Source organism: Caballeronia sp. INML2 (genome assembly GCF_023631365.1).
Taxonomy (GTDB): Bacteria; Pseudomonadota; Gammaproteobacteria; order Burkholderiales; family Burkholderiaceae; genus Caballeronia; species Caballeronia turbans.
Map to the genome: position 1 here is coordinate 1 of NZ_JALQDH010000124.1, position 56,323 is coordinate 56,323.

The 56,323-nt window shown below is 61.9% G+C and carries 52 protein-coding genes, 11 pseudogenes and 1 other annotated feature; of the genes and pseudogenes, 34 read left to right on the forward strand and 29 right to left on the reverse strand.

What is annotated here, in order from left to right; genetic code table 11:
- Together NCT32_RS34745 and NCT32_RS34750 are read right to left on the reverse strand one after the other, a co-directional pair.
- Positions 1-200 (reverse strand): annotated as a pseudogene (locus tag NCT32_RS34745) (IS5/IS1182 family transposase); the annotation flags it as partial.
- 450 nt (positions 201-650) lie between these two features.
- Positions 651-1,343 (reverse strand): alpha/beta family hydrolase, encoded by a 693-nt coding sequence (locus NCT32_RS34750; RefSeq protein ID WP_061119038.1) that lies wholly within the window; start codon positions 1,341-1,343, stop codon positions 651-653.
- A 379-nt stretch (positions 1,344-1,722) separates the two neighbouring features.
- Between NCT32_RS34750 and NCT32_RS34755 the strand changes: the two are divergent.
- Positions 1,723-2,156: pseudogene (locus tag NCT32_RS34755) on the forward strand (IS3 family transposase); the annotation flags it as partial.
- Positions 1,827-1,944: a sequence feature (AL1L pseudoknot), on the forward strand. (Overlaps the previous pseudogene by 118 nt.)
- A 27-nt stretch (positions 2,157-2,183) precedes the next feature.
- On the opposite strand, the pseudogene NCT32_RS37395 reads toward NCT32_RS34755, so the two are convergent.
- The 7 genes and pseudogenes from NCT32_RS37395 to NCT32_RS34785 form a co-directional block, all read right to left on the reverse strand.
- A pseudogene (locus tag NCT32_RS37395) lies at positions 2,184-2,318 on the reverse strand (TMEM175 family protein); the annotation flags it as partial.
- 460 nt (positions 2,319-2,778) lie between these two features.
- On the reverse strand, positions 2,779-3,777 hold the full coding sequence (locus NCT32_RS34760; RefSeq protein ID WP_250477567.1) for an aldo/keto reductase: 999 nt from the start codon (positions 3,775-3,777) through the stop codon (positions 2,779-2,781).
- A 92-nt stretch (positions 3,778-3,869) separates the two neighbouring features.
- The gene (locus NCT32_RS34765; RefSeq protein WP_250491376.1) at positions 3,870-4,661 is read right to left on the reverse strand and encodes an IclR family transcriptional regulator; all 792 of its coding nucleotides are present in this window, start codon (positions 4,659-4,661) and stop codon (positions 3,870-3,872) included.
- A 36-nt stretch (positions 4,662-4,697) separates the two neighbouring features.
- Positions 4,698-5,507 (reverse strand): sugar phosphate isomerase/epimerase, encoded by an 810-nt coding sequence (locus NCT32_RS34770; protein ID WP_061119042.1) that lies wholly within the window; start codon positions 5,505-5,507, stop codon positions 4,698-4,700.
- A gap of 45 nt (positions 5,508-5,552) precedes the next feature.
- Complete coding sequence (locus tag NCT32_RS34775; RefSeq protein ID WP_061119043.1) at positions 5,553-6,419, reverse strand: intradiol ring-cleavage dioxygenase; 867 nt, start codon at positions 6,417-6,419, stop codon at positions 5,553-5,555.
- A gap of 10 nt (positions 6,420-6,429) precedes the next feature.
- Positions 6,430-7,515, reverse strand: coding sequence for a maleylacetate reductase (locus NCT32_RS34780; RefSeq protein ID WP_061119044.1), 1,086 nt, complete (start codon positions 7,513-7,515; stop codon positions 6,430-6,432).
- Positions 7,515-8,102 carry a nuclear transport factor 2 family protein gene (locus NCT32_RS34785; RefSeq protein WP_409219317.1) on the reverse strand — a complete coding sequence of 196 codons (588 nt, stop codon included), beginning with the start codon at positions 8,100-8,102 and terminating at the stop codon, positions 7,515-7,517. Before NCT32_RS34785 ends, NCT32_RS34780 begins: the two co-directional genes overlap by 1 nt.
- A 216-nt stretch (positions 8,103-8,318) precedes the next feature.
- On the opposite strand from NCT32_RS34785, the gene NCT32_RS34790 reads away from it, so the two are divergent.
- Both NCT32_RS34790 and NCT32_RS34795 read left to right on the forward strand, forming a co-directional pair.
- Positions 8,319-9,068, forward strand: a complete 750-nt coding sequence (locus NCT32_RS34790) for an SDR family NAD(P)-dependent oxidoreductase (RefSeq protein ID WP_061119095.1) — start codon at positions 8,319-8,321, stop codon at positions 9,066-9,068.
- A gap of 60 nt (positions 9,069-9,128) precedes the next feature.
- Positions 9,129-10,529 carry an MFS transporter gene (locus NCT32_RS34795; protein ID WP_061119046.1) on the forward strand — a complete coding sequence of 467 codons (1,401 nt, stop codon included), beginning with the start codon at positions 9,129-9,131 and terminating at the stop codon, positions 10,527-10,529.
- Positions 10,530-10,557: 28 nt separating this feature from the next.
- On the opposite strand, the gene NCT32_RS34800 is transcribed toward NCT32_RS34795, so the two are convergent.
- The gene (locus NCT32_RS34800) at positions 10,558-10,953 is read right to left on the reverse strand and encodes a MerR family transcriptional regulator (protein ID WP_061119047.1); all 396 of its coding nucleotides are present in this window, start codon (positions 10,951-10,953) and stop codon (positions 10,558-10,560) included.
- Positions 10,954-11,030: 77 nt separating this feature from the next.
- On the opposite strand from NCT32_RS34800, the gene NCT32_RS34805 reads away from it, so the two are divergent.
- The 4 genes and pseudogenes from NCT32_RS34805 to NCT32_RS34820 all read left to right on the forward strand — a co-directional run bounded on the left by NCT32_RS34805 (position 11,031) and on the right by NCT32_RS34820 (position 15,136).
- Positions 11,031-11,939 (forward strand): alpha/beta fold hydrolase, encoded by a 909-nt coding sequence (locus NCT32_RS34805; RefSeq protein ID WP_250491377.1) that lies wholly within the window; start codon positions 11,031-11,033, stop codon positions 11,937-11,939.
- A 19-nt stretch (positions 11,940-11,958) separates the two neighbouring features.
- Positions 11,959-12,864: an alpha/beta hydrolase gene (locus NCT32_RS34810; protein ID WP_061119049.1), complete on the forward strand. Its 906-nt coding sequence runs from the start codon at positions 11,959-11,961 to the stop codon at positions 12,862-12,864.
- A 267-nt stretch (positions 12,865-13,131) separates the two neighbouring features.
- A pseudogene (locus NCT32_RS34815) lies at positions 13,132-13,703 on the forward strand (tyrosine-type recombinase/integrase); the annotation flags it as partial.
- A 533-nt stretch (positions 13,704-14,236) separates the two neighbouring features.
- Positions 14,237-15,136, forward strand: coding sequence for a DMT family transporter (locus NCT32_RS34820; protein WP_061119050.1), 900 nt, complete (start codon positions 14,237-14,239; stop codon positions 15,134-15,136).
- A 75-nt stretch (positions 15,137-15,211) separates the two neighbouring features.
- Here the strand turns inward: NCT32_RS34820 and NCT32_RS34825 are convergent, their stop codons facing one another.
- Positions 15,212-15,568 carry a hypothetical protein gene (locus tag NCT32_RS34825; protein WP_143756356.1) on the reverse strand — a complete coding sequence of 119 codons (357 nt, stop codon included), beginning with the start codon at positions 15,566-15,568 and terminating at the stop codon, positions 15,212-15,214.
- A 529-nt stretch (positions 15,569-16,097) separates the two neighbouring features.
- Between NCT32_RS34825 and NCT32_RS34830 the strand changes: the two genes are divergently transcribed.
- From NCT32_RS34830 to NCT32_RS34880, 11 genes and pseudogenes are all read left to right on the forward strand, one after another.
- Positions 16,098-17,048 (forward strand): ketopantoate reductase family protein, encoded by a 951-nt coding sequence (locus NCT32_RS34830; protein ID WP_061119051.1) that lies wholly within the window; start codon positions 16,098-16,100, stop codon positions 17,046-17,048.
- On the forward strand, positions 17,045-17,437 hold the full coding sequence (locus tag NCT32_RS34835) for a VOC family protein (protein WP_061119052.1): 393 nt from the start codon (positions 17,045-17,047) through the stop codon (positions 17,435-17,437). The genes NCT32_RS34830 and NCT32_RS34835 overlap by 4 nt, the downstream gene beginning before the upstream one ends.
- A gap of 2 nt (positions 17,438-17,439) precedes the next feature.
- On the forward strand, positions 17,440-17,901 hold the full coding sequence (locus NCT32_RS34840; RefSeq protein ID WP_061119053.1) for a MaoC family dehydratase: 462 nt from the start codon (positions 17,440-17,442) through the stop codon (positions 17,899-17,901).
- Positions 17,901-19,121 (forward strand): CaiB/BaiF CoA-transferase family protein, encoded by a 1,221-nt coding sequence (locus tag NCT32_RS34845; protein WP_061119054.1) that lies wholly within the window; start codon positions 17,901-17,903, stop codon positions 19,119-19,121. The genes NCT32_RS34840 and NCT32_RS34845 overlap by 1 nt, the downstream gene beginning before the upstream one ends.
- Positions 19,121-19,966, forward strand: coding sequence for a shikimate dehydrogenase (aroE, locus tag NCT32_RS34850; RefSeq protein ID WP_061119055.1), 846 nt, complete (start codon positions 19,121-19,123; stop codon positions 19,964-19,966). The genes NCT32_RS34845 and aroE overlap by 1 nt, the downstream gene beginning before the upstream one ends.
- Positions 19,967-19,985: 19 nt before the next feature.
- Positions 19,986-20,774, forward strand: coding sequence for an enoyl-CoA hydratase-related protein (locus tag NCT32_RS34855; RefSeq protein WP_061119056.1), 789 nt, complete (start codon positions 19,986-19,988; stop codon positions 20,772-20,774).
- A 69-nt stretch (positions 20,775-20,843) separates the two neighbouring features.
- A complete protein-coding gene (locus tag NCT32_RS34860; protein WP_061119057.1) occupies positions 20,844-22,163 on the forward strand; it encodes an MFS transporter in 1,320 nt (439 codons plus the stop codon).
- 59 nt (positions 22,164-22,222) lie between these two features.
- Positions 22,223-22,651: pseudogene (locus NCT32_RS34865) on the forward strand (Gfo/Idh/MocA family oxidoreductase); the annotation flags it as partial.
- 35 nt (positions 22,652-22,686) lie between these two features.
- Entirely contained in the window at positions 22,687-23,124 is a 438-nt protein-coding gene (aroQ, locus tag NCT32_RS34870; RefSeq protein ID WP_061119058.1) for a type II 3-dehydroquinate dehydratase, read from the forward strand.
- Positions 23,125-23,324: 200 nt separating this feature from the next.
- Positions 23,325-23,528 carry a hypothetical protein gene (locus tag NCT32_RS34875; protein WP_061119059.1) on the forward strand — a complete coding sequence of 68 codons (204 nt, stop codon included), beginning with the start codon at positions 23,325-23,327 and terminating at the stop codon, positions 23,526-23,528.
- Positions 23,529-23,544: 16 nt separating this feature from the next.
- Positions 23,545-23,652, forward strand: coding sequence for a tautomerase family protein (locus tag NCT32_RS34880; protein ID WP_250477566.1), 108 nt, complete (start codon positions 23,545-23,547; stop codon positions 23,650-23,652).
- A 130-nt stretch (positions 23,653-23,782) separates the two neighbouring features.
- On the opposite strand, the gene NCT32_RS34885 is transcribed toward NCT32_RS34880, so the two are convergent.
- The 3 genes and pseudogenes from NCT32_RS34885 to NCT32_RS34895 form a co-directional block, all read right to left on the reverse strand.
- Positions 23,783-23,965, reverse strand: a complete 183-nt coding sequence (locus tag NCT32_RS34885) for a hypothetical protein (RefSeq protein ID WP_061119061.1) — start codon at positions 23,963-23,965, stop codon at positions 23,783-23,785.
- A 64-nt stretch (positions 23,966-24,029) separates the two neighbouring features.
- Positions 24,030-24,278: pseudogene (locus NCT32_RS34890) on the reverse strand (shikimate dehydrogenase); the annotation flags it as partial.
- Positions 24,279-24,327: 49 nt separating this feature from the next.
- Positions 24,328-25,728, reverse strand: a complete 1,401-nt coding sequence (locus NCT32_RS34895; protein WP_061119096.1) for an MFS transporter — start codon at positions 25,726-25,728, stop codon at positions 24,328-24,330.
- Between the two features lie 219 nt (positions 25,729-25,947).
- On the opposite strand from NCT32_RS34895, the gene NCT32_RS34900 reads away from it, so the two are divergent.
- From NCT32_RS34900 to NCT32_RS34910, 3 genes and pseudogenes are all read left to right on the forward strand, one after another.
- Positions 25,948-26,853 (forward strand): LysR family transcriptional regulator, encoded by a 906-nt coding sequence (locus tag NCT32_RS34900; RefSeq protein ID WP_061119097.1) that lies wholly within the window; start codon positions 25,948-25,950, stop codon positions 26,851-26,853.
- Positions 26,854-27,139: 286 nt separating this feature from the next.
- A pseudogene (locus tag NCT32_RS34905) lies at positions 27,140-27,789 on the forward strand (fumarylacetoacetate hydrolase family protein); the annotation flags it as partial.
- Positions 27,790-28,508: 719 nt separating this feature from the next.
- Positions 28,509-28,648, forward strand: a pseudogene (locus tag NCT32_RS34910) (diguanylate cyclase); the annotation flags it as partial.
- Between the two features lie 79 nt (positions 28,649-28,727).
- On the opposite strand, the gene NCT32_RS34915 reads toward NCT32_RS34910, so the two are convergent.
- Complete coding sequence (locus tag NCT32_RS34915; RefSeq protein WP_061119098.1) at positions 28,728-31,085, reverse strand: acetamidase/formamidase family protein; 2,358 nt, start codon at positions 31,083-31,085, stop codon at positions 28,728-28,730.
- A 290-nt stretch (positions 31,086-31,375) separates the two neighbouring features.
- Here NCT32_RS34915 and NCT32_RS34920 point away from each other — a divergent pair, with 290 nt between their 5' ends.
- The 12 genes from NCT32_RS34920 to NCT32_RS34975 all read left to right on the forward strand — a co-directional run bounded on the left by NCT32_RS34920 (position 31,376) and on the right by NCT32_RS34975 (position 44,379).
- On the forward strand, positions 31,376-32,257 hold the full coding sequence (locus NCT32_RS34920) for an ABC transporter substrate-binding protein (RefSeq protein WP_061119099.1): 882 nt from the start codon (positions 31,376-31,378) through the stop codon (positions 32,255-32,257).
- A 17-nt stretch (positions 32,258-32,274) separates the two neighbouring features.
- Positions 32,275-33,855 carry an amino acid ABC transporter permease/ATP-binding protein gene (locus NCT32_RS34925; RefSeq protein ID WP_061119063.1) on the forward strand — a complete coding sequence of 527 codons (1,581 nt, stop codon included), beginning with the start codon at positions 32,275-32,277 and terminating at the stop codon, positions 33,853-33,855.
- A 39-nt stretch (positions 33,856-33,894) separates the two neighbouring features.
- Positions 33,895-35,145: an acetamidase/formamidase family protein gene (locus tag NCT32_RS34930; protein WP_061119064.1), complete on the forward strand. Its 1,251-nt coding sequence runs from the start codon at positions 33,895-33,897 to the stop codon at positions 35,143-35,145.
- A 488-nt stretch (positions 35,146-35,633) separates the two neighbouring features.
- Positions 35,634-36,602: a GTP-binding protein gene (locus tag NCT32_RS34935; protein ID WP_061119065.1), complete on the forward strand. Its 969-nt coding sequence runs from the start codon at positions 35,634-35,636 to the stop codon at positions 36,600-36,602.
- Positions 36,603-36,636: 34 nt separating this feature from the next.
- Entirely contained in the window at positions 36,637-37,140 is a 504-nt protein-coding gene (locus tag NCT32_RS34940; RefSeq protein WP_061119066.1) for a DUF1097 domain-containing protein, read from the forward strand.
- A gap of 28 nt (positions 37,141-37,168) precedes the next feature.
- On the forward strand, positions 37,169-37,912 hold the full coding sequence (gene nthB / locus NCT32_RS34945; protein ID WP_061119067.1) for a nitrile hydratase subunit beta: 744 nt from the start codon (positions 37,169-37,171) through the stop codon (positions 37,910-37,912).
- Positions 37,913-37,943: 31 nt separating this feature from the next.
- Positions 37,944-38,567: a nitrile hydratase subunit alpha gene (gene nthA, locus NCT32_RS34950; protein WP_061119068.1), complete on the forward strand. Its 624-nt coding sequence runs from the start codon at positions 37,944-37,946 to the stop codon at positions 38,565-38,567.
- A gap of 10 nt (positions 38,568-38,577) precedes the next feature.
- Positions 38,578-38,913: a nitrile hydratase accessory protein gene (locus NCT32_RS34955; protein ID WP_061119069.1), complete on the forward strand. Its 336-nt coding sequence runs from the start codon at positions 38,578-38,580 to the stop codon at positions 38,911-38,913.
- A gap of 29 nt (positions 38,914-38,942) precedes the next feature.
- A complete protein-coding gene (locus tag NCT32_RS34960) occupies positions 38,943-39,152 on the forward strand; it encodes a CbtB domain-containing protein (protein WP_061119070.1) in 210 nt (69 codons plus the stop codon).
- A gap of 13 nt (positions 39,153-39,165) precedes the next feature.
- A complete protein-coding gene (locus NCT32_RS34965) occupies positions 39,166-39,951 on the forward strand; it encodes a CbtA family protein (RefSeq protein WP_061119071.1) in 786 nt (261 codons plus the stop codon).
- Positions 39,948-40,940 (forward strand): GlxA family transcriptional regulator, encoded by a 993-nt coding sequence (locus NCT32_RS34970; RefSeq protein ID WP_061119072.1) that lies wholly within the window; start codon positions 39,948-39,950, stop codon positions 40,938-40,940. The genes NCT32_RS34965 and NCT32_RS34970 overlap by 4 nt, the downstream gene beginning before the upstream one ends.
- A 238-nt stretch (positions 40,941-41,178) precedes the next feature.
- Positions 41,179-44,379: an EAL domain-containing protein gene (locus tag NCT32_RS34975; RefSeq protein WP_250477565.1), complete on the forward strand. Its 3,201-nt coding sequence runs from the start codon at positions 41,179-41,181 to the stop codon at positions 44,377-44,379.
- A 38-nt stretch (positions 44,380-44,417) separates the two neighbouring features.
- On the opposite strand, the pseudogene NCT32_RS34980 reads toward NCT32_RS34975, so the two are convergent.
- The 9 genes and pseudogenes from NCT32_RS34980 to NCT32_RS35020 all read right to left on the reverse strand — a co-directional run.
- Positions 44,418-44,669: pseudogene (locus NCT32_RS34980) on the reverse strand (MetQ/NlpA family ABC transporter substrate-binding protein); the annotation flags it as partial.
- Positions 44,670-44,731: 62 nt separating this feature from the next.
- A pseudogene (locus NCT32_RS34985) lies at positions 44,732-45,447 on the reverse strand (UDP-galactopyranose mutase).
- An 84-nt stretch (positions 45,448-45,531) separates the two neighbouring features.
- Positions 45,532-45,981 carry a YsnF/AvaK domain-containing protein gene (locus tag NCT32_RS34990; RefSeq protein WP_250491379.1) on the reverse strand — a complete coding sequence of 150 codons (450 nt, stop codon included), beginning with the start codon at positions 45,979-45,981 and terminating at the stop codon, positions 45,532-45,534.
- Positions 45,982-46,022: 41 nt separating this feature from the next.
- Positions 46,023-46,739 carry a hypothetical protein gene (locus NCT32_RS34995; RefSeq protein WP_250491400.1) on the reverse strand — a complete coding sequence of 239 codons (717 nt, stop codon included), beginning with the start codon at positions 46,737-46,739 and terminating at the stop codon, positions 46,023-46,025.
- Between the two features lie 488 nt (positions 46,740-47,227).
- On the reverse strand, positions 47,228-47,839 hold the full coding sequence (locus NCT32_RS35000) for an N-carbamoylsarcosine amidohydrolase (protein WP_250491380.1): 612 nt from the start codon (positions 47,837-47,839) through the stop codon (positions 47,228-47,230).
- Positions 47,836-48,876, reverse strand: a complete 1,041-nt coding sequence (locus NCT32_RS35005; RefSeq protein WP_250491381.1) for a 2,5-dihydroxypyridine 5,6-dioxygenase — start codon at positions 48,874-48,876, stop codon at positions 47,836-47,838. The genes NCT32_RS35000 and NCT32_RS35005 overlap by 4 nt, the downstream gene beginning before the upstream one ends.
- A 15-nt stretch (positions 48,877-48,891) precedes the next feature.
- Positions 48,892-49,722 (reverse strand): alpha/beta fold hydrolase, encoded by an 831-nt coding sequence (locus tag NCT32_RS35010; RefSeq protein ID WP_250491382.1) that lies wholly within the window; start codon positions 49,720-49,722, stop codon positions 48,892-48,894.
- 14 nt (positions 49,723-49,736) lie between these two features.
- Complete coding sequence (locus NCT32_RS35015) at positions 49,737-50,492, reverse strand: Asp/Glu racemase (protein WP_061121426.1); 756 nt, start codon at positions 50,490-50,492, stop codon at positions 49,737-49,739.
- 22 nt (positions 50,493-50,514) lie between these two features.
- The gene (locus NCT32_RS35020; RefSeq protein ID WP_250491383.1) at positions 50,515-51,726 is read right to left on the reverse strand and encodes an FAD-dependent monooxygenase; all 1,212 of its coding nucleotides are present in this window, start codon (positions 51,724-51,726) and stop codon (positions 50,515-50,517) included.
- Positions 51,727-51,927: 201 nt separating this feature from the next.
- On the opposite strand from NCT32_RS35020, the gene NCT32_RS35025 reads away from it, so the two are divergent.
- Positions 51,928-52,728: a TetR/AcrR family transcriptional regulator gene (locus NCT32_RS35025; protein ID WP_250491384.1), complete on the forward strand. Its 801-nt coding sequence runs from the start codon at positions 51,928-51,930 to the stop codon at positions 52,726-52,728.
- An 11-nt stretch (positions 52,729-52,739) separates the two neighbouring features.
- Here NCT32_RS35025 and NCT32_RS35030 read toward each other — a convergent pair whose 3' ends face one another.
- From NCT32_RS35030 to NCT32_RS35050, 5 genes and pseudogenes are all read right to left on the reverse strand, one after another.
- Positions 52,740-52,967 (reverse strand): hypothetical protein, encoded by a 228-nt coding sequence (locus tag NCT32_RS35030; protein ID WP_035969917.1) that lies wholly within the window; start codon positions 52,965-52,967, stop codon positions 52,740-52,742.
- 73 nt (positions 52,968-53,040) lie between these two features.
- A complete protein-coding gene (locus NCT32_RS35035; RefSeq protein WP_250491385.1) occupies positions 53,041-54,450 on the reverse strand; it encodes an MFS transporter in 1,410 nt (469 codons plus the stop codon).
- A gap of 24 nt (positions 54,451-54,474) precedes the next feature.
- A complete protein-coding gene (locus NCT32_RS37730; RefSeq protein WP_409241567.1) occupies positions 54,475-54,765 on the reverse strand; it encodes a transposase in 291 nt (96 codons plus the stop codon).
- Positions 54,766-54,843: 78 nt separating this feature from the next.
- Positions 54,844-55,057, reverse strand: a pseudogene (locus NCT32_RS35045) (integrase); the annotation flags it as partial.
- Positions 55,058-55,115: 58 nt separating this feature from the next.
- The gene (locus NCT32_RS35050) at positions 55,116-56,210 is read right to left on the reverse strand and encodes a LacI family DNA-binding transcriptional regulator (RefSeq protein WP_250491386.1); all 1,095 of its coding nucleotides are present in this window, start codon (positions 56,208-56,210) and stop codon (positions 55,116-55,118) included.
- Positions 56,211-56,323: the final 113 nt, after the last annotated feature.

Here is a 56,323-nt window from a genome sequence, read left to right on the forward strand (position 1 = left end):
TTGAGCAAGGTCGATGGGTGATATGCCGGCCTGCCCGCCAAGGAGGGCGTGGCCCGCTCGAAGCCAAGACCTACTAGATCAAGCTCGTCGACAAAGACGTCCACCACTCGTACGGTGTTATCAGCATCGACGTAGTCGTCGAGACACTCAGGTAGCAGTGCGACTTGATCTCGTGCCGCGCTTTCAATAAATCGCTTCATGGGCCAACATCGAAAGACGTGTTGACTAACTATAGGCAATCAACACGTTTTTACACAGCCTCGGTCGGAATCGGCCCCAGATGCTACTTCTGACATTGGAAGTAGCACCGAGACTCGCTGTTGGCAGAAGATCAGAGGACCAGCGCAGTCGTCAGCCTGGAAGCCAATGAAACGCCAATCCGATCGCGCCAAGGATTAGGGCCATACCAGCAGAGAACGCGACGATTAGATCGACATAGGTTCGCCAAGCGGGCCTATATAAGTTGACGAGGATTGATTGCCCTAGTTTTCACTCGCCACTGGGAAAACGTCGCCGACGCGACAGGCGTCGCTTATCGTGGCTATGCGACAGACCGTCTCCGGATAGCGAAGGGATTGAGCGGGCGAGTCCAGCACGGCGAGTTCGCCGGCTCGCCGTCCCGACTCTGCTACAAGCATTCCTGTGCTTGCTCAGGTAACGCGCACGAACTCTCCTTCGGCGAAGAACCACGCCGACATCGTCCGTGCCAGCTCGAGCACAACCTCCGCGTCGGTCCGGCCGGAGGACGCGCGCACGTGGAACGAATGATCTGCGTCGTCCACCACATGCAGCGTGGCGCGTGGCCCCAGCGTCTGAACGACCGACCTCAGCAGGTGAAGCTCGGCCAGCTTGTCGCGCGTGCCTTGCAGGAAGAGAATCGGTACCGTGACGTCCGCCAGGTGGTGTGCCCGCTCTACGCCGGGCGCGCCCGCCGGGTGCAGCGGGAACGCGACGAAAGCGAGGCCACGCACGCCCTCGAGCGGGGAGATGGCTTGGGCCTGGGACGTCATGCGGCCGCCGAACGACCTGCCGCCCGCGAAGAGCGGCAGGGCTGGCAGCCTCCGGCGCGCCTCTGCGACGGCTGCCTGCACGGCAGCATGTGCCACGGCCGGCGAGTCCACCCGCTTGGAGCCCCGCTCCATGTACGGAAACTGGTAGCGCAATGTGGCGACATTGGCGGCCGCAAGCGCGTCGGCCAATGACGACATGCCGGTGTGCTGCATGCCCGCCCCGGCGCCGTGCGCGAAGACATACAGGGCTCGCGCGTCCTCCGGCACTCGGAGGAGCGCGGAGACCTTAGTGCCGTCGGGCAGTGCCAGGGAAAGCGATTCTGGGTCGTCCATCGTATTCAGGTCGTGTCGTTGTGGCCTTTGCGCCGATTCTGCATCAATGAGGCATCGGGGATGGAGCGTGCGCCTATCGTGAACGGCGCCGCAGTCGCGATGTGTCGGTTGACGACCGCAAGCCCGACCTGTGGGCCGCAACGTCATCCGCGCTTTGAGACATCTGGGTATCAGCACGCCTGCATCATTGTCAGCAAGCTGTTGCGACACTGCAATCAGCGTTAAAGGAAGTTCACGGCACCCCGCCGAAAAAGATGCTCAGGTGCATCGAGGAGGCGCGTCTCACCGGGATGCTCCAATGAATTCGGCTGTGATCAAAAGCTCAATCCGGAGGCCACCGCATTGCCGCCATTGCGCGATTACGACCGGGTTTTCGGGCGGCGAGCGCGAGGGGGTGAGCACGTCGGAACGCGAACATCTTAAGGCGCTGGAGCGTGAAGTCAAGGAACTGCGCCGCCCCAACGAGATTCTGAAACTGGCGAGTGCGTTTTTCGCCCAGGCGGAGCTCGACCGCCGCCTGAAGTCCTGAAGGCCTTCATCGATCAGCATCGCGACACCTTCGGGGGTCGAGCCGATCTGCAAGGTCTTGCGGATTGCTCCGTCGGGCTACCGGCGCCATGCTGCGCAGCTTCGCGGGCGTCGCGCCGCTGCGCTCGTGCCATACGCGATGAACGCCTGCGGCCCGAGATCCAGCGTATCTGGCAAGCCAACATGCGTGTCTATGGAGCGGATAAAGTCTGGAAGCAGCTGAACCGAGAGCGTATCGCGGTGGCTCGCTGCACGGTCGAACGGCTCATGAAGCAGGTCGCTGTAGCCATGCATGCCCTCGGGAGATCCGGGGACCTTGATCTCGACGATCAGCAGGGTCAGCGCGATTGCGAAGACCGCGTCGCTGATTCCCTCGAAGCGGTCAAGTCCCCGCTCGGCACCGTGCGTTTCCGCGGCGGTAGATTGGTTAAGCCTACGTAGCGTCATGTAAGTCCTTTCGCACGCCGGAGCCGCTCCTCGCGGCACAGCACGCGTAATCTTTGTCGGACAGTCTGACTTACAGTATGACGCTTTTGGCCGAAGCCAATCGGAAGCCCTCTACGCGTGTGCGTCGGACATCTCGCCAGGATCAAGAGTTTGAAAGGCGAGTGGCGTGCGAGCCATCGAACGATGGCGTTCGCATTTCGGTCAATCGTCAAACGGAGGATGAGTAAAGATGCGCCAAGACGACCAACGTCCGTCATAGAACCGGGCCCGGTTACGCGTGCCAGCGTGGTGATTATTGGCCGCCACCGCAACTTACCCAGTGCTTGTCGAGTTGTCCCAGTCCCAACGGGACCATGAGAACAAGGAGGCCGTAAAGTCCTGGTCTCAAGTTAGCGAGCGCCACCGTCAATGGAGCTGCGGCAAATAGCGTCCCGACGGTGTCCTTCGCGAGTCAAAGTGCTTAAGGTCCCTGTCGACCCCCGCTTAACCGTCCTTCCCAGTCCTTCGTCTCGGTCAGGTATGCGTCCATCTCCTGCCAGAACTCATCGGAAGGGTTTTCAAAGAGGCGGGCGAAGGACTCGCTGAATTCATCAGCGGTCTTTGCGCCGAAAACGATCGTGCTTACCGCCGAATGCCGCAGCGGAAAGAGCAGGGCAGCGGTAGCCAGGCAGACGTGATGGCGCTGGCAAATACGTTCCAATTCTTCCGTTTGCAACAGGGCCGGTCGCGTCGCGGGGCGCATGTTGTAGAAGGCGTCGGGACGGGAACCGGTCGCGAGAATCCCCGAATTGAATGGCGACGCCGCGATCCAGGCGATGCCGTTCTCGGCGCAGTGCTGCAGCAATGCGGTGCTGCCGGTGCGAAGCAACGAGTACTCTCCCGCCGGCATGACGACATCGACGCCGGCCAGTTCGGCGAAGTCCAGACAGGCCTGCCAGTCCATGCTGGCGACACCTATCGCGCCAACCACTTTTTCATCCTTGAGTCGCTGTAAGGCGGGAAACGCACCTTCGACGGCCGTCATGAGTTCCTCGCGATACGCCGTTCGGGCAAAACCGGGATCGAGATCGTGAATAAAAACGGCATCGAGACGATCGACCTTCAGCCGCGACAGGCTGCGCTCGACCGATCGCAGCGTCGTATCGTACGTGTAGTCCAGGTAGAAGTCGCTACCACCTGGCAAGGAGCTTGCGCCAGGCTGGCTCAAGTACCTGCCGAGTTTGGTCGATACATACAGCTCGTCTCGCGGATACTCAGCCAGCGCCGCGCCGAGCCGCTGCTCGCTTTCACCGCCAAGATAAGCCGCTGAGGTATCGAAATATCGGACGCCGCTGGCCCACGCGGCATGAATCATGTCTGAGAACGCCTGCTCGCCCGCGGCGTTCGCGAGGCTGCCGGCTCCGACTCCCACCCGAGGAAACCGAACAGTTCCATTCGGCGTTGCAATTCTCGCGTTCATTAATTTCGGCATCCTTTATAAAGTATTCACAGAATGGCATCAATATGGTGGCTGCCGCAAAGACGCTGGCCGCCGAAAATGCGTCGGCGAGCTTACCTGGTATGTTCGTTTGCGGCGATGTAATCGCGGCGCACGCGTTCCGCGGAGGCCTTGAGAACGGCGACGGCCCGCGCGCCGACACGTTCCGAATAACGTACCGACGGAATCGCGACGTTCAGCGATCCAAGCGGAAAGCCCGACGATGACAACACCGGCACGCCCACGCCGACGATGCCCTGCGTGTATTCGTCGATCGAATAGGCGACCCCGGTCTGTCGGATGGTTTCGATCTGTGCGAGGAGCGCCTTCTTTGCTGTGATCGTCTTTGATGTGATGGCTTGCATCTTCACGGTCTTGATGTACTCGCTGCGCATCTGATCCGGAAGAAAGGCGAGAATCACCTTTCCGCCCGACACAGCATAAAGCGGCGCAAGATCGCCGAGTCGCAGATGCGACACCAGCCGTTGCGGGCTGGTCACCGTCGCGGCGACTTCCACCTGGTCGCCCTTGAGCTGATTGAGCGCGCAGGACTCCAGCGTCTGTTGTGTAATCTCTGCCAGCACCGGTCGCGCGCAGCTGACGAGCGAACGGCTATGGGTGGACTGCTGGGAAAGCCGGATCAGCGCTTCGCCAAGGCGATAACCCTTGGTGACAGGGACGAATTCGACAAAGCCACGAGCCGTAAGGTTCTTGAGCAGCTTGGTCAGCGAACTCTTCGGTATGTCCAGCGCTTCCGCGATTTCCGCATGGGACATCTCGCGTCCCCATCGCGCGAGCAACTCGATCACGTCGAGCACCCGATCCGCCGACTTCACCACTCCATTCGATTCGTCTTCCAACAGCATATCCAGCTCCTGTTTACCTATGGAAACACCTTGGCGTCATGATACTGGACCAGCGAGGAACGTCCGCATCCGCGCTTGGATGTGTCTCGCCTGTTCGTCGAACGGCAGGCCACGTAGCGCGAGCGTCGGCGCCTCGACAGCGAGCGGAAGATCAGACCGCAGTTTCCACAGCAGTTCGCGCAGCGGTAATTCACCATCTCCGGGTAGCAGCCGGGCCGTTCTCGCTTCTTTTCTCCGCGCTTCGAGAGACTGCGGTGCGGCGCTCGGTGCATCGCAAATCTGGATGTATTCGATCAGCGCCGGGTCGATCGCATCGATCTGCTCGCACGTTGCGCCCGAACGGAAGAATTGCAGTGCGTCAATCAGTATCCGCGCGTTCGGCTGTCCGCTGGATCGCACGAGCTCGAGCGCGTCGGCCGGCGTGCTGACCGCGCAGTACGTGATCGCTTCGAGTCCGACCGAAAGGCCGAAACCGTCCGCCGCCTCGCAGAGACGGCCGAAGTTGTCCCGCAGGCGATCGCGTTCGGTGTCGTTGCCGACGCAGAGCACGTGCCGCGCACCGAGCGTACGACCCGCTTCGAGTGCGGGCAGTAGTGACGCGACATCCGTCTGCGGGCTCAGCCAGATGGCTTCGATATCCAGTAGCCTGACGCCGGTTGCGTCGAGTCGCGCGTGTAGCTCGCGGATGAGTGCGGGATTGTTCGCGACGTCCACGATCGCATCCGTAGCGGTAGGGGCGATCAGCCGCAAGCCGCAATACTCGAATCCCGCAGCGGCTGCCGCATCGACGAGTTGCAGCGGATGCGCGTCGAGGATGGTCAGATGATGCAGCGATAGTTCATGCATGAGAACGCGTCCGTAACATTAAAAATGGCTCGAGGCGCACAGCGATCACTTCCGAGGCGGAAGCACGAAATCATAGGCAAGCAGGGCGGTCGGGACTTCGACGCGGTGACCGGCCGGACTCAGGCCCGGTGCGAGCGGCGCCAGCGGCTCGATCAGTGCGTCCTTCACGCCGAACACGACGTCGGAATCCAGGTAGACGTCGCCGCTCACGAACACATGCGTAACGAGCGTCTGGAAGCCGGGAGCACTGACGCGAAAGTGCACGTGAGCCGGGCGGTACGGATGCCGCCCCTGCGCATCGAGCATGCGGCCAACCGGGCCGTCGTTCGGAACCGGATAGGCCGCAGGCACGATCGACCGATACCAGAACGAGCCGTCCGGATCGGTCAGGAAGCGCGCGCGCATGTGTAGCTCCGCCTTGCCCGCCGTCTTCTGCACGTCATAGAAGCCATGGCTGTCCGCGTGCCACGTCTCTACCCGTGCGCCCGCGATCGGATCTCCGCGCAGATCGCGTACGGTGCCTTCTACCAGCAGAGGGTCTCCCGGCTCGCCATCCGCGATTGAAGCGCCCAGCGGCAGCGTAGCCGCTTCTTCGACATAGAACGGACCGAGCACCGTGGTTTGCGTCGCGTCGCCCGGATAGCGATGATTGATCGCGTCCACGAGCATCGATACACCGAGCGTGTCGGACAACAGAATGAACTCCTGCCGGGTGTCGGTGCACATCTGCCCAGTCTGCGTAAGAAAGCGAATCGCAGCGGCCCATTCGTTTTCGGTTGGCTCGATCTCCTTCACGAACGCATGCAGGTGACGAACCAGTGCGTCGCTGATTTTGTGCACGCGTTCGCTCTTGCTTCCCGCGAGACGCTCGATGACCGCTGCGGTGATGTTGTCTTCGTTGAAATTGCGCATCGCGTTTTCCTCACAGCGAATCGGGTTGTGGTGCTGCGCCGCGCCATGCCCGTTCCAGCATTGCCCTGATCGAGTCATGGTCCGGCGCGCGCGGATTCGCATAGGTTTCTCGCAGCACCAATTCGGCCGCACGCCCGATGCCTTCGTGCGGCATGCCGATCTCGGCAAGAGACTGGGGAACGCGCAGCCTGGTGCCGAGCGCGTGCAGTCCGGTCCATGCGTCATCGGTGTCGAGCGCGCATGCGATGCGGCGCATTGCATGCGGCGCCGCGCCAGCCTGGTAGGCGACGATGTGCGCAAGCATGATCGCATGCGTGTCGGCATGCGGCAGATCGAAAGTGCCGCCCAGTACGTGACACACCTTATGATGCAGCGCCATGCCGACGGAGCCGAGGCAGGTTCCGCACAACCACGCGCCGTACTGGGCGCGGCTGCGCGCGTCACGACTGGCGGGATTGGCGAGGATCTCGGGCAGCGCGGTGGCGAGGGCCGCGATACCTTGTTCAGCCATGATCGACGTGACCGGATTGGCGTCTACGGCATAGAGCGCTTCCACCGCGTGAGCCATCGCGTTCAGACCGCTCGACGCCGACAAGCGCACGGGCAGCGTCAGGGTGAGTTCGACATCGTAGATCACGGCTTCCGGCAACACGTCGAGCGTACGACGCGTACGTTTCTCGCCGTCCTGCGTTTCGCCGATGATCGGCGTGACTTCAGAGCCGGCGTACGTAGTGGGCAGCGCGATTTGCGGCAGGCCGGTGCGCAGCGCAAGCGCTTTCGCGAGGCCGATCGCCGAGCCGCCGCCAACAGCGATCAGGGAGTCGGCGCCAGTCCCTTGGGCGACGGCGAGCGCACGCGATGTCACGTTCCACGGCGTGTGCATCGCGGCCTCGGAGAAGACATGCACCTGTGCCTCGGAGAACAACGACGCGATGGCGTCAGCCAAGTCCTTCTGTTCCGGCGTGGAGATGATCAATGGACGCGTGCAGCCCAGTTGCCGGGCGACTTCAGGCGTTTCCCGACGCCTGCCCGCACCGAACAGTACGCGTGCCGGCAGCGCGTGGTAATCGAAGCGCATCGGCGAGACGTCCTCCATCACAGCGCTCCGTTCTGCAGATACTGGCGGCCGCGCGCATAGAGCGCTTCGACCTCCGGGCCGGTCAGCGTCGGCATGTCGCGTTTGACCTTGTAGCCGATGCGGGTCTGCATATACGCGAGATGCCGGTAGCCAGCGGGAAACTCGCGCAGCAGCGCCCCATCGAGAACGGGACGGGCGTCCGGCTCGACCGGATCAAGACGATCCTTTTCATAGATGGGCTGACGAAGCAACAGCAGCCATCGGTCTTCGACCTTCTCGAAGAAGTCATAGAAGCGGCCGGTGCACACGACGTCGCATAACGTGCCTTCGACTTCTCCACGCTGCGAAATGGTCATCTTGGTCTGAGCGATGGCACGCGAGCCGCTCACTTCGATCGACGTGCCGCCCAGAAAGTGCAGGATGCTCACGCCATTCGCCCAACCGGCCTTCGTCACTTCGATGAACTCGCGACCGCTTCCCTGAAACCACGTCGCCATCATACGGCCGTCCGGATGCCAGAGTGTCGCGAAACGCTCCCAGTCGCCCGCATCTCGCCACACCGCCCAGTTTTCGATCGTCTCACGGATCGTCAATCGATCAATCATCGCCTGCTCCATCTGTCGGTCCTCGATGTTCACACATAGGAATGAGTTTCCATGGTGGTGCTTAAGAGCACGCCAGGTCAAGCGGTTTTTGTCGCAAACCGGGACATTCCCTAGTTTGTTTCCCTATGTGAATGAATGTCGACATCACCGTTGACGGGCCGGATCCGTGTTTCTAGCATGGGAACCAGGTTATGGACAGGAACAAAGGAAATGGAAATGCAACCGGTAAAGCAACGAAGATTCGAAACACGCACGGCCATCGTGACGGGCGCCGCGCGTGGCATCGGGCGCGGCATCGCAGAGCGTCTTGCGGACGAAGGCTGCCGCGTCGCCTGTTGGGATATCGATTGTTCACCGCTCGTAGCAGGCGGTCACTCGCCCGCGGCACTCGTGCAGGCCGTCGATCTTGCCGACGCGCGTTCCGTCGACGCAGCGTTCGCCGCCACGCTCGCGTCGTTCGGTCATGTAGACATACTCGTGAACAACGCCGGCATCAATGGACCGGTCATGCCTATCGAGGACTACCCGCTCGACGCATGGAACCGCGTTCTCGCCGTCGATCTGAACAGCGTCTTCCACACCTGTCGCCTCGCCGTACCACACATGCGCGAACGCGGGGCGGGACGCATCGTCAACGTGGCGTCGATCGTCGGCAAGGAAGGACATCCGAACATTTGCGCCTATGCCGCGGCGAAGGCGGGTGTCATCGGTCTGACGAAATCGATCGCGCGCGAGCTGGCCGGCACGGGCATCACGGTCAACGGCATCGCGCCTGCGATCACCGAAACGGATCTTTTCCGGGAGATGACGGAGGAGCACATCGAGACCAGCAAGGCACGCATTCCGATGGGGCGGTTTTTGACCGTTCCGGAAATCGCCGCCATGGTGGCGTGGATCGCGAGCGACGAATGCAGCTTCACGACCGGTTTCACCTTCGACCTGTCAGGCGGCCGTGCGACGTATTGAGCCCGCAACCCAACGCGAGCTTTGTTCCCGATCACCGACAAGACACATGCAGGAGACGAAATGGCACTGACGCATCAGCAGAGCAGCAATCAGGCACGAACCGCCACCGCGAGCGCGTGGATCGGCTCGGCGCTGGAGTACTACGACTATTTCATTTACGCCCAAGCCGCCGCGCTGGTTTTTCCCCAACTCTTCTTTCCCTCCGGAGACAGCCGCGTTGCGATCGCCGCGTCGCTCGCGACTTATGGCGTCGGCTATCTTGCACGACCAGTCGGCGCATTCGTGCTCGGCCGTCGTGGCGATACACATGGACGCAAGAACCTGCTTCTCACGTGCATGTTCATGATGGGGTTGTCGACACTCGCTGTGGGTCTTCTGCCGACATTCGCGCAAGCGGGCTTCGTAGCGCCGATCCTGCTCGTGATCTTGCGGCTCATCCAGGGTTTCGCGGTCGCCGGGGAGATCTCCGGTTCCAGTTCCCTCGTGCTGGAGCATGCGCCGCTCGGCCGTCGCGGCTACTTCGCCAGTTACGCGATGCAGGGCGTGACCGCCGGACAGGTGTTCGCTGCGGCCATCTTCATGCCGCTCGCCTACTATCTGCCCGAGAAGGAATTCCTGACATGGGGTTGGCGCGTACCGTTCCTGCTGAGTGTGCTCGTGCTCGTAGCCGGTTATGTAATTCGGCGCAAAGTGTCGGAGACACCGGCTTTCGTCGATGAAGCGCAACATCGGCGGATTCCCGCGTCGCCCGTCAAGGAAGCGTTACGCGATGGCTGGCGAGATATCGTGCGCATCGCCGCAATCGCGTTGATTGCGATCATCCTCGCGGTGACTTCGATCTTCGGCGCGGCCTATGCGGTGCAGCCCGCTTACGGTATCGGTCTTTCGAAAGGCTTTTTTCTCTGGATTCCACTGCTCGCCAATCTGACCGCGATGTTCTTCATTCCCTTCGCAGGCAGTCTGTCCGATCGATGGGGACGCCGGCCGCTCATCATATTCGGCGCGCTTGCATCGGGCCTGCTGTCGTATGGGTATCTCTATGCGATCAGTCTGCACAACGCCATGCTGGCGATCGGCATCGCGATCGTAATGTGGGGCGTGGTGTATCAGTGCTTCAACGCGGTATATCCGAGCTTCATGCCTGAACTGTTCCCGACGCGTATCCGGGTTACCGCCATGGCGATCGGCCAGAACATCGGCACGGCCATCACCGCGATCTTGCCGGCGTTCATCGCAGCTGCCGTCCCGCCGGGCACGCAGCACATTCCGTTGATCGTCGGGACGATCACGCTGATCGTCTGCGGTGTCGGCGCACTGGGTGCATGGACGGCGCGCGAAACCTACCGGCTGCCCGTCAGCGCGCTCGGCCAGCGAGATGCATCGCCGATCAGTCAGGAGGAGTACGACAGCCTGCGTGCGGACATTCGCAGGAAGAAAACTGCGTCCAATGTTCCCGTATGAGGGCGATCTCTGTGTACCGCGGTCCGCGTCAGGTGACGGGCGGTACCGCACCTTCGAGCAAGGTCTTGACGAGCCGCGCGCGACGCTTTTCGAGGTCCGCGATCTGACGTTCGATAGCTTCGAGCCTTACCCGCTGGACCTCGGTGATCTGGTCGCATGAGCGGGCGCCTTCGCTCAGAAGCATGCAATCCGGAAAGCCGCGAATATCGTCGATGGTGAAACCGGTCGCGATCATGCGCTGAATCTGCTTGACCTGCGTTACTGCCTTCTCGGGGAACATGCGATAGCCATTGCTCGCGCGTACCGAGGCGAGCAGACCATGTTCGTCGTAATGCCGGAGCGATCGCACGCTCGCGCCGGTGAGTTGCGAGAGTTGTCCGATCGTCAGCAGTTCCTGAGAAGACGTGTTTTTCGTGAAAAGCAAGGTAGCACAATTCGCTTGACTCTCACATCGGTGTAAGGGTTGAGACTAGGCGCACTGACACGCTCTCAGGAAAGACAATGAGCTTACGAACGTTCCTCCACTTTTTGACTTCCGCGTTCTCTGCGGCGACGCTGTTCGCGTGCGCACCCGACACAAGCGCGCGGCCGGCAAGCTATACGGTTACATCGACGGATGGGGTGAAGCTGGCGGTTCAGGAAAGCGGCAATCCGAATGGCCCTCCCATCATTCTGGTGCACGGACTACTCGGCAGCCGCCTGAACTGGGACGCGCAGGTGCAGAGTCCCGAATTGCGCCAATACCGGATCATTACGTACGATCTGCGCGGTCATGGTCTGTCGGATAAGCCATCCGGCCCGGAGCCGTATCATGACGGAAACCGTTGGGGGGACGACCTCGCAGCCGTGATACAGGGCTCACACGCGCGCAAGCCCGTCGTGGTCGGCTGGTCGCTGGGCGGCGTGGTGATATCGAACTACCTCGCCAAGTATGGCGATCGCGCGATCGCGGGCGCCGTGTACGTCGACGGCGTGGTCGAACTCGCCCCGGGTCAGATCGTCGATTGCCCCGAGGTTTATCGAGACATGAATTCGCCCGATCTGAAGACGCATCTCGACGGTGAACGCACGTTCGTCGGCCTTTGTTTCAACCATCGGCCTGACGCCGATACATTCGACCGGCTGCTCGCGAACGCCGCGATGGCCTCGTGGGACATGCAAAAGGAAGTGCCGACGATGACGGTCTTCGCTGCGGAGGGGCTCGGCAAGGCGCGCGTATCGCTGCTCTTCATCTACGGCGGCCATGACGCGCTGGTCGACAGGCGTGCGACGCTGGCTCGCGCGGCCGTGCTGAATCCACGCATCGTCAGCAAGGAGTACGCGGACTCGGGTCACGCGCCGTTCATCGAGGAACCCGAGCGTTTCAATCGCGATCTGGCCGAGTTCGTCAGGTCGGTGTCGCAACAATGAAGTCGCGTCTTACGAGAAGGTGACCACGGTGCATGAACTTGCGCAAGACTTCTTTCCGGGCTTCGCGAAGCTCGACGTCGAAGCGGGCGATGTCTCGTTTCGCGGCAGGATTGGCGGAAGCGGATCGCCGGTTTTGCTGTTGCACGGCTACCCGCAGACTCACGTTGCGTGGCGATTGATTGCGCCGACGCTTGCGAGGTCGCACACCGTCATCGTGCCGGATCTGCCGGGGTACGGCGACAGCCGGACTTGCAACGATCAGCCGCGATGGACCAAACGTCGCGTAGCCAGCGCGCTCGTCGCGCTGATGGACCGACTCGGGCACGAGCGCTTCGCAGTGGTCGGGCATGATCGCGGCGCTCGGGCCGGATACCGGCTTGCGCTCGACCATCCTCGACGCGTTGCCGCGTATGCCTCGCTGACGGTGATACCGACGCTCGATGCATTCGCAGGTATCGACAAGACGTTCGCGTTGAACGCCTGGCACTGGTTCTTCATGGCGCAGCCGGGCGATCTGCCGGAGCGGATGCTTGCGGCTGATCCAGACGCTTATCTCGACGCCGCACTGGCGAAGATGGCGGGCGGTCTCGAGCGGATCGATCCTTTGGCACTCGCCGCCTATCGAAGCGCGTTCAGGAATCCGCACGTGCGCCACGCCATGTGCGAAGACTATCGCGCCGCTGCTTCCGAGGACCTGGAGCACGATGCAAGCGATTCAGCTGCGGGCCGAAGACTCGCCTGTCCGGTCCTGGTTCTGTGGAGCGAGAGCGAACAGAAGGGGAGAAGGATCCTGCCCCTTGACGTGTGGTCCCGATGGGCAACGAACGTGACGGGCAAGGGATTGCCCGGCGGCCATCTGTTGCCTGAGGATGCCCCGAATGAGGTCTTGATGTCCCTTGAGGATTTTTTGGTCGGACAGGTTTAGCGTTGGCTTTAGCTCCAACAGTGTAAATAAGGAGGCCGGTCAGAGAACGGCCGAGAAGGGTCGTGAGGGTGAGTTCACCGTGCAGGTTGCGGCCGTTCGACCCAGCGACGCCGCCGACGTCAGCAATTCGTCGGACTGCTGTCGTAGGAGTCGGCCAGTTCCAAGGCCCGCAAAGGCCGACTTGGGGCAAGGAGACCGCACGGACGGTCACGACGAAAAAGATAGAGGAAGACAATGTAACTCCCTTCAACTCAATGGGAGTCTGTCATGGGAGGCAATCTAAGCCGTGAGCCCTGGAACAAAGGCAAGTTGGTTGGTCAAAAGCCGCCGCTGAAGCCGAAAGACGTCTGGGCAATCCGGATTACCTTCATAACGCGCACGGGTTAATGATCTAGCGCTATTCAATCTTGCGATCGACAGCAAGCTGCGCGGGTGCGACTTGGTTCAACCTGCATGTTCGCGACGTGACGCATGACAATCAGATATTGCCCCGCGCGATGATAGTGCGGCGCAAGACTAAACGGCCCGTGCAGTTCGAGTTTACAGGGCCCGCTCGCCCTGCGGTCGCTGCATGGATTGAAAAAGCTAAGTTGAGGTCCGAGGAGTACCTTTTCCCAAGCCGCTTTTCTCGGTCGCCGCATATCTCAGCGCGACAGTACGCTCGGAAGGTCGCCCCTGATCCGACCGCTTACGGCGCACACTCGATCCGTCGGACGAAGGCGACTTTGATTTGCAAGCGGAAGAAGAACCTCAGAGCGGTTCAATTTCTGCTTGGACATAGCAAGCTCGAAAGCACCGTTCGATACCTCGGCATAGAGGTCGACGACGCGCTCGAGATTCCCCGAGCAAACATAAATCTAAAAAGTCGCGGCCGTTGGACCGGCTGTTTGTCGCTGCGGCCGCTTTCGCGTTTGGTGCACCGCTCCGTGCGGCCAATCTCCGACGTCCGGCGCCGTCGGTTCATATTCGAGTGACTGTTGATCTCCCTTCTTTGGCCGTTCCTTCAGGCTCGATAGCAATGGCGACATTCTGCTTACCACGTGGACTCATATCAGCTATCACATGGCGTTGTTGTGGCTTCCCATAGGTGCCGGCACGGTTAAAGCGGTCTATCGCTATAAGCGGCTGCACCCGGCAACAGATCATTAAAGGCCCTCGCCCTGCGAAACCCGCAGCGCTATCGGTCTACAAAATCGCAAACGTTCTGCCCTAAGTCGGACATGGTTGATCGCATGCTATTTGGCTGCGTTGCGTCGGTCCAGCCGACCGCGCGGGAGCCAGTCGGCCACAATCGGTGTCATTGGACAGTCACTGGCGAATCGCTGACAATTGAGCGACCCTGCAACGATGACCTACGGCTGCCGGAAGCGATATGCGCCCCAACTTTCTAGTCTCCGACCGCACCGCCCAGTATCGAACAATCGCGCTGATCCTGATATCAATGTTCTGTTTCGCTGTCGTCGATGCGCTAGGCAAGGCAGTGGCGCTTGGTTATCCAGCGAACGAAGTAACGTTTTTTCGCATGCTGTTTGGCATCGTGCCTGCGGTCGTTGTCGGCCTTAAAGGCGGAGGGTTATTCGCCCGCGTTAAGAAGGTTGACTTTCGCGGACAGACGACGCGTGCGGTCACGCTTCTCGGGGCTTCCGGCCTATTCTTCGCGGGCTTGCCGTACCTGCCATTAAGCGAGGCCGTGGCGATTGTCTACTCGGAGGCGATATTCGTCGTTGTCTTCGCCCCGTTGCTCCTCGGGGAGCGCTTGTTTGCGCGGAATGCGGTCGCCGCGTGCGTAGGCTTTGTCGGCGTGCTTCTAGTCGTCCGGCCTCAAGGTAGCTTGTCGAATCTCATTGGCCCATGTTTGCTCCTTACGAGTGCGTTGTGCGGTGCTCTTTCTATGATTCAAATTCGCAAGCTCAAGGTTGACGACGACTCAAGCATCACAGTGCTTTTCTTCACGGCTTTCGGCACCGTGGTTACGAGTGTTTCTCTGGTCTTTGCGTGGAGGACGCCGACACTGAAGGACCTGCTGATCATGGCGTTGTTGGCTCTATTCGCCACGACAGGCCAGCTACTTTTTACGGTCGCGGTACGGCGCGAAAGTGCTGCGAAGCTAGCCCCCTACACCTATACAAGCATCATTTGGGCAACGTTATTTGGATTTCTCGTGTGGGGCGAAACGTTAGGCTTCGTTTCAGTCCTGGGAATATTGACCATCGTCGGGAGCTCAATCGCTGTTGCGGTTCGGGAAGAGCCGCCGGAAGGCCCAGCGGTCTAGTGACGGACGGCCGAGTCCACGAGCAAAAGCGTTGGCCGGTCGATGATTTGGCTAACTGGGACAGCCGTTTTTCACTTACCTGGCACAGTTTTCACTTTCCGTGGCACGCGACATCTTTTGTCGGGTGACACCACCAGTGAGAAAGTGCATCGTTGAAGTTAAAGCGCTTTTCAGAAAGGGCGGCACCGAGCGGCCGGCAGGTGCCACGGAAAGTGCAAATTTCCCGCGCACTGCCGCAGTAAGTGAAAAATCCTCGGTGTTCCATCGACGCGCCCGGAGTAGACGGAGCATTTGCGTCACAAGTTGCCTGATAAATCCCGGTTGTAATCCGGCGAATGCCTTTGCGCGCGGGGAAACACTGCGAAACGTCAGCGTGCCGCTGGCCAGATCGCGTTCGAAGACAGCGATGTCACCCCGGAACTCGCTGAGCACGTATAGATGGCGCCCGGAAGGCAGGCGCAAAATGACGCGGACCGAAGCCGCGATCCAGGTCCACCATGTCGACTTCTTTTCGACGTTTGCGTGAGCTTGCCCGTGTGCCGGTCAATTGCAAATGTGAGCAGGGGAGCGCCGGGAGCCAACGCGTACCTGCGACGAAAGGCGACTGATCCGCAGAAAGCGCTAAAGGCATGACACGGTCCGCCGCAGGATAGCGATCTAGCGGTGTCAGGCTTCGGGTCCGGCCGTCGAGTCTGAATACGCCTATGTCTCCATCGTCGGCGTACGAAACGAAAGCGAAGTAGTTCATCTCGCTTTTGCGGAGTATCGGGTCCGACGTCTGATTACATGTTGAACCAAATAGTACGAAACAGCTCCTCACTGCATCAAGCTCCCTAGTATTTTCCCTTACCGCCAAGCCTGGTTTTCACGCAGATTGTCCTGCGCAATGTCAGTATTGCGTTCATTGCATTGCCAATATGTGCGCGGAATCGTATCGTCGTGTCCATTCAAGGAGACATTGATGAAGATCGCATTTCTGGGCGCAGGCGCGCTGGGCTGCGCCATCGGCGCTGCGCTGACCGAAGGGGGGCACGAGACGTGGCTCGTCGACAGGTTCGCCGCGCACGTCGAGGCCATGTCCCGCGACGGCCTGCAGGTCGACGACGAGCGCGGCACGCGCCGCGTCAAGGTGCGCGCGACGATGAATCCCGCCGCCGTCGGGCCGGTGGACCTCGTGATCGTCCTGGTCAAATCCTTCCACACCGATTCGGCGATGCGCGGCGCGCTCGACCTCGTCGGCCCCGAGACGCTTGTGCTCTCCCTTCAGAACGGCCTCGGTCACGAGGATCTGCTCAGCGAGATCGTCGGACGCGAGCGAGTGCTCGCGGGGAAGACCTATGTCGGTGGAGTGTTGCGCGCACCCGGCCACATCCAGTCCGGCGTTACCGGAAAGATCACAATCATCGGCGAGCTCGACGGCCGCGTGACCCCCCGCGCGCAAGCGGTGGCGGATGCGTTCAACAGTGCGGGTCTCTCGACCCTGGTCAGCGACAACATCCTCGGCACGATGTGGGACAAGCTGCTGATTAACGTCGCCACCGGTGCGATTACTGGCATCACCCGTCTGACATATGGGCAGCTTTACAGCGATCCCGTGCTGAAGGCGACGTCGCTCGCTGCCGTTGAAGAAGCGATGACGGCTGCAAAAGCGGCCGGCATTACGCTGTCCATTACGAATGCCGAAGACGCCTGGAACATGGCCGCCGAAGGACTGCCGGCCGGGTTCAAAACCTCGATGCTGCAAAGCCTGGAAAATTCCTCCGTCACCGAAATCGACTTCATCAACGGTGCGGTCGTGCGATGGGGCGAGCGGCTGGGCGTGCCGACGCCGGTGAACTCGACGCTCGTTGCGTGCATAAAAGGCATTGAGCGTGGCATGACTGAGCGCAAGAGAGAGGGGGCCGCGGCATGAGCGTACCTAAAGCTTATCTCGAACACGTGGCGATCTGGGTGAAGGACATCCACTGGCACATCCGCTTCTTCGAACAAGTGCTCGGCATGACCATGCGCGAAGTGGACGGCCCGCGCGAAGAGCCGCGTCAGTACTGGACACTCGGCGGGCTCCAATTCATCAGCGATCCTCTCCACGAGGGCCCTGAAGGCCGGCTCGCGCATCTCGGCGTGATGTGTGAGGACCTCGAAGGCGCGCTCGCCGCCGCGCAGCCCTTCGGCGTCACTGAAATGTCGCAGGGCCGCAACTGGCTGCGTCTGCCCGACGGACTCGCCGTCGAACTCATTCAGGCAAAACCCGCCGCATGCGTTGCGCAGGCGCTGTCGATCAATCCACGCGCGGAGGCGTGAGCATGAGCACCACCACCGAAAAATACTGGGACGATGCGCAGGAAGGCGACGAATGCGTCAGCCCGACCTACACGGTCACGAAGGAACGCATCCTCGCTTACGCCGATCTCACGGGCGACCACACGCCGGTGCATGTGGATGAAGAATACGCCAATGCGAGCCATTTCGGGTCGATCGTCGCGCATGGTCTATTCGGCCTGTCCATTGCCGATGGGCTCAAGACACAGAGCGACTATCGCTTCCTGCCGGGCATGTCGCTCGGCTGGACGTGGGACTTCGTGCTGCCCATCAAGGTCAACGACGTGCTGCATGTGAAGTTTCGCGTGACGTCGATGCGGGCGAGCAAGAGCCGCCCGGGCTGGGGCATCGTAGTGTTGCCATCCGAACTGATCAACCAGAGCGGCGAAGTCGTTCAACGCGGCGAGCATCGTCTGATGATCCCGCGCCGTCCGGGAGCCTACTGATGCAAGCCCGTCCTCTCGAAGGCATTCGCGTCGTCGACTATAGCCACTTCCTGGCCGGTCCCTATGTCGGACGCTGCCTCGCCGCGCTCGGCGCCGAAGTCATCAAGGTCGAGCGTCCCGGCAGCGGTGATGCAGGCCGCCAGCACGCGACGATTCTCGACGACCAGCAAAGCGCCTACTTCCTCCAGTTGAACATGGGCAAGCGCGGCGTGAGCGTCAATATGAAAGAGCCGCGAGGTAAGGCTTTCATGGAGCGCCTTTGCGATTCGGCGGATGTTTTCATTGAGAACTATCGCCCCGGAGCGCTGGACAAGCTCGGCCTCGGCTATGGGGCGTTGTCCGAACGCAATCCCGGTCTCGTCTATTGCTCCATCTCGGCCTATGGGCATACAGGTCCGGACGCGCATCGCGCAGGCTTTGGGCTGATCGCGGAAGCGAAGAGCGGCATCATGCAGATGATCGGCAACCCCGGCGAACCGCCACCGCTCATGCGCATTTCGCTCGGCGACATGTACACCGGCATCCACGCGGTCGCCGCGATCAACGCTGCGTTGCTGGGCCGCGTAAAGAGCGGACGCGGCCAGCATATCGACATGGCGCTGTACGACACGCTGTTCTCGATGCACGAATACGCCGTCCAGTGCTACACGATGCAGGGCGTGGTCCCCGAACAGACCGGCCATGACATGCCGACATCAACTTTATACGGCGTGTTCCGGGCAAGCGATGGGGATCTGGTCATCGCCGCGCAGGTCGATGATTCGTGGAAGCGGTTCGCGACGGCCGTCGAGCAAAACGGCGGCCCCGCGGGCTTCGCCACTGATGCGCGCTTGCATAGCCTAAACGGGCGCAATGCGAACCGCGAGGCCATTCTCTCGGTTGTGAAGCCATGGGTCGCTGCGCGTAACGTCGCCGATGTGCTCGCGCTGCTCGACAGCGTCGATGTGCCATGCGCCAAGGTACAACGCATCGACGAGGTCGTGGCCGATCCGCAGATCGTCGCGCGTGGCATGGTGATCGAACAGGAGCATCCGCGCCTGGGCACGCTGCGTCTGCCGAACCTGCCATTTCGCTTCTCGGACTGCGATACGTCGATTCGCGATGTTGGCCCGGATCTCGGGCAGCACAACGAGGAAGTCGCCCGATCGCTGGGCTTCAGCGCGGCCGAAATCGATTCGATGCAGACCGATGGCGTGCTGTTCTCGAAGCGGAGCGCGTGATGGGCGATCGTTATGCGGTCATCGGCAATCCGATCGGGCACACGAAGTCGCCCTTGATCCACGGCTTCTTCGCGCAAGAGACCGGTCAGGATATGAGCTATAAGGCCATCGAAGGGCCTGTGGAACCTGCCAGCGGCTTCTCTGACAGCGTCAGAAGTTTCATTGCTGCGGGCGGCCGCGGCATGAACGTGACCGCACCCTTCAAACTCGAAGCATTTGCAATGTCCGATGAGCGCAGCGAAAGAGCCGAGCTCTCAGGTGCGGTCAACGCGATGAAGTTCGAGAACGGCCGCATCATCGCGGAGAACTTCGATGGCGTCGGCCTCGTGCGCGACATCGAAGTCAATCTGCATCAGCCGATGGCCGGCAAGCGCGTGCTGATCCTCGGCGCGGGCGGCGCCGCGCGCGGCGCGCTGCTGCCGTTCGTCGCGGCACGGCCCGCCGAACTCGTCGTAACAAACCGGCACGTGGACAAGGCGCGGGCACTTGTGGAACAGGTCGCCAGACCGCTCACTGCTGCCGGATCGCTCATTGCATGCGGGTATGCGGATCTGGAGGCTATGGGGCGCTTCGACCTGGTTATCAACGCGACATCGGCGAGCCTGACAGGGCAACTGCCGCCGGTGCCACCTAGTGTCTTCAGCGCCAGCGGAAGCGCCTATGAACTCGCTTACGGGAAGGGACTCACGCCTTTCTTGCGGCTCGCGCGCAATGCAGGTGTGCAAGGTATCGCTGACGGCGTGGGCATGCTGGTCGAGCAGGCGGCGGAGGCGTTTGCATGGTGGCGGGGCATTCGTCCGGAAACGCGCACCCTTATCGACCGTCTGACTGTTCCGCTCGATTGACCCGAAGAGGACATCTTGCATGCAAGCCGAGCCATATCGTTTCTGCAGGTACGAAGTCGACGGGCCGCTTCTTACATTGACGATCGACCGGCCCGAGGTTCTGAACTCGCTTCACCCCGATGCGCACCGCGAACTTGCCGACGCCTTCGACCGGTATGCGGCAGATCCCGCGTTGCGCGTGGCCATCGTCACCGGTGCGGGCGAGCGCGCCTTCTGTGTCGGCACGGACTTGAAGGCACTCGATGCTACCGGCGACCACACCAAGCCATCGACAGGCTTTGCAGGCATCACGCATCGCTTCGACTTGTGGAAGCCGTTGATCGCCGCAGTCAACGGCCTGTGTCTCGGCGGCGGCATGGAAATTCTCGCCGCGTGCGATCTCGCCGTTGCCGCCGCTCATGCGCAGTTCGGCCTTCCCGAGCCACGTGTCGGTCTGGCAGCGCTTGGCGGCGGCCTCCTGCAGCGCCTGCCAAGACAGGTCGGCATGAAGGATGCCATGGCGCTGGTGCTCACCGCCAGACGCATTCCGGCGGAGGAGGCGCGTCGCATCGGCCTGATCAACGAGATTGTGCCGGCAGCCGAACTGATGAGCCGGGCACGTGCGCTCGCCGACGACATTCTGGCCTGTGCGCCGCTCGCTATTCAGGCATCGAAGCAGGTGATGCTGAGAAGCCTCGCACAGGCGGACCTCGCATCGACGATGCACGAGGATTATCCGCTCGCGCAGCGCATGCTCGCGAGCGACGACGCGCGCGAGGGTCCCAAGGCGTTCGCCGAAAAGCGTCCGCCGAAGTGGACCGGCCAATAGCCGGGCGAACGCATCCATCCCTCGATCGGACCGCTCGAAGAAGCGGCCTGACATCTACCGGAGACGCAATTGACGCCGCAAGAACACACACTGAACGGCGACGCCGCCGTTCGGGCCCAGGATACCGATGACAAGCAGATGGCGAACCGCGCAGCGCTGAGCAGCATCGCGGGTTCTGCGCTCGAATGGCTGGATTTCGCCGCTTACGGAGCCATTGCAGCAACGGTCCTGCCACAGCTCTTCTTTTCCGCAACCGACACGACCACGGCCACGCTCGCCGCCTTTGCGACTTTCTCGGTGGGATTTGTCGCTCGGCCGCTGGGCGGTCTGATCTGCGGCGCGCTGGGCGATCGCGTCGGCCGCCGCAACATGCTCGTGTTTACGTTCCTGCTGATGGGCGTTTGCTCGTTCCTGATCGGCGTGCTGCCCACTTATGCGTCGATTGGCGTGTACGCTCCTGTGGCGCTCGTCGTACTGCGCTTCATGCAGGGCTTTGCGCTCGGGGGCGAGGTCACAGGCAGCCAGTTGCTCACGATGGAGCACGCGCCGAAGAACCGCCGCGGCTTTTACAGTTCCTTCATCGCGATGGGCTCGCCGCTCGCCCAAGTATTGGCGAATGCGGTTCTTTTCGGCGTCGCCGCGATCGTCACGAACGAACAGTTCCTGAGATTTGGCTGGCGTATTCCGTTTCTCTTCAGCTTCCTGCTGGTAGCGATTGGCCTGTTCATCCGCATGCGGATCTCGGAGACACCCGCGTTCGAAGCGCAGATGAAGCAGAAGCGTTCTGGTCGCGTGCAGTCAACCGCCGGTTTCGGCAAGCATGGCGGCACGATACTGCGTCTTATGATGGTGTGGGCCGCCGTGTCTATCGCGTACTTCATCGCGACGGTATTTATCCTCTCCTATGTGACAGGGAAACTCGGTATATCGAAGCAGACTGCGTTTGCAATTCTGATCGTCGCGCATCTTTGCTCGATGGTCGCGATGGGCTTCGGCGGCGCGCTTTGCGACCGCATCGGACGGCGACGCGCCATGCTGCTCGGCTCACGATCGATGCTTGTCGCGTTCATCGTGTTCTTCCCGCTGATCCTCAGCGGGCATGTTCTGCTGATTGGCCTGGCCATCGTGTTTCTGCTGTGCGCAGCGCAATTTCACGCCGGTGTACAGCCCGCCTATTTCGCCGAAGCGTTTCCCACGGAGTTCCGTTATCGCGGTTCCGCCGTGGCGTATAACCTCGCGGTCGTGATCGGCAGCAGCGCGCCGTTCGCCGCGACTCTGATCCAGGCGCACACAGCAGGCGCCACCTGGCCGATCGTCGCGCTCGGCATTGTGTTCAATCTGATCTCGATGTGGGCGATCCATGCCGGCCCGGAAAGTCACGGAGAGTGACATGACAAAGACGCGCATTGCTGTCGCAGGCGCCGGTTATATCGGCCTCGAACATATTGGATACCGTCGCCATCAACCTTCGTTTCGCAAACGGCGCCCTCGGCACGTTTCTTCTCTCCGACACGGCCGCCAGCGCGCGCAGCTGGGAACAGACGTCGCAGGAAAACAAGGCCTATCCGTCATACGCCGATGAAGACTGCTATGCGATTGCCGGTACGTTCGGCTCGCTTTCAATTCCGACGATGCGCCTCAAGACATACGGACGGGCCGAGGACCGGTCCTGGTGGAAGCCCTTCGATGTCGGCGTGGCCGAACTGACCCGAGACGACCCGCTTGAACATCAGATGGAACACTTCGGCAGAGTCGTGCGCGGCGAAGCGAAACCTATCGTCACTGCACGCGATGGTCTTCAGAATCTGCGCATCACCGAAGCGATCGTCAAAGCCGCGAAAACAGGCGCAGTTGTCGAGGCGGCATCGTTGGATTGAACATTAATCGACTGCAATCCACATTGGATGGAAGAATGAAAACGTTTCTTATGCTGCACGGCGTCAACCACAACATGTTTGGCAAGCGAGATCCCGTTCAGTACGGCACGGCTACGCTCGCCGACATTGATGCAAAATTGCAGGCGCTCGGAACTGAACTTGGCGTAAAGGTCGAAAGCTATCAGACCAACAGCGAGGGCGACATGTGCGAACGCATCCATCAGGCGTTTACCGATAAAGTCGATGGCGTGCTCATCAATGCGGGTGCATGGACGCACTACAGTTACGGCATCCGCGACGCACTCGCCATTCTGACCGTGCCCGTCGTGGAGATTCATATGTCGAACATCCACGCACGTGAGGCTTTCCGTCATCATTCGGTGTTCGCGGAAATCGTCAAGGGGCAGATTTGCGGGTTCGGTATAGAAAGCTATTCCCTCGGTCTGCGGGCGGCGGTGGCGGCGGCGGCCTGACAGCGTAGGCCGTCGGGTGCGGGTCGAATACGGAGACGGCGCTGATCATCGGCAACGAACAGGACGTCACGCGCGCACTGCTCGACGATCTGGCGCATGCGCCCGACGCGCGCTTCCGGGAAATCATGTCGGTGGTGGTCCGTCATCTGCACGATCTGGCGCGGGGAAGTTCGGCTCACCGAAGCCGAGTTCCATCAGGCTTGCGCCGTCGTGGCGAACTCGGGCAACTCAGCAAGTTCGGCGTGACGCATGCGCTCGTCGGTCGCTACCTGCTGCACGAAACCGGCGCCGCGCCCGCGACGGATATCGACGGTCCGTGGCATTCACTCGATCATCACGTCGTGATCGAGCCCGGCGAAGCGCGTCTGCCGGCACCGCCGATTACCGGAAAGGCGGCCGGCTGACTAAAGGAGTTGGATCATGCCTATCGCATTGATCAAGATTTTCGAAGGACGTAGCATCGAGAAGAAACGCAAGCTGATCGAGAGCGTATCGCTTGCCATGTCAGAAAGTCTGGATATCCCATAGACGCCGTTCGCGTCGTCGCCGAAGAGGTCCCGCCGGAGCTTTGGGGCCGTGGCGGGCGGACTGTCGCCGATCAGATCGCCGCGGGATCGGCCGCGCCGCCGAAGTCCTGAGCCCTCTCGCGGGCGAAGCCTCATGCGGCAGCCCACGCGCGGCGCAGGAACGCCGTGCTTTCGCGCATTCCGATCACGGGATCGCCCTTGATAGCGCACTCGCTGCTGAGCAAACCGGTGTAGCCACCTGCCTTCGCCGCGTCGTCCTCAATGCGCAGCGGCACGAGTTGACCCTCGATATAGTCAAGCCCCGCCTGCTGCATGAGCGGCGCCTGGTGACGAGGCCCACACCAGCCGAAACGGGGTGTGATCATGGTCGAAGATGGGTCAGCTTAGCGTGGCGAGCGAGCGCAGGACGTCGGGCGTCGTCGTCGGGAAGCCGAAGAATTCGAGGTAGGCAGGGATCTGTTCGAACAACATGTCCGAGCCGACCTGAAAGCGGCAGCCACGCCCCTGTACGGCCTTAAGAAACGCGGTCATCTCCGTTTTCATCACCCCTCGCCGACGAAAGTCACGGGTCAAATGCGTTCGACGTCGACAGGAAAGCGGATCGCCTTCGCTCATACCCATGCATGTACAACAAAACCAGCGACGGGCACCGCGTTTGAGGTGCCCGCTCAACGCGTCAGCGGGTCTGCATCGCCGCCTTTGCGAGTCGCACCTCGTCTAGCGCCTCTTCGCGCAACTGGTCGTACTGCTCTTTTGGAATGGGCACCGCATCCTTCTTGCCAAGATCGCTGAGACGCACGCGATAGGTCTCCCGTGCGCTCCATGCGGCCAGCGCCGAGATGACCGTGACGCCGAGTGTGATGGAGCCGATCAGCATAGGAACGTTATGCGATCCAGGGGGAGCAACGGCCGCGAAAAGCGCGGGAAGCAGGGCCGTGATGGTGGTGCCGATGTTCTGCGCGATTGCCATAGCGGACACGCGAAAGCGTGTTGGGAACAGCTCCGGATAGTAACCCGGGAAGATCGCGTTATAGCCCTGGTAGACCACGCCCCACATCAGGATCGACATGACGAAGGCGACCGGAAGATTGTGGATGCTGATCGCGTAAAGATACGCGTAAGACAGCAAGCCAGATGCAAGGGCACCGAAAATGATCGGAACGCGGCGTCCAATGCGATCGGAGAGATTTCCGACGAATGGGATGACGAGTACCGCTACGATGTTCCCCACCACCGGGATCCACAGATACACACTTGCATGGAAGTTGATTCCGTAGGAAGGCTGCACGGCATATGCGGCACCGAAGATCGTCGTGACGACCGGGATCACGTTCATGAAAGCCATACACACGACACGAAGCATGTCGGGCCAGCTGTACTTGAATGCTTCGAGAACCGGCGCACGAGCAACTTGGCCGCTGGCATCTTCCTTCGTGAATGCAGCCGTCTCATCGACTTCACGACGAATAACGAAGCCGGCAATCAGAACGCCCGCACTCAGCAGAAATGGAATGCGCCAGCCCCACGCGACAAACGCGTCCTCAGGCATGTAGTAAGCGAGCGGCAGGAAAACGGCGGCCGCGAGAATCTGGCCGGCTTGCACACCCTGCAGCGTGAAGCTCGCAAAGTAGCCGCGCCGACCGAATGGTGCCTGCTCCATGATCATCGAACTGGCGCCGGAGATTTCACCTGCCACCGCGAAGCCTTGAACGAGCCGCAAAATCACCAGGAGCGCCGGCGCAAGGACGCCCACCGATTGATAGGTCGGCAACAGGCCGACGGCCATCGTGGAAACGCCCATGAGAAACATGCAGATCAGCAGCACAGTCTTGCGACCGTGCGTGTCGCCCCAGTGCCCCAGGACGAAAGCGCCGATGGGGCGTGCCACGTAGCCCACCCCGTACGTCGCGAGCGAGGCGACGATTGCAATCTTGGGATCACCTTTAGGGAAAAAGATCTGAGGAAAAATCAGTGCGGCAGCCTGCGCGTAAATGAAGAAATCGTAGTACTCCAAGGCGGACCCGATCCATCCGCTGGCTCTCGCCTTGCGTGCCTGCTTTCGGGCTCGCTCATCCATGAGCCCGTCGTTCACCCCGCCTTGACGTGGCAGTCCTTGTTCCATGAACGTCTCCTGATTCGACTTAACTGGAGCAGCATCGTCGGCTGCGTCTCTGGTGACATGGTCTGGCGGTTGCAACGCGTTCGACCACTCAAATCCAAAATCAAGATACGCAGTTGCTTTCGCCCTTGCAATGCAATGATTACAATAGGGACATTGCGTCGAACAATGACCACCGTGACTACCTCTGAGTTGCCTGATCTCAAGTTGCTTCAGCTTTTCGATTTGCTGTACGACGTTCGCAGCGTCACCCGCGCAGCCGAGCAGTTGGGACAGGCTCAGCCAACAGTCAGCATCTGGCTTGCGCGCCTGCGCGATCATCTACAGGATCCGCTGTTTGTCCGCACGCCAGGCGGCATGACGCCTACGCCGCAGGCGGACGCGCTGATCGGGCCATGTCGGGAAATCCTGGAGTCGTTGCGTCGGTTTTCCGCGTGGGATTTTTCGTTCGATCCGATGACAGCGAAGCGGCGGTTTCGCATTTGCATGACCGATGCGAGTCACATCACGCTGCTTCCGCGAATGCTTGCGCACGTACGTGCACAAGCGCCGGGCATCCGGCTGGAGGCCGCGCGAATTGACGGCAACACGGAACGCGCGCTCGAATCGGGCGAAGCCGATCTGGCAATCGGGTATGTCCCGTGGCTCGGAAGCGGTATGTTTCAACAACAGCTCTACATGCAGGACTGGGTCTGCCTGGTCAATCCGAGCCATCCACGTATACGTGCAAGATTGACTCTCAAACAGTATCGCAGCGAGGGGCACGTCATCATTGCCGCAGGAACGGGCACGCAACTGTTAGAGCAGGCCCTTCTGCGCGAGGACATTGAGCGTGATGTTGTGCTTGAGCTTCCTGGGATGCTCGGGCTTGGATCGATCGTCAAGTCCACCGACCTCATTGCCACCTTGCCGCGCAACATTGGTGAAACGCTGGCGAGGGTGAACGACTTAACCGCCCATACGTGTCCGTTTCCGGTTGATAAGTTCGCAGTGCGCCAGCATTGGCACGCGAAATACCATCACGAGGCGGGTAATCGCTGGCTGCGCTCGGTCGTGGCCGATCTATTTCTGAGCATGAATTAGGCTTTGAACGCAACGGTTCGGTCGAAGAGCAATTCGGTTTAGGAAAGAGGTTCGCTAGCGCGGTGCCGTCGTCGCGCCACGCAGCCGAAAGAGAACCACACTTTCAACCGCGCACCAATTTTTGCGAGCTCCTGTGGGCATCCCCGTAGGCTCGTGTGCGAAAGCATCGACATGGGGCGGTACTTCTTTCGGCCGGGGTTCGGCGGTCAGATCACCTCACACAAAGCGGCAGCCCGCAGCCTGGGGCTGTACCGGCAAAGGGGCGTGGGGCGTGCATTAGTCAACCCGCGTGTTCTGCGTAGGACGGAACTACGCGGAGCATGCTAGAGAAATGGGTGGCAACCCGGACAAAGAGCCGCCGTTCTTTTTTCAGAAACCTGCGGACGCCGGGATTGACGCTACAGGTGTTGTGCCGTACCCACCGCTCACGTCGGATTTTCAGTTCGATATCGAGATGGTGACTGCGATCGGAAAAGAGGGGTTCGAGATAAGGACAGAGCAGGCACTTACACATGTATGGGGCTATGCAGTCGGCGTCGATTTGACGCGCCGAGACCTTCAGGCGCAAGCCAAGGCACAACGCCGGCCGTGGGACTGGGCGAAAGGGTTTGATGCGTCCGCTCCGGTTACGCAGCTTCGCCCTGTGAGTCAAATCGGTCACCCAACGACCGGTCGGATCTGGCTCGCCGTCAATGGTGAGGTTAAGCAAGAGAGCGATCTAAGCGAAATGGTCTGGCCGGTCGCTGACATCGTGAGGTACGTTTCGCAGTCGGTAGCTTTGAAACCGGGCGACATCATATTCTCGGGCACTCCCGCTGGTGTCGGTCCGCTGCATCCCGGTGATGTTGTTCGGGCGGTGTTGAGGGGATAGCTGGGTTCGAGTTCCGCGTGGGGCCGAAGTCGGCGGGCGCAGCGGCGACGGGGGCCAGCAAATGATGAAAACTCTCCGCGTTTTTTCGCTGGCCGCCTGCACGAGCATGTCGATAGCGGCTCAAGCAGGCACCTTGCCAAGCCTTGCCGTTTGCAACTTGTGACGAAGAGGTCTGGAAACTCGCCTGCTTGTAAGGTCCCGCGTACTGGACTACTGCCGGCCTTCTCCGACTATCTCCCTTTGCCGCGTCGCCAGCCGCCGGGCCACAAGGCGCCGTGGAAATCGAATTGCAATCGACAAGTACATCAGAAGCCGCCGATCGGGCTGCGGCGGATGCTCCACATGAGGCGTCGCGCCGGGAAGGGGAGCGCCCGACTGTCGGCAGTCGGCTACCCGACGTTGGATCGGAGTATTAGGCTCACCGGGCAGCGCACGTGGTCGATCACGCATGCGAATGGGGCCAGCACGCGTATCGTTCGATACGTTTGCGCATCGGCATTTCGCCCGCTGGTGAGCTGGGATATCTGTGTCGAGCGACAAGGCCGTTGACAGCGTTCCGTTGTAGAACGACCCGTGAACGCCTTCCGAGGGCTTAATGACAGCCGTTGGCCATGTGGTAGCCGGCTCCCGGTCTGCCGCCGGCTGGTATCTGGCTGTAGTCGGCGGGCGGATTCAACCGGTCGATGCAACACCTAGAATCTGCGTGAGCAGCGGAGGTGTTGCATATCAAGCAGCGACCGAGAATTTATTACTCCGAGATCCAGAAAGCGCTGATGTGGGACCGAAGGCGATTCCTTTCACGGTGAGCATCGGCGTGGCGACACGCGAGGCCGGTGAGCGCGACGTGAATGCGCTCATGCGGCGCGCGGACCGGCGTTGTATCACGCGAAGGCGGCGGGGCGTAATCGTGTCGAGGTTAGATGAACGCGGTGACGTAGTCTCATGCTGGAAACCGTGGCTGTGTCGGGTAGAAGCCGGGCCTGCAAGAAGCGCGAGTCCGCGCTTAATCCGTGAACAACGCCTTGCGGATGATCGCGTGCACGCCCCAGTTGCCATCGACGACTTGCGTGACGCCGAAGTCCACCGCCACCGACATCAGCGAGATGGCTTCGTCTTCGGTGAGTCCCTTGGTGGACATCAGAAACCGCCGCGTCTTGATGAAGGCATCGCGCATGGCCTGATCCAGCGTGGACTTCTGATAGACCTCGCTTTGCGCGCTGGTGCCGAATTCGGCCAGATAGTCGGGATGGCTGAAGCCGTGCAGCACCCATTCATCGGCGGTTTCGACAAGCGGATAGGTGAGGTCCGCGAACGACTGCGAGGCAAGCGTGGACTTCTTGTGCAGGATCAGTTCGAAGTCGCCGGTGAGCGAGCATTCGATGGCCGTGCCGCACAACTCGGAATCTCCTTGCGACGCGTGCGGGTCACCGATTGACAAGAGCGCGCCGGCCACGCCGACCGGCAGAAACACGCTTGCGCCCGGGCCCACGCGCCAGTTGTCGAGATTGCCGCCGAAGGCCGAAGGCGGAATCGAATCGATCAGACCGTTCTGCTGCGGCGCCACGCCGATCACGCCGAAGTGCGGTCGCACGGGAATGGTCACGTTCCTCAGCACGTCGTGATTCTCGACCACGCTCGCGTGGTCCACCGGCACGCCGGGATAATCGATGATCGGATGCAGCACGCCGAAGGGATCGCGCTGCGGCGTCCAGCGATAGTTGTAGACGGCGCGCGCATAGGCGCTGTCGTCGCGCGCTTCGTCCGTGTGGATCTCGTAGATGGTTACGACTTCGCGCGGCTTCGGTTCGGTGAGCAGCTCGCGATAATGAAAGCCCCACCACGCCGCAACGTTGCTGCCGAACGCGCGGCCGTGGAACTTCGGATTCGTGCAGCGGCGAGGATGAATATCGACGATGCGCACTTCGAGCACATCGCCCGGTTCCGCGCCCGTCACCGCAATCGGCCCGGTGCAGATATGCACGCCGAAGCCTTCGCCCGCGCCGCGTCCATAGATGGAGGCGTTCATCGGGCCCGCGCCGCGACGGTCGACGTTCTTGCGTTCGGGTGTCCAGTGGAACACGCTCTCCGCGCCGGGATCGCCCGCGATCATGCGGTCCCAGTCATCCGACGCATGCTGCGTGAGCGCTTCGACCGTCACCGTATCGCCGCTCGCGACTTCGAGCACGGGCTTGAGATCGTGGCTGAAATAGCCCCAGTGCACCGTGTTCGCCGTTGCCCGCAGCAAATGATGCCGCGGCCTGCCGCCCGTCCGCGCGGGCCGCGCTTGCACGGCATCGCTTTCTTCGCGCACGGCGACGAGCGTGTCGCCCGTCTCTTCACTGCGCGCTTGCGCGACCAGACTCGCGGCGTTCACCGGCAGCCCGCGCGATAGCGAATGCACGAGATGGCGCGCGAGTTCCAGGTTCGCTTCGTGCCGGAACGTGCGGGGCGATGCGCCATAACGCTCGCGGAACACGCGGCTGAAGTGCGCCGGATCGTTGAAGCCCCAGCGAAAGCAGATGTCGGATATGGAGACTTTCTCCGAGAGCGGATCGGCCAGTTCCGCGCGGCAGCGTTCGAGGCGGCGCGAGCGCACATAAGTCGAGAAACTCTGTCCGGCGAGTTCGAACAGCTTCTGCACGTAACGCGGCGACACGCGTTCGTCTTTGGCGAGCGAGGTCACGCTCAGGGCTGAATCGGCGAGATGCGTTTCGATAAAGCGGCACAGGCGCGCGAACAACGCCGACTGCGGCGGCGTCAGCCCGTTGAACGAACCTTTGCGTTCCTGTCCGGCAAGACAGGCCACGAGCATTTCGGCGAGCGCGAGTTCGGTGGGACGCAACTCCTGCGCGCTCAGCGTTTCGAGGCTTTCCACGACCGAACGCAGAAAGCCCGAGAAGATGTGGCCGATGCCCGTCGCGCCCGGCAGCAACGCCACGCGCAACGAGAGCGGCGAGATGACACGCGCGTTGATGGCGCTCTTAGGCGCCCGCACGATGAACGCGCGAAAGCGTCCCGCGAAAACCAGTGACGCGCTCTGTCCCGGCGCTGCATACACGATGTCATGCGGGCTCACTCGCTCGCGCAGACCATCGGCGATGAGCGTGGCGTCGCCATCGATCAGCAGCACGAGCATGAGACTGTCCGCATGATCCGCGCTCATCTGCAGCGTCTGCGCGGCCGAGGCGATGGTCGTGAATTCGATCCCGCCCGCCGACAGGCGCGAGGTCAGCGTGCCGTGCAGACCGCGTTCGCCGCCTTCGATCTTGCTGCGCCATCCGAGACGTGCGAGCGCCGCGTTCCATTCATGACGGCGTTCGAACTCGGGATACGACTCGGTGGTGAAGCGCGACAGGTTCAACGAAAACTCCACGATAGGCGAAGCAGGAAAAGCATTCCAAAAGCAACCTTCACGCCATCGCGCTGCTTACGGCGCCGGGTGCGTCGCGTATCAAAGACAGTGCATACATGCGCCATCGCGGCGCACGCCTGCACTTGCGCGCATCACGCGACGCGCTGCGTCATGCGTTCTTGGATGAGCGTGCACGCCAATACCAGCAGTTGTGCGCAGCCAGTCAAGTTCGCGAGATTTCGGTCGCCTACGCTCTGGGCATCGCAAGTCAATCGTCGTCAGCCGTCAGGAGCGTATCGATGCAAAGGAATCTCGTGGGCCGGTTATCTCGCGCAGGATTTGGCGCGCTGTGCGCGGTGTTGTTCGCCTTCGCGGGACAGGCGCACGCCGCCGCGCCCGCAGAATGCAGCGCGTTGCAGGCGAAGTACCCGCAGTTCAAGGGCAAGACACTCACCAATGCGATCAACCCACATACGCCGGGCTATGAAGCGCTCGACCCGAACGATCCGAGCAAGTACATCGGCTTCGATATCGATCTGGGCGAGTTGATCGCGCAATGCCTCGGCTTCACGATTGCCTACAAGCCCGTGACCTTCGCCGCGCTGCTCACGACCTTGCAGAGCGGTCAGGCCGATATCGTTATCTCCGATATCTACGCGACCGAGGAGCGCGCCAAGGCCGCGGACTTCATCACGTACTCGAAGGTGTTCGACGGCGTACTCGTCGCCAAGGGCAATCCGAAGAAGATCACCGGCATCAACACGTCGATGTGCGGCACGACCGCCGCCGAAAACACGGGCTATGTGGAAGTGCCGCTGATTCAGGCGCTGGCGCCGCAATGCAAGGCGGCCGGCAAGCCCGAAGCCACCGTGCAGCTTTACGACAACAACGCCAACTGCATCCAGGCCATTCTCGCGGGCCGCGCCGATACGTACATCAACGACGTGAACACGGTCGACCAGGCGGTGAAGGCGTATCCGGACAAGCTGGAGAAAGCGACCGCCGTGACCTTGCCGTACTTCGTGGGCATCGGCGTGCCGAAGGACAAGCCCGATTTCCGCGATGCCGTGATGGCCGCGCTCGTCGCCATTCAGAAGAGCGGCGCGCAGTCCGGGCTACTCAAGAAGTGGAGCCTCGGCGTCGAGAATCTCGCGACGCCGCAACTCGTCGTTGCGAAGTAAGCGCGGAAGCATCGGCTATGGACCTGTTCCTTCACTATCTCGGCCTGCCTTATCTGCTCGACGGCATCCGCTTCACGATCGCCGTCACCTTGCTCGGACTCGCGGGCGGGCTCGTGCTGGGACTCGTCCTTGCCGCCATGCAACTGAGCCGAATCGGACCGCTCGCGGCCATCGCGCGCGGCTATACGGTGATTTTTCGCGGCACGCCGCTGATTCTGCAACTCGTGTTCGCCTACGACGCCCTGCCGCATATCGGCATCAAGCTGAGCGCCATCGGCGCGGCGGGCCTCGCGCTCGCCGCGAACGAAGCGCCTTTCATCGCGGAGATATTCCGCTCGGGCGTGCTCGGCGTGGATCGCGGACAGACGCTCGCGGGGCAGGCGCTCGGCATGACGCCTTCCGTGTTGATGCGCCGGATCATCGCGCCGCAGGCCCTTCGCTCGATGATTCCCGCGCTCGGCAACGAAACCGTCAGCGCGTTGAAGAACTCTTCGCTGGCTTCGGTTATCTCTGTGGGTGAGCTGACCTTGCGCAGCACGCAGCTTGCATCGTCGACGTTCGACTTCTTTTCGATCTTCTTTGCGTCGGGTCTCTTGTATTTGTGTCTGACGGGCGCGATTGCCGCTATTCAGCTGATGATCGAACGCGCGCTCGATCTGGACCGCGCCAGCACGCGCGGCGGCTTCTGGGGACGACGCCGGAGCGCGCCTGTACCGACGCCCGCAGGCCCGACCGATCTGCCACCTGTCTTCGTCCCGGCGCCCGTCACACCCGGCGACCGCGCACGCCGTTACGACGCGCTGTCTCGTAACAGTACCGCCGTGCAGATAAACGGCGTACACAAGCATTACGGCGAGCAGCCGGTGCTCAATGGCTTCGATCTAAACATCCGCTCCGGCGAAGTCGTCGCGTTGCTCGGACCGAGCGGCTCGGGCAAGAGCACGCTGCTTCGCTGCATCAATCATCTGGAACAGTGGGAACAAGGCGAGATACGCGTGGGCGGACGTCGTCTCGGCTTTCGCGATGACGGGCGGCGCATGAATCCGCGCGAGCTTGCGAAGGAGCGCGCGAGTCTTGGCGTCGCCATGGTGTTCCAGCAGTTCAATCTTTTCGGCCATCTGACGGCGCGCGAGAACATTGCATTGCCGCTCGTCTGGGTGCATGGCGCGACGCTCGCCGATGCCAACCGACGCGCGGATGCCCTGCTCGAACGCGTGGGCCTCGCGCATCGCGCCGATGCTCTGCCGCGTCATCTGTCCGGCGGCCAGCAACAACGCGTGGCGATTGCGCGTGCGCTGGCGCCGAATCCGCGCGTGCTGCTTCTCGACGAGCCGACTTCCGCGCTCGATCCTGAACTCGTGGGCGAAGTGCTCGAAGTGATCCGCCGCCTCGCGCTCGACGATGGCCTGACGATGATCATTTCGACGCATCAGTTGCGCTTCGCCGATGAAGTGGCCGACCGCGTCGTGTTCCTGAGCGGCGGGACCGTCGTGGAGGACGGATCCGCGCATCAGGTTTTGACGCAGCCGCATCATCCGTTGACGGCGCGCTTTCTCAACGTGATGGGCGCGGGCAGCACGCTCGAAACCGTGCACTGAATCACATCGATAAGACACCCACTTGCCAAGGACGATTCAATGAAGCATTACACGCTGCCCGTTTCATCATCCACCGTGCATTGGGGATACTTCAGCAAACGGGTAGAACCGCGCCTCACGCTCAAGTCGGGCGACCGCGCCACCATCGAAACGCTGACGCATCACGCCAACGACGACCACGAGCGCATGATCGCGGGCGATCCGGGCGCGCAAAGCGTGTTCGAATGGACGCGCGAGCACAAGGCCGTTTCGCGGCGCGGCGCGGGTCCGACCGAAGGACCGTTCCGCCTGGGCGCTGGCGAAGGCGTGGGCGTGCATCTGCTGACCGGTCCGGTGGCAATCGAAGGCGCCGAACCTGGCGACGTGCTCGAAGTGCGCATCCTCGATGTCAGGCCGCGGCCCAGTTGCAGCGCGTGTCATGCAGGCAAGTGCTTCGGCTCGAACGTGGCCGCGTCGTGGGGCTTTCAGTATCACGATCTGATCGAGGAGCCGAAGCCGCGCGAAGTGGTGACCATCTTCGAACTCGATACTTCCGGCGAACCGTATGCGCGCGCGGTCTACAACTATGTGTGGACGCCGCAGACCGACCCGGATGGCATCGTGCATGCGACTATCGATTATCCCGGCGTGCAGGTGGATCACCGGCTCGTGACGAAGCGCGAAAACATCTTGCCGGATATCCGCGTGCCGGCGCGACTGCATTTCGGCACCATGGGCGTCGCGCCCGCCGAAGCGGACTATGTCAGTTCCATTCCGCCGAGCTACACGGGCGGCAACATCGATGACTGGCGCATCGGCCGGGGCGCGACCATGTATTACCCGGTGGCGGTCGAGGGCGCGCTCTTCTCCGTGGGCGACCCGCACGCCGCGCAGGGCGACAGCGAGCTAGGCGGCACGGCGATCGAAACATCCTTGACGGGGGACTTCGAATTCATCCTGCATAAGAAAGCGGACCTCGAAGGCACGCTGCTCGAAGGGCTCACGCATCCGCTGCTCGAGACAGATCAGCAATGGTCGGTGTATGGCTTCACGTTCCCCAACTATCTGGCCGAACTCGGGACTAGCGCGCAGGTAGAAGTGGCGCAGCATGCGAGCCTCGACAAAGCCATGCGCGACGCCTTTCGCAAGCTACGCCGCTTCCTGATGACGGTGCATGGTTTGAGCGAAGACGAAGCCATTGCGCTGATGTCGGTAGCGGCGGACTTCGGCGTGACGCAGGTGGTCGACGCGAACTGGGGCGTACATGGTTCGATCCGCAAGGACGTGTTTGCGAACTACAAGAAGAGTTGATCTTCGTCAGGTTGAGATCGAACGGATAAAGCGTTGATCGGCGCGATTCAGGACCTCCGATACCTCCCCTGTCAATCCGGCGACTTGATTGGTCGAGTCAAGCACGCACTGGATGCCTTGGCGCTGAACGCGCAACCACCTGCGCGGCGTCACGTCGTTGCCGCATCGCTTGCATAACTGAGACGAGCGGCCTGTCCATCTATCCATAACGTTCACGAATCTCTCACGAAGGGACTGGCTGGTCGCGTCCGCTCGTGTCGGCGGGCGAGAAGAGGGCATCGCCTGCACTTCGGCGATGCGCGTCGCGCACCAATCTGTTTCGTCGCCTTAACTGCGCTTTTGTCCGTCCGTGTCACTTTGGAAGACAACGGACATGCGGTCAGGCACGCCGCGCCAAGTATCGCCCGATTGCGGCCACGCGCGGGAAACCGGAACGGAAGCCGCTAAAGGGTAGGCGTTCCTAATCGACGCACGCGAAGGATGCCCTCATGCGACCCGCCAAAGTGCCTGCCACCGTCATTACCGGTTTCCTTGGAGCCGGCAAGACGACACTCGTGAATCATCTGCTCGAATCCACGCGGCCGATGCAGATCGGCATCGTCGTGAACGAATTCGGCGAAGTCGGTATCGACGGCCAGTTGATCGTCGCCGATGAACGCGCCGTGATCGAGATCAACAACGGCTGCGTCTGCTGCACGGTCCGCACCGATCTCGTCGCCAGCGTGCGCGACATGTTGATGCGCTTCGGCGATCGCCTGGAGCGGCTCATCATCGAAACGTCGGGCCTCGCCGATCCCGCGCCGGTGCTACAGACCTTTCTCGCCGATCCCGACCTGCGCGAGCGCGTGGAACTGGAATCGGTCGTCGCCGTGGTCGATGCGATGCACGCGCGGGCCCAGCTTCATGACGATATCGCGCGGGAGCAAGTGGTGTTCGCGGACCGCATCGTCGTCAACAAGACCGATCTCGTTTCGTCCGATGCCGTCGATGCGCTCGTCGCCGGGATTCGCCGGCTCAATCCGACTGCACGCATCGAGTACGCGCAGCGTTCCAGGATCGACGCGCATGCGCTTTTCGGCACGCGGAGCTTTTCGGTCGACAACCTGCTTGCCATCGAGCCGAAACTGCTCGACGAAGACAGCCACGATCACGAACACGACGACAGCATTGCATCGTGCGCGATCGTGGTGCCCGGTGGCATCGATGCGACGCGTTTCAACCGGTGGATCAATCAGCTCGTGCAAACGCAAGGCACACAGCTTCTTCGCATGAAAGGCGTGCTCAACATGCACGACGAACCGCGACGCCTGCATTTTCATAGCGTGCATATGTTGCTCGACACCACGTTCGGCCGTGCGTGGATGCGCGACGAAACACGAGAGAGCCGTTTCGTGATGATTGGCCGCAACATCGACGCCGCGCGAATGCGCGATGGACTTCTGAGTTGCATGAACTGAAGCCTTCATTCATTTCTTCTTCAAGGAGCTACGCATGAAAAAGCCAGAGGCATACACGGTGAGCATCGGCGTATTGGCGGTCGTCGATACATGGCTCACCGGCACGATCTTTCCGGTTCCCGTCTGGGTGACGTTCATCGCCTGGGCGTCGTTCTTCGTGCTCGGCGGCGGGCGCGCGGGCTTCGTCAAGAGCGTGGCGTCGAATCTCACGGGACTCGTGATCGCTTCGCTTACCTTGCTCTGCATTGCGACGACGAGCGGCGGCGCGATCGCGGTGGCGGTGCTGGTTGGCATCGGCAGCGCGGCGATGGTTCAGGCATCCAAGATCAAATTGCTCGACGTCTTGCCTGCGATCGTCTGGGGCTTCGCCTCGACCGTCGGCACGATGGTGGCCACAGGCAAGGCGATCACGACGGCGGGCATCGGCAATCCGGCGCTGATCGCGGCCGCCGCGCTCGTTACCGGCGCAGTCTTCGGCTTCGTCTCGGAAGTCGTCGGCGAAGCCCTGCAATTCAGACGCGAGCATCGGCTCGGATGAGACCGTTCCTATTCAAGCGGAGCACAACGTGAAGCTACAACATCATCTTGGCGGCATCGAAAATCTGGGGCCGGTCAGCACTGAAAAGCGCGTATTCGTCGAGCCATGGGAAAAGCGCATCTTCGGCATTCATACGGTCATGATGGCGGAGAGTGCGCATCTGTCGGACGCGCCGCATCGCTATCCGGTCGATACGCTGCCCACCGCCTTCAAAAGCAACTGGACCTGGGCCTCGCTGCGCACCGGCGCCGAAGACATGCAGCCGTTCGAGTACTTCAAATATCGCTACTACGAGAAATGGCTCGGCGGCATCACTCAGTTCTTCGTCGATCAGGGGTATGTGTCGGCGGAGGAACTCGCAGAGAAAACCGCCCACTACAGCGCGCACCCGGACGCGCCTTTACCCGATCGCCCCAATGCCGAACTCGCCGCGCAGATTGACGCCTATCTGCAGAACGGCGACTCGGGCTATCACGCGCTCGACGGCGCGGCGCGCTTTCGAGCTGGCGATGTCGTGCGTATTGCCGATCCCGAAGCGGTGGACCACACGCGCTTGCCGGGGTATCTGCGCAACAAGACCGGCGTGGTGGATCTCGTCTATCCCGGCGCGTTCTCCTATTTCGTCTCGACGGGCGCGGACGGTATCGGCGCGCCGATGCCTGTATATCGCGTTGCCTTCGACGCCGCGTCGATCTGGGGCGCCGGCAAAAGCGAGCCGAACACGACCATTTACGCCGACCTGTACGAAGCCTACGTGCAGGCAGCCGAATGAACTCGAATACAAGCCAACCACGAGCGAACCCATGAGCCAACTCTTCGAATTTTCCGACGACCGCGAAGCATCGAGCGCCGCCAAAGTGCGTGCGCTGGAAGCCTTGCTGATCGAAAAAGGCGTGATTGCCACCGACTCCGTCGATGTCGTGCTCAAACACTTCGAGACGATGGCCGGCCCGTTCAACGGCGCGAAGATCGTCGCGCGCGCATGGGTCGATCCGCAATACGCGAGGCGTCTCGTCGAGGACACGCCGAAGGCGATTGCCGAACTCTCGCTTCCACTCGGCATGACGGGCGCGGAAGGCGAGCATATGGCCGCGGTCGCGAACGATGCGAACGTGCATAACCTGATCATCTGCACGCTGTGTTCGTGTTATCCGTGGCCGGTGCTCGGCTTGCCGCCGTATTGGTACAAGGACCCGGTATTTCGCGCGCGCGGCGTGCGCGAACCGCGCGCCGTCTTGCAGGAATTCGGCGTACAGGTGCCCGCCACGAAGGAGGTGAAGGTGTGGGACAGCAGCGCGCAGATTCGCTGGTTCGTGGTGCCCGAGCGCCCCGCAAACACGGAGCATCTGAGTGAGGAAGAACTCGCCGCGCTCGTTACGCCCGAGTCGATGATGGGCGTTGCACTCGTCGAAGCGCCCGCAGCCTGAGGAGCGTGTCATGTTCACGCGTTTCGAAGAATACGCTGCCGCGTCGATGCTCGGCGCACCGGATTCGCCGCCGCGTCTCGACGGCAAGCTGCTGTTCACCAATCGCTGGGAGCGCGATGTGTTCGGCCTCGCGCTCTCGCTATCGAAGGCGGGATGTTTCGAGTGGGAGGACTTTCGCCAGAGCCTGATCGCGTCCATCGCGAAGTGGGAAGCAATCGAATGCGCGAATCAGCCGCGCTGGGACTACTACGAACGTTTTCTCGAAGCGCTGCTGAACGTGGTCGAGACGAGCGGCGTGCTGTCGCGCCGAGAGATCGAAGCTATCGTCGCGGCGCGCAGCCGCTGACATTTTTCTGACTCTTCCGGAGGTACTTCATGAATCAAGCTGTCCTGCATTCCACTGACACGTTCGAACCGATTCCGCTGCGCGAACTGCTGCCGTGGATGATCTTTGGCGGATTGCTGATGCTGCTGGCGCTGTATTTCGTCGGCGCGGAGCAGGGTGCTACCGCGATCTTTCAGGGCACCGCCATTCACGAGTTCGTGCATGACGGACGCCATCTGTTGGGCTTCCCCTGCCACTGACGAGGAGACGACGATGGTCGGCAAACTGTTGATGCGCGGCATGCTCGTGGGCCTCATCGCGGGACTGCTGGCGTTCTGCTTCGCGCGAGTGGCGGGCGAGCCGCAGGTCGAACGCGCGATCGCTTTCGAGGCCCATGAAGCACACGAGCACGCTCACGCAGGAGATGCGCCCGAGCCTGAAATCGTCAGTCGTGAAACGCAAGCCGGCGTGGGCTTGCTGACCGGCGTACTCGCGTACGGCGCTGCATTCGGTGGCCTCTTTGCGTTGTGCTTTGCCTATGCGTGGGGACGCGCGGGAAGCATGGGCGCGCGGCCGCTTGCGGCATGCCTTGCGCTCGCGGCTTTCGCCGCCTTGGTGGTGCTGCCGGCGCTGAAATACCCGCCGAATCCGCCTTCGGTGGGCGCCCCGGAAACCATCGGCATTCGCACCGCGCTTTATTTTTTCTGCATGGGGATTTCCGTCGCCATTACACTGCTGTCGATAGCTTTGCGCCAAGCGCTGTCGCGCAAATGGGGCGATGCCGACGCGACGCTCGCCGGTCTGCTGGCTTTCGCGATCATGACTGCTGCGATGCTCGCGCTGTTGCCGGCTATCGACGAAGTGCCCGCCGAGTTTCCCGCCACGTTGCTGTGGCAGTTCCGGGTGGCGTCGATCGGCATGCAGGCGATTATCTGGACGGTCATCGGCGCGGCATTCGGTGTGGCGGCAGAACGCATGGCGCTGCCCGGCGCAGCGCGCGCGCGTCGAGGCATGCCCATGAACAAGCCTGTTCTCAGAGGATCCGGATATCCGCGATGAAACGCATCAAGGTCGGAATGCTCGTCTTTCCTGGATTTCAACTGCTCGACATCGCCGGGCCGAAGGATGCGTTCGCCGAAGTCAAGGTGCTGAGCGGAGGCGAGTGCGAGTACGAAATGATGATGGTCGGCACGACGCGCGGCACGGTCCAATCGTCGAGCGGCCTGACGACCGTGCCGGATCGTACGATCTTCGATCCCTGCCCGGAGTTCGACACCATCATCGTGCCGGGCGGGCTCGGCATCTTCGACGCCTTCGACGATCCGGCGCTGAGCAACTGGCTGCGCGCGCAGCATCGGCAGTGCCGCCGCGTGTCCGCTATCTGCAACGGGTTGTTCGCCCTCGGCTCGGCGGGGCTGCTCGACAACAAACTGGTGACGACTCACTGGATGGACGTGCCCCGGCTCGCCAGCACTTTTCCGAAGGCGCGCATCGAGCCGGATCATATCTTCGTTCGCGACGGCAGCATCTACACGACGGCCGGTGTCACGGCGGGCATCGACCTGTCGCTCGCGATGATCGAAGACGACTTCGGTCGGCAAATGGCGCTCGATGTCGCCAAGTATCTGATCGTCTATCTGCGGCGCTCGGGCGGGCAGTCCCAGTTCAGTCCGCTGCTGGAAACGCAGGCTTCGCCGGGTTCGCAGACTATCGAGGTCCAGCAATTCATGCTGGATAACCTGCATGTGGATCATACGGTAGCGTCGCTCGCCGAACGCGTGCATATGAGCGCGCGCAATCTCTCGCGTATCTTCGCAAAGGATTGCGGCATCACGCCGATGACTTATCTCGCCAATGCGCGCATCGATGCCGCGCGGCGCTACCTGGAAGCCACGGACTTGCCGCTGAGAGTCATCGCACACCGATGCGGCTTCGAGGACACCGACAAATTTCGCCGTACGTTCCTGCGCCGTCTGCAGATTAGTCCGGTCGATTATCGCAACCGGTTCAGATCGAGGAACAAGCAAGAGTCGCTTAGTGCGGTTTGATGTGTCTCGCCATGCCGGGATGATGCGCTGAGATTGACTTTTCTGGCACTAAACGCGTGCATGGCCATGCACTTCTTCGGGGCTAATCGGCGCATTAAAACTTTAATTAAAGGTTAATTTTGGCGAGCCGTAAGAGGCGTAATAGATAGGTGGGCGAACGCGATCGCCGGCGGCCATTCGCTGCCCTGCGAGCGCCCGCCTGCATGACTTTTCTCGCACGCTTGCAAACGTCTCGCCCATGAAACGGAATCCTTTCTTCAAGCTGCTCGCGCGTTTGCGCGTGGGGCACAAGTTGCTGCTCATCTACCTGCTTGATCTGAGCGCGGTGATCTACATCAGCGGGATTCTGATTCACGAAAAGTATCTGGCGATTGATTTTTCAAACAAGGAGATTGTCGGCAACGCGTATGTTCACGAGGTGGAACATAGCATCACGTCCATCGCAATGGCGGGCGCGGGCAAACCGCCGACGGCGGCGCAACTCGATGCAGAGGTCGACAGGCTCGTTCGTGCCGAGCAGCAATACGGCGCGCAGATGGGAAGCGCAGAGCCCAGCAACGCGCTGCGGACCGCTCTGCAGACGATGGCGCACGAGCGTGAACTCAGGATCGCGTCGACGGACCAGGCGCTGACCGCCTCCCGCGATTTGATAACGCGCATCGGTAATCAGTCGAACCTGATTCTCGACCCGGATCTCGACAGCTACTACGCGATGTCGCTCTCGATCTTGCGTTATCCCGCACTGCTGACCGCGGTGAACAGCATCGGCCGCCATCTGCACAACGGCGTTCACGCGCGCTCGCGAGAGGAAGTGCGTTCGCGCTATCTGGTCCTCGAAGGGCAACTCGACGGCGTCATGCAGGGTTTGCGGTCGGACTACGCCGAGGCGGGGGCGGCCAATCGTCAATTCGAGCGCACGCTCACCCCGTCGTTCGATCGTATGCGCACTGCCGTCGAGGCATTCAGGCATGCGGCGCGGGTGGTGGTGGACGACAACGTGGCGCCGGATGCAGCGGTGCTGATGATCGTCGACAGCGCGCAGCAAGCGCTGGTTCAAAGCGTAGACGACCTCTGGCGCGATACCGGCGAGCAGCTCGACGGCCTGCTGCATGCGCGCGTGCACGCCCTGTTTTCGCGCATGTGGCTGCATTTGGGGACGGCGCTTTTCCTGCTGTGCGCCATCCTTACGCTAGTTTATTGCGTCGCGCAGCAGATTTCGTCGCCGCTACGCAAACTCGCGCGCGTAATGGATGTGGTGCGCCGTACCGGCGATCACACGAAGCGCGCCGACTGGGACAGTCAGGACGAGATCGGCCAACTCGTGCGCGGCTTCAACGAAATGCTTGCGCAGCTGGACCGCGAACGCGTCGTGCAGAAGGAATTGGCGGCGACCGCCCGCGCGTCAGCCGCGCAATCAGCGCTCGTGGAAGCCACGCCCGTGCCGATGGTAGTCACCGCTATTCCCGGCCACGAGGTATTGCACGCCAATGCTCCAGGACTCTTCTGGCTCAATGGAAGCAGCACCGACCCGTGGGCTCAGGGCCTCGACTCCGCCACCCGCGCGCGCTTTTTTCAGCAACTTTCCGACCGCGAAGCCATCGACGAATTCGAAGTTCACTGGAAAGCCACCTCTCAGCCGAGCTGGGCGATGCTGTCTGCGCGCCGTCTCGACTTCCAGGGACGCGACGCCATTCTCACCGCCTTCACGCCGATCAATCAGATCAAGCTCATGGAGCAGCGGCTGGAACTGTGGGGCAAGGTATTCGAGGCATCGTCCGAGGCGATCGTCATCCTGAACGCCGAGGCGCATCTGCTCACCGCGAATCCTTCGTTCTTTCGCGCAACTGGCTATCGGATGGACGACGTGGCGGGCAAGCCGCCGGCCTTCATCGACACGCAGACGCAGGACGACGAAAACGGCCCGCTGGGTAACCTCCTGCAACGCGTCGGGCGCAGCAGTACGTGGCACGGGGAGGCGCAAATAAGCCGCCGCGAGGGCGGTGACTATCCGGCGTGGCTCATGATCAGCGCAGTACACGACAAGCGCGGCACCGTATCGCATTACATCTGCACGCTTATCGACATCACGGACCGCAAGAAGAGCGAAGCGCGCATTCAGTTTCTCGCGCAGCACGACGTGCTCACCGAACTGCCCAACCGTGCACTCTTTGCCGCGAAACTCGGGGTCGCCATTGCAGCAGCGCAGCGAACGCGGCAGCGCGTCGCGGTGCTGTTCATCGATCTCGACCGTTTCAAGAACATCAACGATTCGCTCGGGCATCACATCGGTGACGGCTTGTTGCGGTCCGTGTCGCGACGCCTGCTCAATGCGGTCGGCACCCACGACACCGTGAGCCGCCTGGGCGGAGACGAGTTCACGGTACTGCTCAACGGAGTCGGTCACGCGAGCGAAGTGGCGCGCAGCATCGCACAGCGGCTACTCCCGCTGCTTCGCGAAGCGCATGAAGTGAGCGGGTTGACACTGCAGGTTGCAAGCAGCATCGGCGTCGCACTGTACCCGGATGATGGCGAAGACATCGATACATTGATGCAGAACGCCGACGCCGCGATGTATCAGGCCAAGTCTGCCGGACGAAATCAGGTCAAGTTTTTCGCGGCCGACATGGCCGAACAGGCGCGTCATCGGCTCGCGCTGGAAACGGGTTTGCGCACGGCTATTGATCTCAGCGAGTTGCGGCTCGAGTGGCAGCCGTGCCTCGAAGCGCGGTCCGGTGCGCTCGCGAGCGTCGAAGGACTGCTGCGCTGGAAGAGCGCGGTACTGGGTGAAATCGGTCCGGCGGTGTTTATCCCGGTGGCGGAGGACACGCGCCTCATCGTTTCCATTGGCGCGTGGGTGATCGAGGAAGCATGCCGACAGCTCGCCGCCTGGCGCGACGAAGAGGGCCTCGAAATACGCGCGTCTGTCAACATTTCGGCGATCCAGCTACGCGAGCCGGAACTCGTTGCGGCGCTTGGCAAGAGTCTGCTCGCGCATGGCGTACCGCCGCATTGCTTGGAACTCGAAATCACCGAGACGGTTCTCATGGATGGCGCCGAACACTACGCGCAAGCCATTCACGCCATTCGCGGGCTAGGCGTCAAGCTCTCGCTCGACGACTTTGGCACCGGCTACTCGAGTCTCAGCTATCTGAACCGGTTTCCGCTCGACCGTCTGAAGATCGACCGCGCGTTCGTGCGAGACATGCTCGACGCGTCCGCTGATCTTGCCATCGTCAAGGCGATCGTCGATCTTGGGCATGAGCTTGGTTTGCGCGTGGTGGCCGAAGGTGTGGAAACCGGCCATCAAGCGCAGGTATTGCGCAAGATCGGCTGCGATGAGTTGCAGGGCTTCCTGTTCGCACCGGCGATCCCAGCCGAAGAACTAGTGCTGTGGAACAGGGCGCGGCAAGACGAGGCGCTCGATGCTTCGCCGGCTTGAGGCGATCCCATCGCCACATGCGAGTCCCGACTAGCCATTCAACAAGGCCGGCGTACGGAATCCTGGTAGTGCGTGAGAATGAAGTGCGCGACGTCGTCGGAATGATAGACGCGAATATGTCCCCCGACCCAGGCGGCCGCTGCGTCGCGCGTGCGCACGGTGAGGACATGCTGGTAAGGCGAGCGCGCATCTTCGATGCCGATGCTGTTGCGGCCCGGCAGCTTGTTGCGCGCGGCATCGTCGGCGTTCATCGCGACGAAGCTCGCCGTGTCGAGCGCTTCGTAGAGCTGTTGAACATCAGTGTAGAGCGTGCAGCTATGCAGTCGGAGGCCGTCGGCGAGGATATGCGGACTTACGCGCAGGAAAGGTTCGTCGGCTTTTTCCGGCGGGTCATTGAACTACCGGAACATGCATATCCAACCTTGTCGGGGCGCGGTACGCCAATGGCTGCCTGACGGTCACCATCAGGAAGCCGCAGACGTAGACTAGGTCGTTGGTTTTGCAGCGCACTCTGTCCGGTAAGGTGCTTGTACTCCGTAATGCGTGTGTACTCGACGGTCTCGTCGGGATAGTTGACGACCGCCACCGGTTGAAAATGCGGGATGTCAGGGTCTCATGGACGAACCGAAGCGAGCGATAGGGCAGCGGGCCGAAGCAGAAGTCGAAATATTCGTCGATCGGGCCAGAATAGATAACGTGCTTGTAGAGGACGTCGTGGCGCACATCGCGTACGCGGTCGGTTTCAGCCTCATTCGCCACGTCGACCGACAAGAGCGCGCCGCCGCGCCGAACGGCTTCCTGATAATGACCGACCTCCGCCGGTCGATCGCTGTCGCCAAACAGATTTTTGAAGAAATGCTCGATCCGAGCCATCGCTCCTTCATGGAACTCACCGGCGGGACGGCCGGCCGCTGCACCGTCAACAGTTGAATCAGTGGACAGGGTTGAACGTTCGTCATTCGAATGCACGCGCATGTCTGTGCGTGCGATGCCGTCTGCTTCGAGTCGCGTCTGGGCAAACTCGGCATCCTGGAAGGTATCGAACACACCAATAATCGTCTGAGTCATTGCCGCATCTCCGAAAGAAAGGCCTCGCGCAAGCCGGAAGTGAAGCGCGTGACAGCGCTGGCGCAACGTCCGTTCCAGCGCGGCTCAGCGCGACGGCGTATCCGGCTTCCACTCTCCATCGGGGCCTTCGCGCCGCTCAACGACGAGTTCTTCGCCATGCGTAAGAACTTGATGCACGACGTCGCGTTCGGTCTCTGTCGTCTCGATATGCACCTCTTCTTTCAATGTCAGTTGCATGGTGACCACAGGCACGTACTCGTAAACGGGAATGATCAGCGTATTGCCCTCTCGCCGCGGCGCCGCCCGCTCTTCCACCGGACGGTTGACCGGTATGTGCGTGATCTCGACATGCTGCTCGCGCAGGCGGATCGACAGCGGCTCCGTCGCTTCATGGACGACCTTGCGTACGCGCACCGATCCGGTTTCCGTCGTTCTGACGCCTACCGTCAGTTCCTCCTGCACGGCAGAGAGGCGAACTTCATCTTGCGGGCCGCCTGACGGCGCGGCATTTGGCGAGGCATTGTCTGAGCTCATCGGTTTCTCCAGGGCGCAAGCGCGGTGTTCCGCCACGCCGCTCAAAGCCGGCCACCGCGCGCGCCGGTACGGTTGCGGGCGAGTGCTGGATCGCGTTCCACCGCGGCGCCGCCGCTTTCCTCGAAAGGCGGTTGATGGCGAAAGCCAGCGCCGCCCGACACAATTGCAATAATCGCCCCGACGACCAGCGCAGCGAACGAAAACCAGCTCGCCCGTGCGACGCCGCGCGCAGCCGTATCCGCCGCTTGGCGTGCGTTCTGCTCCGCCTCGGGGCCGGATGCCACGGAGGCCGCCGATGCCACTGCGGCTTGCACCTGCTGCTTCGCCGAGTCCATCAATTGGTTTCCGCTGCCAGGCTGGTTTGCCGCGGTCGCGCCAAGCTGCGCACCCGTCGCGGCGATGCTGCCGGCGGTGCTCACAGCACCGGTGATCAGCGATGTCATCCCATAGACGAGCAGGAGTGTCATAACGGCCCATGACAAAAGGCCGTGGAGCCAACCAAGAACAGGCGCGCAGCGTCCCGCGAAGTACGAGCCGACGAACACCGCGAGCACGGTCGTCACAATGACCCAGACGCCCGAGCCGAAGCCGAAGCCGTGCAACGGGTCTGGTTTCGACAACGGCGCCAGCAGTGATGCACCGATGGCTGTGCCGAGCGCACTCATGATCAGATAGACAATCATCGAAAGGATCACTCCAGCGATGATGGAACCCCACGACAGCCGCGGCAGGCCGTCTTTTGTCGTAAGCAGTCGCATGATGTGTTCTCCGTCAGATCGTTTCGGGCGATGGTGACGTTGCGCAATACGCATGCCGGTTTCCTTGAGGTCGGAAAAACTCATCCCTCGGTCAGGCGCAAAGGGTTGAACCCGCCACGTCTGCGGCTCGGGTCTGCAGTTTCTTCCGGGGCGAAGCGCTAGGGCGCGACTTCCTGCGGCGCGAATTCAACTCTGCGTCTTTTTGGGAAACCCGGCCGCCCGAGCCTATCGGTGGGCTTCTTTTCTGTCTCGGTTCAGTCAACGCGGCCGGCTTCGCATTTCAAGGAATACGGCTATTGGTATCAGTGCTGCTACCTCGCCGCTTGGCGGAAGCCGGCGGCGCAATGACGGTTCGCCTCAGTCAACGGTTGCCGAAGGGCTGGGAAGTCGCGCTGCATATCAGGTGCAGAGCGCAACGGTCAGGGCAACTTCGCGCAGACCGGACCATTGTTTAACTCGCGTAGCCCGGTGCCGTCGAACGCCGCCCTTCAGCGAACGGACGCCAGCAGTTCCGCTGACGTCATCACTGCAGCGTATTTCTGCCGCATGTCGAAGAGATTGGCCTCGTGCGGCTCACGCGCGCGATCTCCCACACAGTCCGACAGCACCACAGGACGGAATCCGTACTGCATCGCGTCGACGACGCTTGCGCGTACACAGCCGCTGGTCACGCATCCCGCGACGACGAGCGTGGACACGCCCCGCATCGCAAGCCACGCCGCCAGCGATGTCCCGAAGAACGCTGAGGGCACGTTCTTGCGCACGACGAGTTCGCTGCGTGCAGGCGCAAGCTGCGGCACGATCGCGCTTGCCGGGGTGTCTTCCTTGAGCGTCAGCATGCCCGGCACCTTCAGCGAGAACACGTTGGCATCGGAATCATCGTCCGCGTAGACGATGCGGCTATGCGCCACCGGCCATTTCATTTCGCGCGCCGCCTTCAGCAGCGGCACGGTGTTCTCGATCGCTTCGGGAATGTTGCCGCCGCCGAACACCGCCGGATCGGCGAAACCGTTCACGAAGTCGATGATCAACAGCCCGATCGGGCCTGTGATTTCCAGCGTTTGCCCGAAGCCCTGACGTGCATAGACGGCGTCATTCATTGTTCATCCTCCACGGTTTTACCGTCGCGCACGACGTCCACGCCATCGAGCGAGACGGTGCAGCGTCGCAACGGAATGTCGATATGGCAGGCGGTCGTGCGCTTGCCGCCGCCTTCGTTGTTCGGCCCGAGGGAGAACAGAAAATTGCCGTCGAACGCGCGGGCGTCCATGCCCAGTGTCGCTTCACGGTCGTACAGGCCGAGCGTGGACCAATGTGCGCGCTTCTGCAGGCCCCAGCCGATGTGCGAGATCGCGTAGGCCTCGGGGTCATCGAAGGTTTCCATGTATTCGCGCAGCAGGTCGGCGTCGACGCCGCCTTCGATCTCGCGCGCATAACCGGCTTCGACCGTCAGCACGATCGGCTCGGCGCAATAGGTTTTCTGGGGCAAGAGAATGTCGCCGCGATCGATCACGATGCGCCCGTTCGCGCCGCCTTCGTTCGGGAAAGTCAGCGCGAATCCGCTTGGCCAGTGATCCCAGCGGCCGGGTTCATCGACGAAACCGTATTCGGCGATCGCCGGAAACTCGCCCATCGGACAAGTCAGATCCGTACCGGCTTTCGACGTGACGCGCATTTCGCGCGACGCTCCGATCCGCTTCGCCGCAGCGAGAACCCGCGTTCGGTCATTGGGCGTCGGCGTCATGCGGACCAGCACTTCCGGCGGCTCGACAGCGAGCAGAATCTTCGTGCCCGACGCGAGGATGTCGTGCTGTTCGGGCGAGAAAAGCAACGTCATCAGATCGAGCACGAGGTCGCTCGCCTTGAGCGCCGCGATCGCCGCGCGGTTGCCCGTGAGCGGCGTTTCGCCGAGATAGGCGAGGGCGTCGCGGCTCAGCGCCTTCTCGCCGTTGACGGGCGGCAAGTCGAGCCGGTTGACGACCGCGCCCATCGACTGCGTCGCGATCAACGCGCACGCGAGCGTTTGCGGATGCGTCGCCGCGCCGGTCAAAATGGTCACGGTCTGCCGCGGTTCGAGCCGCGAGAGCGTGAGCACCTGCTTCCAGGCTTCGACAAGTTGGTAGTCGCTAATTGGCATGATGATGTGCGATGGTTATTCGAGCGCTGCGCCGAAGAACGAACCGAAGGCGCGATAGAAGCCTTCCTCGTCGTCCCACGGAATCATGTGGCCGGCCTCCGGCACCTTGACGACTTCGACGTGCGGCAGCAAACCGCGAATCTCGTCGATGTCCTCGGTGCGGATCACGTCTCCACGGCCCGCCGCCATCAGCAGCGCGGGCTGCTTCACGTGCCGCATGTCGGCGTGAACGTCGTCGGTATGGAAGCCTTCGAAGCTCGTGCGGATGGCGCGTTCGTCGCAGGTATGCAGCCATTCGGCGCGCAGGCGCAGTTGCTCTTCCGTCCACGTCGGGCAGAAGCGGCGCATGCCTTCGACATCGAGCCCATTGCGTGCAAGCGCGATCGAATCCACATACCACGGCAACGCCGACGGATACGCCCGTCGTCCCGGACCCGACACGGGCGGATCGACGAGCGCCAGCCGCGCGAGCGTGCCGCGTTGCGAGCGTGCCGCCGCGCGCAAGGCGATGCGCGCGCCCATCGAGTGCCCGAGCACGCTCGCGCGCCCGAGCCCGATTGCGTCGATGAAAGCGAGCAGGTCGCCGGCTTGCGCGTCGAGGCTGTAATCCAGTTCCGGCGATGCGCTCGACAAGCCGCGGCCCCGCACATCCAGCACGTACGTGTCGAAGTGCCTGCCGAGCCGCTCGCCGACGAAACCCCAAGTGACCGCGGGACTCGTGATGCCCGGCACGATCACGACCGCATCGCGCTCCATGCGCGGGCCGCTCGCCCCGCCATAGCGCAGATAATGCTGGCGTATGCCGTTCGCGTTGACATTCGCGCCGTACAAAAACGTCGATTGCATCGCTGCGCCCTCGCTCAATAAGCGCCGGAAAGGAGCGCCCCGGCGCCCGGCACGATGGGCCGCAAGTCGAGCTGCCGCAACATCGCATATGTGGTGGCGATGGCGGCGGTCACGACGGGCTTGCCGGTCATCGCTTCGACCATCGGGACGACGGACAGGGACGGCATCTGCACGCAGGCGGACAGGACGATGGCATCCGCGTCGTGGTACTTCAGCGTCTTCACGATGTCCGGCAGATTGCGCGGATCATGGCGCGCGACTTCCAGGTTGTCGGCAATTTCGAGCGCGCGATAGTCGATCACTTCGAAGCCTTCATGCCGGATGTAATCGACCACCAGCTCGGTGAGCGGCTTCATGTACGGCGCGACGACGACCACGCGCTTCGCTTTCATCACCTCGAGCGCATCGACGAGCGCGCCCGCGCTGGTAACGACAGGCGCATCGGCGCCATTCGCGGCGGTGTGCGCCTGCAAGCGTTGCTGCGACGCGCGGTGATAGCCGCGTCCCATCGCCATGATCGCGACGAGGCACGCGTAACCGAGCACGTCGACGCGCGCATCCGACAGTTCGACGGCGCAGCGGTCGGATTCCGCGTCCATCTGCGCGAGTTCTTCCTTGACGACCTTCTTCATCCGCATGCGGCTCGAATGAAACGTGAAGCGCTCCGGCTGGATGCTTTGGCGCGCCGTCAGCATGGCGGGAATTTCGGTTTCCATCGTCGTGTTCGAACTCGGGACGATCTGGCCGATGCGATAAGTCTTTGCGGGCATGTCGAATAACCTCGTGATGTGATCAGGCGGCGGTGAGCGCGCGGGGTGCGAAGCCGGTCGCGTTATACGCATAGACCCAGTTCGCCTGAATGCCCGATGCCTGCGGATTCAGATACGACTTGAACTTGTAGATGAGATCGCGCTTGCGTTGCGCGAACGCGCTCGGCAGGTGATACGTGCGGCCCCGTTCACGCGACTCGAGTTGCACGCGGCTCGTGCGCGGCAGGCGTTCGGCCTCGTAGTCGCGCAATGCATTCGCGATATCGCTACCGTGCGCTTTCAACGAACGCGCCAGCACGTAGCCGTCTTCGATCGCCATCGCCGCGCCTTGCGAGAGAAACGGCAGCATCGGATGCGCGGCATCGCCGAGCAGCGTGACGTTGCCACGCGACCAGGTTTGCATCGGATCGCGATCGAAAAGGCCCCATTTGAAGACCGAATCGGCGCGCTCGAAAAGGCGGATCAGGTTCGGATGCCAGCCTTCGAACGTCGTGAGCAACTCTTCGCGGCTGCTCGCGGCATTCCATGATTCCTCGACCCACTTTTCCGTCTCCGCGACCGCGACGATGTTGACCGCCTTGCCGCGACGCACGAAGTACGTCACGACGTGCGCGTTCGGCCCGAGCCAGAACGAAGAATCGGGGCTCACGAAGTCGGGCATCTCGTCGAACGGCACGACCGCGCGAAAGCACATGTTGCCGGTGAAGCGCGGCGCCTCCTCGCCGAAGAGCTTGCTGCGGACGATCGACCGCACGCCGTCGGCCCCGACGATCAGATCGGCTTCGAATTCGCTGCCGTCGTCGAACACGGCGACCGCGCCGTCCTTGCCTTGACGGATGTCGACGCAACCGGTCGAAAGACGCGCAGCATCGGCAGGAAGGAGCGAAGTCAGAATGCGATGCAGGTCCGCGCGATGCACGTGATAGAACGGCGCGCCATAGAGAGCAGGGCAGACGGCGGCCAGCGGCGTGCGAAAGTTCTCGCGCGCCGTCTCCCAGTTACGGCCGACGATCGCTTGCGGCACGAACGCCACGTCGCGCAGCGCGTCGCCGAGGCCGAGCGCCTGCAGCACCTTCACCGCGTTGGGCGTCATCTGAATGCCCGCGCCGACCTCGCCGAATGCGCTCGCGCGCTCGAAAAGCCGCACTTCGATCCCTTGCTGCGCGAGCGCGCCCGTGAGGGCGATGCCGCCGATTCCGCCGCCGATCACGCCGACGCGAAGTGTTCTGCTCATGGTCTCGTCCTTCCTGAAAAGTGAATCCGTGTAGATGCCCCGATCAATATTATATGGCCGTATAAATAAATGCAACGGCGGACGTGCGGCGATGTGACTGCTGAAGGAAATTAGGGATAGGCGTTTGAACGACCGTAAAATATGCGGCGACCGCAGCCGCATGCATCGAGCGGCCTTCCATTCAACGCAAGACGGCCACGCATGACGAAAGACCAGACTACCCACGCTCGCGCACACGGAGATTCGGCCGGACGCAAACGGCTCGGCCGCCCGGCGGGCAACGTGAACCAGCGCGAGAACATCCTCGATGCCGCCGAAGTCGATTTCTCGCAGCGCGGCTACGCGGGCACGTCGCTCAAGGAAGTGGCGGCGTCGTGCGGCGTCACGCAGGCGCTGATCACGTACTACTTCGGCACCAAGCAGCAGCTGTTCGAGCAGGTCTTTTTGCGCCGCGCCACGCTGGTGTCGGAAGAGCGGGTCAATCTTCTGCGCGCACTGGGCGATGGTGGCGCGAAGCCGGACGTGCGTGACATCGTGCGAGCGTTCTTGCAGCCGCTGGTCGCGCTGCGCCAGTCCGATGGCGGCCGCGCATTCATCCGCCTTCAGGCGCGTTTGCATACTGAACCGCCCGAGATCTCCTACAGCCTGCGCAGCACGGCCTATGGCGATTCCACCGATGCCTACGTCGAAGCCCTGCGCACTGCGTTGCCCGGCCTGCCTGAAAAAGACCTTTACTGGCGCGTGACCGCGATGATCGGCGCCTATCTGTACGCTTTCTCGGATACGCACCGGCTCGATATGCTGGCCAAGGGCGCATGCGATCCGTGGGACGCGAACGAGACGCTGGAGCAGTTGACGAGCTTTATCGTCGGCGGCCTGGAGGCGCAGGCGAGCGTGGCGACGAAGCCTGCAAAGACGAGCCGCGCGAAGAAAACGGCGGGCGCCCCCGCGAAGAAAACGGTGAAAGCAGCGAAGACCGCCCGGGCCCCGCGGGCGGCCTGAAACACGGTCGATCAGCGGCGCAGGCCGATTTCCATCGATTCGATCACGTGCGTGAGCGTTGCGTGCATCGACGTGAGCGCGGCCTGCGGCAAGTCCGCGCTTGCGGTTTCGCCGATCATGTCGCGCAGCGTCTCCTGAACATCGACGGATGCGCTCTGCGGCAGCGCGGCGGCGATCACGCTGATCGCGGCAGTGAGTCCATGCAGTTTGCCCGTCAAGACTTCGAGTTCCTGGCTCATCTCTTACTTCCTGTCGTTGCGTTGATTGAAGTGTGGAAAGCGGACCGCTCGCGATAAGGACGGTCCGCGATAGTCACATTTGCCCGGTTGCCGGATGCGCCTTCAGCTTGACGAAGAGCGCGAGGCCGGCGATCACCGAAGGCACCGCGAGCAGCGCGAACACCGCCGGCAAGCCGAGCTTCCATTGCGCGAACAGCCCGCCGAGCGCGACGCCCGCAATGCCGCCGAAGCGCCCGACGCCGTACATCCACGAGACGCCGGTCGCGCGGCTTTGTGTCGGGTAGAACATGGCGGCGAGGGAGGGCATCGACGATTGCGCGCCGTTCATGGTCGTGCCGGCGAGAAAGATCAGCGCGCTGACGAGGCCGACGCTGCCGATCGCCTGCCCGACCACGAAGATGAACGCCGCAGTCAGCAGGTAACCGAGCATCACGATGACATTCGCGTTCCAGCGATCCATCAGCCAGCCGGACACCACCGTCCCGATGCCGCCGCCGAGCGGGAAGAGCGCGGTCAGCAGCGCGGCGCGTTCGGGCGTGAAGCCCGCTTCGTTCATCAGGAGCGGCATCCAGCTCATCAGCAGATAGAAGATGACGAGGCCCATGAAGTACGTGAGCCACAGCATGATCGTGCCGGTGAGAAAGTCCCTGGAGAGAATCGCGCCGACGGACGTTTTCGCGTGCGTTTGCATGCGTTCGGACAGGCGGAACGACTGGACGCCCGACAGATCGAGCGGCGCGATTTTCGCGAGCGGCGCACCGATTTTTTCCTTGGACGCGCCCTGCTTCACGAGAAAGCGAACGGATTCCGGCACCCAGAACACGACGCCGAGCACGAGGATCAACGGCAGCACGCCACCGACCACGAACAGGCTGTGCCAGCCGTACGCCGGAATCAGCCACGACGACATGAAGCCGCCGAGCGCTGCGCCTACCGTGAAGCCGCAATACGTCGTATTGACGATGATCGCGCGCCTGCGCTGCGGCGCGTATTCGGAGACCAGGGTGATGCTGTTCGGAATCGCCGCGCCAAGGCCGATGCCGGTGAGAAAGCGCAGCGTCACGAGCGACTCCATGGAGCCCGCGAACGCGGTGGCGAGACTCATCGCACCGAAGAAGGCCGTCGCGGCGATGAGCACGCTCTTGCGCCCGAAGCGGTCGGCGGCAGGGCCGGAGATGACCGCGCCCGCAGCGAGACCGAAGAGCGCGGCGCTCAGCACGGGCGCGAGCGCAGCCTTCGAGATGCCCCAGCCCTTGACGAGCGCAGGCGCGATATAACCGATGGCCGCGGTGTCCATGCCATCGATCAGTACGATCAGGAAGCACACGCCCATCAAGACCCACTGGAAGCGCGAGAAGCGATGTGCGTCGATGAACGCTTCGACGGGCACGTCCCCGCTCCACGCATCGCCGCGATCGGAAACCGATGGATGCTCCGCCCGCGGCGGAAAGGCCGGGCCGGATTGAAGCTCTGCTTGCGACATGAACAACTCCTCGTTGTCGACGGCTCACACCGTCCATGAATGCCACCAGGCCGGCCAGATGCCGGAACTGCGCGAAGCGGGGGCCCACCGGTTTCGACGCAGTTTATTATATGGATATACAATTAATAAACGCAATCGGGAAAAAATAAGAGACGGGCGTGAGGTCACGCCACGCCCATCGAAGGCGATCAGGCGCTGGTTGGAGATGGCGACGCGGTGCGTCTGGTGTGAGAGGTGCCCGAGCACCGCTTTGGGTCCGGCGAACGGGCGCTTGGCGTAGACCACCGATTCGCAGGTACGTAGCGGCGCCACCACCGGGCAAAGGTGGCGGGTCTAGCGAGACCGGTACTCGCCGAAGAACTGCAGCTCGCCGTGCCGCTGGGCCACTTCGAGCGCTTCGAGGAAGCGCCGGCTGAGTACGACGGGCAATCCGCGGGGCACGTGCACGGGTGCATACTGACCATCAACTCGGGCCGGTCGAGCGTGACTGTGAAGAAGAACTTCAGGCCGGTGATCGCGTGGTCAGCGACACGGCCGATGTGCCGTGGTCGACCAGATAAAGTCGGTAGCGCCGCAGGTCCTCGACAGTGGCCATGTCAGGTGAGCGCGCCTCTACCGCGCGAGCGGTTTCGTTCAGCGGCGACGAAGAGGCGAAGCAGCAGTGCTCAAGTACGCTTCTTCTGGGCCTTCGGCGGTGCGCCCGATGACGCTCTCACGATTAATTCGGCCTCCAATTCAACGCTTCGGGCGGTACCTGGTTCTGAAAGCTCGGAAAGAATCATCTTTGCAGCATTTGTTCCGATTGCGGCGCTCGGGACACGGACGGTAGTAATCGGTATCGGTAGCTCGGACATAAGCTCAAAATCGTCGAATCCGGCGAGGCTCAGGTCGCCGGGGATCTTGTAGCCTTGATACATCGCTTCCAGCATTGCGCCCATTGCAAACGAACCGTTGCCGCAAATCACCACGGTCGGCGGCTGCGGCGTGTTCATCACTTTCGAAAAGAGTTGTCGCCCGACGCGCGCGCCCCACACGCCGTCGACCATGTGAGCGGCGGATATTCCCAATCCGTGCTCTGCAAGCGCATCGCGCACCCCTTCACGTCGGGCCTGCGCGCGATCGTTGGTATCGGTGTGCTGCGATAGCATCGCAAAACGGCGATGCCCCAGACCAACAAGATAAGTCGTGAAGTCGAAGAATGCGCGGTGGTTATCTACACCCACGCAAAGCGCGTCGCTGTTTTCTCGATAAACGAATGTGTTGACGAACGGAATCTGACGCTGCGATAGAAGGGGCTGCAGATCTCGATGATGAGCTTCGCCCACCAGTACGACGGCATCGACTCCGCGTTCGAGCATGGTTCTGACTTGTCGATATTCCCGATCGAGGTCGTACTCCGAGCAACCGAGCAGAAGCGTGTATCCAGCCTGTTCGAGTGACTCCTGGAGTGCCTGTATGGCTGAAGCGAAATGCTCATTGGCCAACGTTGGGAAGACTGCCCCGATTGTTCCGGTCCGTTGAGTTGCAAGTGCTCGCGCTGCGGCGTGCGGCACCCAGCCGAGATGATCGATCGCGACCATGATTCGCGAGCGCAACTCGTCCGAGACGACCGTTGGATTGTTCATCACTCTGGAAACGGTCGCCGACGACACGCCGGCAAAGCGAGCGACGTCCCGCAAGGTCACCCCCGAGGTGCGCGAGCGCTTTGCGGCCGCGTGGGGTTCGGCCGCTTCCGCTGATATTAGTTTGCTCTTCGCCATGCGTGGGGATGGTCGGATTCGCGCGAGATCATCGATTATATCAACGCCTTTCCTCGTTACTCCGCCATTAAGCGAAGACTTTTCCCGCCTCGATTCATTGCCTCGGCGATGTT

Bases quoted from the DNA above. Each gene is read 5' to 3' on its own strand.
- NCT32_RS34750 (WP_061119038.1), bottom strand. From the start codon at position 1,343: ATGGACGACCCAGAATCGCTTTCCCTGGCACTGCCCGACGGCACTAAG.
- NCT32_RS34760 (WP_250477567.1), bottom strand. From the start codon at position 3,777: ATGAACGCGAGAATTGCAACGCCGAATGGAACTGTTCGGTTTCCTCGG.
- NCT32_RS34765 (WP_250491376.1), bottom strand. From the start codon at position 4,661: ATGCTGTTGGAAGACGAATCGAATGGAGTGGTGAAGTCGGCGGATCGG.
- NCT32_RS34770 (WP_061119042.1), bottom strand. From the start codon at position 5,507: ATGCATGAACTATCGCTGCATCATCTGACCATCCTCGACGCGCATCCG.
- NCT32_RS34775 (WP_061119043.1), bottom strand. From the start codon at position 6,419: ATGCGCAATTTCAACGAAGACAACATCACCGCAGCGGTCATCGAGCGT.
- NCT32_RS34780 (WP_061119044.1), bottom strand. From the start codon at position 7,515: ATGGAGGACGTCTCGCCGATGCGCTTCGATTACCACGCGCTGCCGGCA.
- NCT32_RS34785 (WP_409219317.1), bottom strand. From the start codon at position 8,102: ATGATTGATCGATTGACGATCCGTGAGACGATCGAAAACTGGGCGGTG.
- NCT32_RS34790 (WP_061119095.1), top strand. From the start codon at position 8,319: ATGCAACCGGTAAAGCAACGAAGATTCGAAACACGCACGGCCATCGTG.
- NCT32_RS34795 (WP_061119046.1), top strand. From the start codon at position 9,129: ATGGCACTGACGCATCAGCAGAGCAGCAATCAGGCACGAACCGCCACC.
- NCT32_RS34805 (WP_250491377.1), top strand. From the start codon at position 11,031: ATGAGCTTACGAACGTTCCTCCACTTTTTGACTTCCGCGTTCTCTGCG.
- NCT32_RS34820 (WP_061119050.1), top strand. From the start codon at position 14,237: ATGCGCCCCAACTTTCTAGTCTCCGACCGCACCGCCCAGTATCGAACA.
- NCT32_RS34830 (WP_061119051.1), top strand. From the start codon at position 16,098: ATGAAGATCGCATTTCTGGGCGCAGGCGCGCTGGGCTGCGCCATCGGC.
- NCT32_RS34835 (WP_061119052.1), top strand. From the start codon at position 17,045: ATGAGCGTACCTAAAGCTTATCTCGAACACGTGGCGATCTGGGTGAAG.
- NCT32_RS34840 (WP_061119053.1), top strand. From the start codon at position 17,440: ATGAGCACCACCACCGAAAAATACTGGGACGATGCGCAGGAAGGCGAC.
- NCT32_RS34845 (WP_061119054.1), top strand. From the start codon at position 17,901: ATGCAAGCCCGTCCTCTCGAAGGCATTCGCGTCGTCGACTATAGCCAC.
- aroE (WP_061119055.1), top strand. From the start codon at position 19,121: ATGGGCGATCGTTATGCGGTCATCGGCAATCCGATCGGGCACACGAAG.
- NCT32_RS34855 (WP_061119056.1), top strand. From the start codon at position 19,986: ATGCAAGCCGAGCCATATCGTTTCTGCAGGTACGAAGTCGACGGGCCG.
- aroQ (WP_061119058.1), top strand. From the start codon at position 22,687: ATGAAAACGTTTCTTATGCTGCACGGCGTCAACCACAACATGTTTGGC.
- NCT32_RS34880 (WP_250477566.1), top strand. From the start codon at position 23,545: ATGCCTATCGCATTGATCAAGATTTTCGAAGGACGTAGCATCGAGAAG.
- NCT32_RS34885 (WP_061119061.1), bottom strand. From the start codon at position 23,965: ATGCAGCAGGCGGGGCTTGACTATATCGAGGGTCAACTCGTGCCGCTG.
- NCT32_RS34895 (WP_061119096.1), bottom strand. From the start codon at position 25,728: ATGGATGAGCGAGCCCGAAAGCAGGCACGCAAGGCGAGAGCCAGCGGA.
- NCT32_RS34920 (WP_061119099.1), top strand. From the start codon at position 31,376: ATGCAAAGGAATCTCGTGGGCCGGTTATCTCGCGCAGGATTTGGCGCG.
- NCT32_RS34925 (WP_061119063.1), top strand. From the start codon at position 32,275: ATGGACCTGTTCCTTCACTATCTCGGCCTGCCTTATCTGCTCGACGGC.
- NCT32_RS34930 (WP_061119064.1), top strand. From the start codon at position 33,895: ATGAAGCATTACACGCTGCCCGTTTCATCATCCACCGTGCATTGGGGA.
- NCT32_RS34935 (WP_061119065.1), top strand. From the start codon at position 35,634: ATGCGACCCGCCAAAGTGCCTGCCACCGTCATTACCGGTTTCCTTGGA.
- NCT32_RS34940 (WP_061119066.1), top strand. From the start codon at position 36,637: ATGAAAAAGCCAGAGGCATACACGGTGAGCATCGGCGTATTGGCGGTC.
- nthA (WP_061119068.1), top strand. From the start codon at position 37,944: ATGAGCCAACTCTTCGAATTTTCCGACGACCGCGAAGCATCGAGCGCC.
- NCT32_RS34955 (WP_061119069.1), top strand. From the start codon at position 38,578: ATGTTCACGCGTTTCGAAGAATACGCTGCCGCGTCGATGCTCGGCGCA.
- NCT32_RS34960 (WP_061119070.1), top strand. From the start codon at position 38,943: ATGAATCAAGCTGTCCTGCATTCCACTGACACGTTCGAACCGATTCCG.
- NCT32_RS34965 (WP_061119071.1), top strand. From the start codon at position 39,166: ATGGTCGGCAAACTGTTGATGCGCGGCATGCTCGTGGGCCTCATCGCG.
- NCT32_RS34970 (WP_061119072.1), top strand. From the start codon at position 39,948: ATGAAACGCATCAAGGTCGGAATGCTCGTCTTTCCTGGATTTCAACTG.
- NCT32_RS34975 (WP_250477565.1), top strand. From the start codon at position 41,179: ATGAAACGGAATCCTTTCTTCAAGCTGCTCGCGCGTTTGCGCGTGGGG.
- NCT32_RS34990 (WP_250491379.1), bottom strand. From the start codon at position 45,981: ATGAGCTCAGACAATGCCTCGCCAAATGCCGCGCCGTCAGGCGGCCCG.
- NCT32_RS34995 (WP_250491400.1), bottom strand. From the start codon at position 46,739: ATGCGACTGCTTACGACAAAAGACGGCCTGCCGCGGCTGTCGTGGGGT.
- NCT32_RS35000 (WP_250491380.1), bottom strand. From the start codon at position 47,839: ATGAATGACGCCGTCTATGCACGTCAGGGCTTCGGGCAAACGCTGGAA.
- NCT32_RS35005 (WP_250491381.1), bottom strand. From the start codon at position 48,876: ATGCCAATTAGCGACTACCAACTTGTCGAAGCCTGGAAGCAGGTGCTC.
- NCT32_RS35010 (WP_250491382.1), bottom strand. From the start codon at position 49,722: ATGCAATCGACGTTTTTGTACGGCGCGAATGTCAACGCGAACGGCATA.
- NCT32_RS35015 (WP_061121426.1), bottom strand. From the start codon at position 50,492: ATGCCCGCAAAGACTTATCGCATCGGCCAGATCGTCCCGAGTTCGAAC.
- NCT32_RS35020 (WP_250491383.1), bottom strand. From the start codon at position 51,726: ATGAGCAGAACACTTCGCGTCGGCGTGATCGGCGGCGGAATCGGCGGC.
- NCT32_RS35025 (WP_250491384.1), top strand. From the start codon at position 51,928: ATGACGAAAGACCAGACTACCCACGCTCGCGCACACGGAGATTCGGCC.
- NCT32_RS35030 (WP_035969917.1), bottom strand. From the start codon at position 52,967: ATGAGCCAGGAACTCGAAGTCTTGACGGGCAAACTGCATGGACTCACT.
- NCT32_RS35035 (WP_250491385.1), bottom strand. From the start codon at position 54,450: ATGTCGCAAGCAGAGCTTCAATCCGGCCCGGCCTTTCCGCCGCGGGCG.
- NCT32_RS35050 (WP_250491386.1), bottom strand. From the start codon at position 56,210: ATGGCGAAGAGCAAACTAATATCAGCGGAAGCGGCCGAACCCCACGCG.